The following is a 53,925-nucleotide window of genomic DNA, read 5'->3' on the forward strand; positions in this document are numbered from 1 at the left end:
ATCCTCTGATGAAGAAGCAATATGGCGTCGATTCCATGCCGGAGACCGGCGAGAACGTTGCCGAGGACTATAAGGTCAGCCGCGAGGATCAGGACGCCTTCGCCGTTCGCTCGCAGGCCAAGGCCGCCGCCGCCCAGGAGAATGGCCGCCTCGCCAAGGAGATTACACCGGTCACGATCCCACAGCGCCAGGGCGATGCCATCGTGGTTGGCAAGGACGAGCATCCGCGCGCCACAACAGTCGAAACATTGGCGAAGCTGGGCACGCCCTTCAAGAAGGAAGGGGGCACTGTGACTGCCGGTAACGCTTCGGGCGTCAATGATGGTGCCGCTGCGCTGATCATCGCTTCGGAAGCGGCGGTGAAGAAATATGGTCTGACGCCGATCGCCCGCATCCTCGGCGGCGCTGCCGCCGGCGTGCCGCCGCGTGTGATGGGCATCGGCCCGGTGCCGGCGTCGCGCAAGCTGATGGCCCGTCTCGGTATGCGCCAGGAACAGTTCGACGTCATCGAGCTCAACGAAGCCTTTGCCTCGCAGGGGCTGGCCGTTTTGCGCGAACTCGGCATTGCCGGCGACGATGCCCGCGTCAACCGCAACGGCGGCGCCATCGCGCTCGGCCATCCGCTCGGCATGTCAGGCGCCCGTATCACCGGCACGGCGGCGCTGGAGCTGAAGGAAACCGGCGGGCGCTACTCGCTGTCGACCATGTGCATCGGCGTCGGGCAGGGCATCGCCATCGCGCTCGAGCGGGTCTGACCCCTTCACGATGAATTGACGGCGGTCCTGTAGCGCGCAAAATCGCGTGGCACCGCGCGCAAGATCAGATGGCAACAGAAATCTATTATTTGAGAGGCCTTTAAACGTCCAAAAAAGTGGCGTAATCCAGTTGCCCGCCTGCTTCCCTATTTTGGCGAAAACACGACTCTCGTCATTTGCGGCGATGCATCCACAATGCCACCGGCCCCAGCCTTCATTTCAACGCGAATACGGCTTCCGATAGCAACAGGCAGAGCATCGGTTTCAGCGCTCACGCTGACCTCGTCTCCAAACGTGGAGCCGAACGCGACTTCCTTGAAGCCGCCACCGCCGTCGACCATGATCCTCAGGTCACAGCCGCCTTGCTGCGAGGCCTTGAGATGAACGCGGCTCTCGATATCGACCTCGGTCACGCCGGCCGGGACAGTGAATTCTCCTGGCTGATCGGACGGTTTGAAATCGATCCCTAAACCTGCGGCGTTCTGATCAGGCACGAACGGCACGACTTGCCACTTGCCGGCGCCGGCTTGTGTCTGTCCGTCAACAGAGCCGATCGTGGAAAGCTCGGTGTCGAAAGCCTCCCAGGTGATCCGCTTGTGCAAAGGGCTATTGGTGAAGCGATACATCTCCGACACGGTCGATTTGCCCTTTAAGTCCCTCTCGGGTCGATTCTTCGAGATCACGATATCTTCGGCACCACTGACCCCGTTATCGGCGATATCGAGAAAGATCGTCCTTTCGCTTGCGAGATTGTCTGAAATATTGCTGTTGCGGATCGAACCCACCGCCTTGATGGCGGTCTTTGTGACCTTCGATCTATCCATGCCGCTGTAGAACTTGTTGCGTGCGATGGTCGCAGCCGGGCACGTTCCTATGAAGATGTCGGTTTGATCAGACCCGGCCTTGACGTCCTTGCGCCCGTAGAGAAGGTTATCGACCACGTTGACTTGACTGTAACCCTCGACGTGAATTGCTTCGTAGCAGGCGTTGATATGCGTCAGCGCCACCTCGATATGAGGAAGCCCCACGGGCGCGGCCTGAAAATACACACCATGACCGACCCGAACGAACGAGCCGCCGTGAAGTCTGAAGCCTTCCAGACTGGTAGCGCCATCTGACCGGCATGCGTAAGCCAGATTGTACATGTAAGTGTCGGTCATCGTGACATCGTTTGCCGCAGCGAGCACCAATCCCTCGCCCTGCGGATCGGTATCGGCAAGCCCGTTGAACCAGCATCCGATGATCTGGCCGGTGCCTTTGTTCCGGATCTCAAGCCCGCGAGCAAAGAAATTCTTATCACCTAACGAATTGGAGCCAAACCCGACATCGTCGATGGCGAAGCCTTTCCCGACCGCAGCCTTTGCCCATTCTAGCTTGAGCGCCGTCCCCTGGTTCTCCCGCTGCGGCAGGAACGATATCCCCTTAAAGGAATACTGAGAGCCAGGCGCGCCGTTTAGGGAGATCCCAACGCCGTCACAGCGAATCGCGGTGGAGGCCATCCCTTCGCCAGATATGGCGACACGCACGACGTCCTGAGAGGAAACGTCGATTGGCGCATCGAGATCGTGCGGCGCTCCTCCCGGCAATTGGATGTTGATACCTGATCCAGCCGCTTCTCTAACGGCGTTTTCAAGCTTGGCCCTGAATGACCCCCCCTGAAAATCCAGCACCGACCAGCTTGTTTTCTGGTCGGTGCGAACGGAAGGGGCGACCAGTGAATTATCTTGGCCAAAGGCCCTCGATGCCACCACCGAAAGAGCCAAGCCCTGAATGAACATTCTCCGCTTCATCGCCACTATCCTTATGCAGCCGAACTAAGATCAGCTTACGAAGCTAGGGCGACTTATCGGAAATTGTATGTCCGTCACTGCCTGAAGTTGATTTGCGTGGTGGCAAGGCTCCGATTGAACGCCCGCTCTACTTCCAAGGCCTCTATAGCAAGCGCCGCCCGCTCCTGCGATGCTACCTGCTCATCGATCTTTCCTTTGCGCATCACGAAATAGAATTCGGATCCGTTGTTGGTATGGAACCGCTCTTCGACCAGATCAATCAGGCCGAGCGCCCCCAAATCGAACATGATGAGCCTGAAAGATTCCGGGGTGAAGCACCAAGCGTGGGTATCGACATATTTCGTTGAATTGAGAGCGTTCGAAACGAGCTTCTTAGCCTCGGCAAAGTTATGGATATGATCGATTGGAGCTTCTTCCCGAGGCCCCCAAAGGTTTCTCTTCCCGCGAGACGATGCATTGATCTTCGTATCAAAGAGCGCGCCGACGTGTCTCGTTCGGCCGAGAAGATGAGCGTCGATGACGTTGCCGGTGGACGTCAGTGGGCGAAGTGCGTCGAATACATGCCGCTTGTCTGGCACGATCAGATAGAGGCTCGACCCGTCATGCATCAGACGAGAGCAATCCTTGAGGAACCCGATCATATCCGGAGTGTGCTCAATCAGATGGGCACCAACGATGCAATCGAAGGTTCCGTGAACATCGGCCAGAGTGCTGCCGAGAATATCGACGTCCTCGATGAGGTTGATGTTCGCCGAGTGGCCTTTGTACTTCTCTCGAAGCTGCTCCTTGGTGAGGTGGTCAAAAACGACCGTCTTGTATCCGTCCGCCTTGGGCACGATGGGGTTATAGGATGGCCCAATCTCCAAGCAAACCTTGTCCTTCTGGATCGCGTTTCTGATTGTATCTCGATAGCCCACTTATGTTTCCACCCGTTAATAAAGATTGCCACAATATGCGTTGCGGCAATCTTTGAGGCAAGGCGACTTTTGGGCAATCGTATCTAAAGTTGCACGCCGGCTCCCCGAAGCCATGCAGCTATCGAGGACTAAGGCCGCGACTAAGATGAAGCTTCCAAGGCAGCGACAGCATTCCGGAGTTCAGCCAAAGCGCCAGTCATGATGCCATAGGCTGCTGTCGGATCATCGTTATTGATGAATTCAGTCATACCGGGATAGGCAAGAATTGCGTTTGCGGCTTCCAACAATTTCTCTTCCGGCGTCGTTTCGGTTGTCTGTTCAGTTGTCATAGATTGCTCTCCTACTACGGATGCCCAAGCTGGGGCGGGTTAGCCTGCGAAGTCTATCTCGGCCTTCCAGACGACAAGGGACGATGCCGCAAGCGCTGCTGGGAAGGTCACTATCAGGTTTGTTGCATCGGCGGTGATACGCGGCGCGGCTGCTTCTAAAGTATTGCCCCTCCCATCCCACCAAACCGGTATTTTATAAAGGCCGTGGGGGATAGTGACGGACGTCGCACCTGCTGTGACGCTGACTTGTCCTCTCGCCTTTTCGACAAGACCAGTGACATTACTTGCGCGGTTTGGTTGACCATTAATCTTCGCAGAAGATCCAGAAACAGCGACACTACCGCCGGTCAGGCGCGTCCCGCTAGAAGCAGCGAAATCGTATAGATAGTCTACATTTGCCGAGGATGCCTTGAAGCCAACGAAGTCGAGTACCCCTGTCGTGTTGACGTCGATCAGAGAAACACCAGCGGCACCGTCAGTGTTACCGTCTCGAGCTCCACCAAGAAACGTGGAGTCGGATGTCCCCGATCCGAGGATGATTGCCTGGGCCTTACTGGACCGGATATCGCAGGTTATAAACCCACCTGAAACAGTTGACGTCGTCTCCAACCCAACCTTGTCGGCGTAACTGTCATAGTTGATGTTAGCCTTCCTGGTGTTGTTCAGATACAAGCCGTGCTCGATAGCTGTGCGGCTGTGAAGCGCGAGGATAGTGACGCCCTGTCCACCGACAGTACCTATGTTTTCGAGAACCACATTTTTTGTGCCGCCGACCGCGAAGACTTCAGTAATGTGAATGTTCTGAGAAGCGCGCGCAACCGCAGTATCTGTCGTGACCGTACTGCTCTTGATTGTTAGAAGGTTTGGCGCACCGACGCCCATCTCACTTCCAAGCTTCAAGGTCATGCCGTGGTAACTAATGACGCCACGAAGTTCCAATCCCATGGACCCACGGTCGATTGTTTCGACGCTGACGTGAGTTACATCTGATGTGTTTTCGATGACCGCTCCGTATCTGCTCCAAGCACGATACTCATTAGAAATTGTCCCGAAAGCATTTGTTCCGGTATCGACATAATAGATCTGTCCTACCCCCTGAGCCGAACGGGTCGCCTCCGGATCTGTAATTGCCGCAGTAGAGTTGCAATATGCTCTGAATGAAATCCATTGGGTTTTAAATCCATCTGGACCGAGATTGCCAGAGTCGCTGGTAATGCGAACACATCTACCTAAATAGTTGGCGCCATATTTAAGATCGATAACGGACCCATAGGCGTTCACAAAAGCAAAAGATTCATCTGCTCCGATCGGATTTGCTACGGAATAATCCGCAGTCTGACCACCGCCGCTAACGCGACAAGTAAACTGGCCGCCGCGAGCGTTTCGGGTGGTGATTGCTCTGCCGATCCCGGCATCCGGCTTGATAGAGCCTTCGAAGACAACGGAACCGACAGACGGAATGCCGCTCAGATCACAGAGGATACCGGACGCCAAGCGATAGCTTCGGTTCCCCGGGAAGACGAGCGTCAGGTTCGAAGCGCTCTTGAACCAGTTGAAAGCGACCAGCGCGGTCGCGGCATCATCCGTCGTGCCGTCGCCCTTCACGCCGAATACTAGCGCCGACAAACGAGAGCCTACAAGGCCCCACCGCTTGCTGCCGCTATTGGATGGGTGCTCTCCAGGCTGCGCCGCCTCGATGGCTGCCATACGCCGGCATTGAACCGCACCGCCATCTCCAGCCTCATAATAGCCAAGCAGCTCGACGACATCAGCAGATTCGGGGACGTTGGCAGCGGCCAAATCCGCAACGGACTTGAACCGGACAGCGTCGGGCGCCGTGACCTGGCTCTCCAGCGTATCCAAGCGTGAATCGGCGTCGATGGCTTCCTGTGCCGCGATTCGGGCCTCAAGAGCGTCAACATCCGGAGCATAGGTCGTCGCGTGAGTGATATCCTCCCACCTGATAATCTCGATGTCAGTGACCGGCGTCACGCCATAAGTTTGGACGTAGGGCCGCACGTAACGCGCATCGGTCGGCGCGACGAGATCTATATCGTCCCCCGCCGATCGGGAGACTGTTGCGGAGACCAGCGTTCTACCCGAGCCAACCGAAAGTGAGGTCAGATCCTGGATTATCGTCAGTGGTACGGCGCTTCGATTTGCGCCCTGATCGTACCAGGCGAGCGCGCAACGTACCGCATCATTCGATGGATCGGGGGAATTGACCCGGCGCTGCACGACGAATTCGACGGCATAGACCTTTGCCGGTTCGAGGGAATAGAGCGTGCGTGTACCGATAATTGCGGGACCGGCGACCCGAAGAACGCGGCCGTTCTCGTCATACTTCTGCTCGCCTGTCGCAAGAAGCGGCAGCAATGCCGGCACACCGCCGTTGAGCGTATCGACGAAGTGCTGCGGCATATCGCCCGGACGTGCGTTGATGAGATCGTCCGCCGTGCCGATGAGGGCATAGGCGGCCTTCGAAACCGGCTTATCAGCGTCCCGGGTGTTGTCGATATTGGCGATGAGCGCCGCGAGATTGCTGACCGACACCCGCAGGGATGTCAGATCCGAATAGTCCCCCGTTCGCGTCCAGCCGGCCGGCGAGGCGACGTAGGTGAATGTGCCGCTGTTCTTGACGGTCGAGCTGGTCACGGGATCGGTATGCGATCCCGTGTCGCTCTCCGGCACTGTTCCGCGCTGCAACGCTGTGCCGACGATGACCGAAAGTTCAGTCCATGTTCTGGCATTCTTGCTGCCCAGCGTGGCCCCTTCGATCATGTCGGCAATCGCGCCGGTGCCGGCAAGCTGAGTGGCCAGATCAGCGATCGCCTGCACGGTCGTAACGCCGTCACGATTGACGAGGACCTCATCAGAGATCGGAACGCCGGTAAGATTGGTTGTTCTGACGCCTGCAATGGTCATTTATTGCCCCTATCGAATAGTGACGGTGAACGGGCCAGCCAATGGGCCGGCGACGCCGTCTGAGTTTTGAGGTTCAAGCCAGATGTAATGAATGCCGGCAGCCAGGCAGGTCGCCGTCTCCTCGAAGATCATGGCATTGTCGACCGAGCCGACGAACGCCGAAGCGGCGGCCAGAGCGAGCGTGTTGTTGCCGGCAACGGCCTGGATGCGATCGGAAAAGTTGCCGTTCGCCGACCGCGCTGTGCCGCCTTGCGTCGTGCCCCCAGTCAGCTGCGGCGTCAGTGTGCCCGCCGTGACACCGGAGAGCGTGAAGGCAATGCGGTAGTAGATGCCGACCGTCGTGGCGCGGGCCTGCGATAGGACGCTGGCTGTGCCCGACGCGTGGGTGGCGAGACCGGAAGCAATCGTCCAGCCGGTTCCCTTCGTCCAGCCGCTATCGGTGTCGAAGCCGCCATTCGTGGCAAGGTTCGAACGCGTCGTGTCGCCGATCGGCGTGCTGTAGCCCCGCGACGGCTGGACGGCGACAGGATCGCCGGCCGCGTCTGTGGCGCGGTTGATGGTCGATGACATCGACCGGTAGATCTGCACCTGGACGGTGGCAGCGTCGGCCGTGGTCGAGAACATGACAGAGCCACCGCCCAGCAGTGCGCCGACCGAGATCATGCTGCTGTCGAGAGCGAGTGGTAGAGCGGCGTCCTGGCCGCCAATCGTGACGTTGACGACGAGCGAGAAATCCCCGACGGCGCCGGCAGCGTTGAGCGCGGCTGCGCGGATCTGCACCACTTGCCCAGACGAGTAGCCTGCGATCGAGCAACCGCCATTGGCAGCCGGGAAATCGACGCTGTTCCAGGTCGTGGCGCCGTTGAGGCGGTGCTGGACACGGAACGTCACGCTAGTGACGGCCCCGCTACCGGGCGTGAGATTGACCTCCAGGCCGCCGACGACGTCGGTGCCGGATATGCCGGTTCTGATCGAGACGATCACCGGCGCTGGCGGCAGGCCGGTATCATTGCCGATTTCGTCGCCAACGCGGCCGGACCAGGGCGGCGGCACTTCGGCGTCGGTCAGCTCGTCGATGATCGGAGATGCATCGACCATCGTGTAAATGCTCGCCATGTCTTGGCCGGCTTCGACACGGGTGACGAACACCGGGAAGCTCTCCGTCAGAGCTTCCCCGAAATGAATAAGGTCACCAACCTGAGGAATGGCACCGTCGCCGGAGAGCTGCACCACCGTGGACGAGCCCGCAGCCGTCCGGAGCTGGCGAAGGACGCTGTTGCCGATCGTGTCTTCATCGTCGGCAAAGGTGCGAAAGCGGATAGCGTAGTCGTGGCCCGAGATCATTATGATCTCGTCCTCCAGTTCGATGAGCCGGCCGGTGATCGATTTCACACGGCTGGCGACCTGTGTGCGCTCCAGCACGTCAAAGCTGGCCATGACGAGATCGCCGCGCGTGGCGACCCGAGCTGGGCCATCCAGAGTGGCGGTGTGAACGTCCGGCCGATATTGCGCCTCGTACATCCGCCGCCGCGCTTCGCGCCAGATCTCGTCGGGATTGGTCTTTCCCGGTAGTTCGAGCTGCTCGGTCAGCAAGATCTCGCCCGAGTAACCCGGCCATGGAACAAGCCGCTCAGCTTGCTTGTAGTCGTTGGTCTCGTCGTAGAACTGGACGCGGAAACCGTGCGGCGCTTCGGTATAGGTCCGGACCGACTGAAAGCCCCAGCTATTGCGCGGGTTGATGTGGTCGATCACCAGCTCTTGCGGCCGGTCGATGACGACGCCCCAGCGAAGGCCGTCGTGACGTGGCGTCGCGCGGCCTGCGGCTGCGATCTCGGGGAGGATATCGCGCAGCTTGCTCTCGTCTTCCAGGACTTTGTTGTACTCAAGCCCCTTCGACGTGCAGAACACATGCCAGTCTTGGAGAACCGCCAGATCGATTTCCGAATCGGCGGCCGGTTTCGGATTGGCGGCCGACTGGAGAGCGCGACGGTAGAGCGAAGCGGGATTTCTGGTTTCTCGGACGATCCAGGACTGCGAGGCACTATCCCAATCCAGGCAGCGCCGGCTGCAGAGCGCATTGAAATTATCGAGCGCACCATTGAGCTGATAGGTCGCCTTTACGCGCACGGCCACCAATGCCAGGGGAGCCGGGAAGTTCAGGGGATATTCCGGCCGCAGAGTCTGCAGCGCCACCCATGTCGTGCGGCCTTGCGTCTGCTGGCTGGTGAATTCGTCGGTCAGGCGATTGACCTCGATGTCATACCGGGCACGCGTCGCAAAGTTCCAGGTATATTGCCGATAGAAGCCCTCGAACTTCTTGGCGGAAATGTCGAGTGTGACGACTTCGGTCCAGTCCTCTGTGCCGGTTGGCCGCTGGCGGATGCGGATCTGCACGGTGACCGACTTCTGCTTACCCTTGTCATCGACCTTGCCGAGACCGGCCGGAAGGCCGATGATTATGGAGGCTCCGGATGCATCCTCGCCGGTCGTGCGAATGATAGGGCTGTCGATCCCAGGACCGTCGATCTCGTCGCCCTGGTCGTCGCGATGCTCCGGACGTGCCAATTCCGCGCCGACGCTCTCCTCGAAGATCTGTGTCGGATAGAGCGTCACCGGTTCGTCGGTCGGCAATCCCTCGCGAACTTCCATCTCGATTTCGTCGTAGTCGCCAGTCGAGGTCTCGCCGATCCGGTATTCGGAAAAGGTCACGGGACCGTAGCCGAAGTTGAAGATCGCGCGGATGTATTGCAGGTCGCCAACGATCTCGGTGTAGGAGCCAGCAGCGAAAGGCGGCGCGTAGCGGACCTTGCCCATCAGATCAGGCACGACCCCGTCAGGGTCCATTTTGTTCTGCCATCCAGTGATCTGGTAGCTCGTATTCTTGTCGTTGCTGGTCGATGTCGGCGGGATCAGCGCATTGATGAGCAGGTTGCCGAGCACAGTGACGCCGAGCCCGACCAAGCCCGAGGCAAGGCCTTGGGAAATGCCGAGCGTGCTGGCGAGAGCCGGCGCCCATACCTGCCCGAGGGCAATGGCCGCGATCGACACAACGACAGAGAGGATCGACCGTAGAGCGCCGTTGCCGGGTATGATCCGAATGACAACATGGACGCCAGGATGTGGCCGGACACGAGCCCAATCCTCGCGCGAAATGATCACGCTGCCACGATCGGATACGAGCGCAACACGGGCATGCGCGAGGTCCTGACCCGTTGCTCGTGGCAACGCGACGCTGACGATCTCCGCTACCGTCAAGCCGGCAGGCAGCTCGATATTGACACGGGCCGAGCCGGGATCGAGGAGCGGCGCTGCGAGAACGGGTATGATGCCCATTTGAACGGTCATTGAGCCGCCCTCAAATGCATCTCGAAATGCCGATAAATACCCGTCAGGCGATGCGCCCAACGGCCGGAACTGTAATGCTCCAGGCGAGAATGATCGTCGGCCGAGGTGTGCAGCATCAGGCCGGGCGAAACGACGATTCCAACATGCGCCTCCATATGGCCACGCCTGAAAACAACAATGTCAAAGGTTGCCGCCTGGACTGTTCCCACCCAGATTTCGCTACCAGCAGCCGAGCCGATCAATGCATCCAACTCGCTCCGCTCTTCCTGCGAAGTGTACTGCTCGATATAGCTTGGCAGCTCGATACCAAGGATTTCGGCGAAAACGAGCTTTGCCAAGCCCCAGCAGTCGACGCCGGCTCGATCGCGGCCGAACGCGACATAGGGGATGCCAACGAACTCATTGCTCCAGCCCGCGTTCATCGGTGCAATCCTGGGAAGCGGTTCTTGGTCATGCGGCCGGCCGGCACATATTCCTCCTCGACGTTTTCGCGACTGAAGCTGAGGGTGACCTCGCCGGCATTGATCGTGGCCGAGGTGATCTTCAGGTTCTGATATTCAGCCTCGACCAGCGATGGAGAGGAGGCGAGAACGACGGCGATATGGATGGTCGCGAGATCCGAGAACGAACGCAGTAGCTTGGCGATATCGTTGTCGACATTCTCCAGGACGATATTGCCCTCGGCCGGCGCATCGTCGAGATCCGACGGCAGCACGGTCGAGGCAAGCACGAACAGGTATGGATCCGTGACCGTGTTCGCATCCAGCCAGGTCGAGCGGGTTCCATACATCAGCGGCTCATTCTGCAGGCGCTCGGTCGGGTCCGTCGACAGCCGCACCGGACTATCGAGCATCGAATGCTCGATGCAGAAGAGAGCGACGTAGATCTCCGACGTGTTTTGAGCGTCCTGGGCAAGACGGGCATTGAGGGAAACACGTCTCATGGCATCACCGAAACGGAGAAGGTTATCCGAAACTCGACACCCACGACGGCCTCGGCCGGCATGGTGTCGCCGAAGAGGCAGAGCCACTGCGCAGCCAGCAGGAGCGGTTGATCGTCGTTGGTCAAAAGCGGCTGTCCGTCGGCAGTAAATAGGCCCCAACCATCGGTCGTGGGATCAGGCATGTAGAATGGCAGAGAGCCCTCGGACGTCGTCGTTTCACGAAACTTATCGAATACGGCCTTGCCGTCCCGGTCGACCATGATTGACAGGGTGACGGCCTGAGCGACAGATGAATAGCGGCGACGGTAGCTCGGCGGTCCGGCGTCGTTCTGCCTCTTCAGGCGAGCGTCTTGCGGCGATTTCTGCCAGCTATCGCGGTCCGGCCGAGGAAGCGTCGTGGGCCAGGTGGGGATGGTCATCGGCGAACCCCCACGGTTTTTACGCCATATTGCTGCGCCAGGGCGCGCTGTGCTCCGCCACCCTTGGTCGTCATGGCGTCTCCGGCCTGATCGGCGATGATGAAGCGGATCTGGCGACCACCGCGCTGATCGGTTGACTGTTCAGTCCTGACCGAAGCTGACGAGTAGTTATGTGTCTCGATCTTGACGTCGCCGCCGCCAGCCGACGCGTTGCCGCCGTAGTTGCGCGGCACGGCCTGGTTGACACTGAGGGTCACCGGAACCGAGCGGCCGTCCGGAAGCGGGATCGCAGCCTCCGGACCAGCCTCGGCGAAGATCGAGGGCTGATTGGCAACGCCGCCGGCTGCGAACAGACCGCCGTTGCCGCTGGCGACAGCGGCGCGTGCCTGGGCTGAGCCCGCAAGGATCGAACTCGAGCTTGGTGTGAAGAGGTTTGATATCCACCCGAACAGTCCGCCGCTGCTGCTTCCGGACGCGGAAGGTGCTGCTGGAAATAGACCGGTCAGCGATTGGCCGATCTGACCAAGGCCGGTTCCGAATCCCACGAGGTTCTGCGTTGTGGCGGCGGTCGTGTCACCGAGCTTTCCAAGTGCGGTATTGAACTTGGCAACATAGCCGCTACCGGTCGTGCCAAGAATATCCGCGGCGCCTGCGCCCTGCGACTGCGGCCGGCCGGTAAACCAGACGCTGGCCGCGTCGTTCGCGTTACCGTACTTCGCGAGCGACTTGCCAAAGAAGCGATTGAAGACGCTGTCCTGCGCCTTCGGATCCGCCAGGAATTGCGACGGAGAGAGCGACTGGCCCAGGGTCTCCTTGGTCCAGCTCGGGATATTAGCGCCCATGACCTGATAGGCGCCGTAAGCCCTGTCCCCGCTCTTCGTCAGGGGACCAAGGGCATTGTAGCCGCCGCTGCCGGCGCTCTCGACCGAACGGATCGCAGCAGCATATTTGCCGATATCGCCGACAGCCATATTGCTGTTGGCAGCGGCAGCACCACCGCCAAGCAGGCTGCTGACGCCACCGCTGACGCCGCCGTTGACCATGACCGTGCCGGCTGTGACCGTCATCGCCGCGACGGACTTACCGCCCATTGCGGAAGCGACCATCGAGGCTGGATCATCCTTCTTACCGCCGAATAGACGGCTGGCTATCCCACCGATCCCACCGACGTCGGAAATCGTGCCGTAGTCAGTCCCGAGTAGAGAGTTCTTCAGCGGATTGGAGACGGCAAGGGTGAGCGCGGTTTTCTGGATATCCTTCGAGATGCTGTCGAGCGCATCGCCGAACTTGCCATTGGCCAGACCTTCGACTGCGCTGTCGATTGCACCTTCCGACGTCTTCTGCACCTCGCCCCAGGCATCGGATTGCTTCTTGATCTGGGTATTGAGGTCGGCGACGGCGGAAGCCTTGGCGCGGATCTTCTGCGCCTGGTCGCTATCGCTGTTGATGCCGAGCGTCCGGATTTTCTGCTCGGCGTCCAGGAGTGCGTTCGCCTTTGCCTGGACGGTCGAGTTTTCCCCGATCAACCGCTGCTGCAGCCGGAGCTTTTCGAGCTGCTCATCCTGCGATCGGAGATAGTCGTTGGCGGACGCTTCTTTCTCGGCGGCGGCAAGGCCGGCATAGCCCGACCGGAGATCCGCCAATACCTTGTTCAGACGAACCTTAGCATCGCCCTCGGCCGTGGCGGCGGCGATGATCAGCGGCCGGAGCTGCAGTTCCTCCTGGAGGGCGCGCTGCGCATCATCCGTCGTGATCGTGCCAGCGGCAACCTGTGCATTCAACCGATTGCGGATATCGATCTCAGCCCGCATATCGGACGCCTGGGCGGCGTTGCTGCCAATCGTCTCCTCGATCACCTGGTTGCGGGCGCGCTCTGCTTGCGCGGCGGCCTCGCCGGCATTCACCTCCTGGAGGGTGAGCTGCAGCCGCTCGCGGCGCTGGGTGAGATCGGCACGGGTGACCGGATTACGCTCATTCTGGATCTGGATGTCCAGCCGATCGATCTGGGTAAGCGTCGCCTGCTTGTTGATCAGCCCATCGAGAGCCGCGCGCTTTGCCACCAATGCGTCGTTGATCTGCCGTTGCTGATCGAGGCTCAGACCCGGTGCGCTCGCACCCTTTTCCAGCGCGGCAATCTGATCCTGCAACTGCTGTGTCTGAAGCCGGTTAGAATTGGCAGGCGACTGTGCGGCGATGCCGGTGGCAGTCGCGCCGGCTGCTCGCTTCTCGGCATCGAGCCGATCCTGTTCCGCTTTCCTATTACGCTCCTGGAGTTCGGCTGAACGCCTGTCAAAATCCTTTTGCGCCGCATCGACGTCCGCTTGCGCTGGGTTGTAGTCCGGCCGACCGGTAAAAGCCCGACCAATCCGTGTGGCCAGGCTATTCGCTGTCCGATCGCGCGTCCGCTTTTCTTCTTCTAGCCTCTTGCGAGACTCCTCAACTTGTTCATCCAGTGACGGCCCAGAGAATTGCCGGTCGGTTACCCGGCCGAGCCAGTCGTAGGCATTGCTGGCACCGGAAGCCACGGTATTCCATGCTCTGCCGAGCGCTGTCGTTGCCTCGGTGGCATGGGCAAGACGACCAGGGAGGGCATCGAGCAGGACCGATTGTGCTTCGGAAAGCTTGTTCTGGTTGGCGAGCCGCGTCGCATAGTCGGCCGTCGCACCATCGATCAGCCCGTATTGACGATAAAGCACCTGCGCGGCTTTGGCCGGATCGGAGAACATCTCGGCAAGCGCAGGGCCGGCCTGATCGGCCGTGATTCCGATCGTCGCCGCGAAATCCGATGAATTGGCGATCAGCCGCTCAAAATTCTCCGAACCGATCTTGCCGGTCGAAAGGAACTGCGCCTCCATGGAGCGGGCGGACTTGACGGTGATATTCGCCGTAGCAGCACCAGCCTGGGCAGCGGCTTCCATGGAACCGGCGCTGCCGGCGACGGCGCGGCCGAGGCCAGCCGCAGCGGTCTCAACGGGCTTGATCGAGTTGAGGTAGCTGTTCCAGGCAGCACCCGCTACCGCCACGGCGCCGATCGTCCCGCCGATCGCCACGTTGGTGACCGTGAACACACTGCCGAGCAGCTTGACGGCATTGCTGACGCCACCGACCGCCTGCACGGCCTGCGGACCTTGCTGCAGAAACACCTGGAGCGGCGGCATGCCCAGCGCCAGCGACTGAACGGTATCATTCGTCTGGAAGGCGAGCTGCTTCAGCTCATTCGACGATAGCTTGATCGCATTGTTATGGCCTAGAACGGCCGAGGCGGCGCGCGTGGCCGATTCCGCCTGCTGATCATAGCTCTTCTTCGCCTTCGCCAGCGCGACGGTGCTGTCATCGGCGCTGATGACGTTCGCCTTCTGCAGCTCCTGAATATCGGCAAGCGCCTTTTCATAATCGCGCTGTGCGGCATAGAGCGGCAGATAGGCGACCTTCAGCCTTTCGAGATCGGCGGGCGTCTGCTCTCCAGGTCCCGACTGCGGTGACCTTGGCTGACCACCTGGCTGCCGTGGCGGCGTGCTGCCACCGGACGGGCTGGATGGGGCTGCCGGGTTCGGCCTGGTGGTCGACGGCGCCGATGGCGTCGGCTTGCTGGCCTGATCGCGGACTTCCTTTTCGGCTTGTGCCTGGTCGCGCAGCGCATCGGCCGTCTTCTTGGCGGCTGCAGCTTCCCGATCCAGCGCGGCCGAGTGCTTGTCGAGCGCCTGGGAGGCCTGATCGGCTGCGGTCGCGGCCTGCTCCAGGCCCTCTTTCGTCTCGCGCGTCGCTTCCTTGGCGGACTTGTTGTCGCCGGTAATGAGGAGCGAAAATCTGAGCTGGTTGGGTGTCGTCATTCGCCCACCTCGACAAAGGTGGCGATTGCTTCCTTCTCCATCACCTGCAGATCGGCAAAGACGCTGTCAGGGTAGCCATGGCGGCGCAGGACGATATCGACAGCGACATAGTTGAGGCCGATCCACACGAGGCTGGCAAAGGTGCCCACGACATTCCATTGCGTTCCGCACGCCATGAACGCCGCCAAGCTTTGCCAGTTGCTCTGGAACACTTCGAAACTACCCTCTTCGCTGATGTCGTCTGTTGCTATTCGGTGACCAAGCTCCGCGAACTCTTTCGCGGTCTCCTGGTCGATCGCTACCGGCTGGCGCGGGTCGGACTTGCCGAGGCGGGCAAGAGCCCAGGCCCGCGCCGCCGCCTTCAGTTTCCCAGGCGGGCTTTTTCGCCGGAAAGGCTTTCCTGGTAAGCGGCGAACACACCGCGTCGGAACCAGACCTGCTTCAGGGAGCCGTCAAAGTTTTCCGGGGTGAATGGAACGGGTGTGACCTCGTCCTCCTCGACAATATCCGACCAGTTCTTGCAGATGGCGCGAAGGTGATCGAATTCGGCCGCCGAATACTCAGCCACGGTCTTGGCCGTGTCATAGGCCTTCTGGCGTTCCTCGGCGGCGTCGCTGCCTTCCGGCTCGAACTGCATCTTGAACGTCTGTTCAAGAAAATCGCCGGCTTTGTCCGGATCTGGATTCGGCAGCCGGACAGTGACCGGCCACCAGTATTTATGAGAAGTGGAACGCACGAAATTCATGATGGCTTCCTTGGTGCTTTAAAGAGGGTTTGAAGGGATGAGATCGCCGCCTAACGGACGACGATCTCCAGTTCATCGTTGCCCAGGACCGGAACGGAGCTGAGAGACAGCGAATAGTTGATGATGCCGTCCGTCTGCCCCTCGGTCGGTCGGCCTATTTCGACAGCGGGCTGGTTGATCTCGACGATGTTGCCGTCCGTCACGCCATGCTGAAGTGCGAGGGGACCGCGTGCGCGGCTGATGGCCTTGGCGAACCAATCCACCGTTGCGAGCGACCGGGCCTCGACGACGGCGGTGCCCGTGACGCTGCGATCGCTGATGATCACAACCTCGTCGCCGATCAGGAAGCGCGGCGTAACAGTATTGCCGAGATCGAAGGACAGGCTTTCAGCAACCGAAGACCAGCCATGAAGCGACATGGTGGTATTGGCTTTCGAGACAGCCACCGGCGTCATGAACTTGGTGACATCCACGGTCGGCATTGCCGCGTCCGTGATCGTGCCGAGCAGGCCCGTCATGGTGAACTGGAACTTGCCGATCTGCTTTGGCACGACATTGCCGGTGACGGTACCACGCGCACCAAGCAGCACATGCTTCACGCCGTCATTGACGAAGTACAGAGAGCCGCTTTCGAAGCCACTCGAAACCGGCAGGTAGGTGACAGACGTATCCGCCACGATCGTCTCGGACAGGCCGCAGGCACGAAGCAGCGAGCCGTAGCCCGGAACGTCGCCGGGAGTTCCGGCGCCAGCGATCTCGATCGATCCCTGCAGCGTCGCATAAAGCCCGGTGGTAATGATGCCCTGATTGCCAAGCCAGGGAAGCAGCAGGTCGCGGGAAACGTCCGTGCCGGCAAGCGGCGTGAAGGTGACGTCGGTCATCAGCAGCGCGTCGGTCGCGCCGGCCGGAACAGGGTCCGTGCCGTAGGTGGTCTCGATCTTGAAAAGGATCGCCTTCTTTCGATAGAAGCGCTGTCCGGCCATGTTACTTGCCTTTCTTCGGGTTGTCGGCGCCAGCAGGAGCGGCCGGAGTTTCAGTGAGTGTTTCGGTCACGATGTCGATCGGCGGATCGACCGGTTCGCCGCCGCCGATCGGCGTGAGGCCGGATACGGACTTCACGGAAACCGCGCCGCTATCCGGCAGCTCGGTCGCCACCTCGTCCTTCGTCAGGACGCCCGTCTTGGGATCGCGGTAGTAACGGCCGCCGGATGACGGATGCTCTGTCATGGGGTGCTGTCCTCTTCCTGGTAGTAAGCGGTGGCGAAGATGTCCTGGAACCAGACCGTGCCGCTGCGGGCGCGCAGGATCGAGCCGCTGACGTGCTCGACAGGATCGCAGCGCTCGTTCGGAACAAAGCCGATGAAATTGCGTCGAACGAACTTCTTCAGCTCGGTCAGATCGTCGGTGACGGCTTGGCCGAGCGGATCGGACATGTTTTCGCAAATGATGATCACGCCGACGTCGGCCTGTGTGCGCTGGAGCACCGGACCCGCCATTCGGCTGTTCGGTTCGGAAGCATCTTCCAACGGAATGACGAAGGCGGCCGGCATGGTGACGGGCCGGTCTTTCACCTGGGCGAGCGCGGTGGCGCCGGCGACCAGACGAAACGGAGTATCGGGCGCGGTGCGCAAGCGAGCCTGCATCTCGGGGATCATCGCGCGTCCTCCCCGAGATAATGATCTTCGATGATCGCCGCGATCTCAGTACGATCGGCGTCATCGATGCCGAGATAGGGACGGCCCGGTATCTTGATCTCATGCGCGCCGACGGTGACGTCACGCGCGAAATTGGATCGTCCCCTGGTCCGGAATGTCTGATCCAGAGTGTCGGTCTTGGCGTCATAGTTCTGGTAGATCGTCTGCTGGCGTTCGGGCATCGCGATCGTGCCGCCGAGATGCTGAATGGCCGCATAGATGACGTTGGTGCCGACGGCGATACCTTCGTCGTCGGCCTCATAGACGATGCTCTGCTCCAGGCGGCGGCTGACGCGCAGGATATTGGCGTAGCCGCGTGGGCGACCCTTTATGCGACGTGCGGCCGTGCGCGGCTTCAGGCGCTGCCAAGGCTTGCCATCCGGACCGGTCTCCCGCTCGAAGCGGCGCTGGGTCGAAGTGACGAGGTACGCGCCGATCGCATTGTTCGCGTCCGACAGGGAGCCGTTGGCCGCGTCGAGCTTTTCCAGGCCGGCAATGATCTGGTCTTCACGGACCTCGAGTCGAATTCCCTTGTCAGTCATCACGCGTTCCTCAGGCTGTCGCGGCTGAAGACACGCGACGGTGCTTTCATCTGCACCTGGCCTCCACCGGCCTGTGCCGGCGCAACACCTTCCGCGTCGATCGTGATCAATCCCTTCGAGACGTTCGTCAGCCAGGTGATGGCGTCCGCATAGGCTCGTTGGACCGCATCGTCCTTCTCGGCGGATTTGCCGTAGAGGAAGTATCGGGAGATATCGGCCGACATCTTCGTCAGGATCGGCGGCACGACCGAAAGCGGCAGTCGGTAGAGCTTGCCGAGGTAGCCATCGATGAGCGCTGCGGCATCCGACAGGGCGCGATCGACCGGCACGTCGTCGATCAACGACGGCGGCATGTTCGCCTTATCGGTCAACTGGATCAGCTCCAGCTCCGTAAAACGGTCGATCAGGTCCTGTTTGGTGCAGTAGGTCACGATGGCGTTTCCCCGATCAGACGATTTCGGCGAAGAGTTCGGGATCCCCGAGGATCGCCTCGACCTGGTCGGGGTTCATGCCATAGAGCAGGTGATCGGTCGGCTCGGCCGAGTGGGCGATGCCGCCGCGTCGAAAGCCATGCTGGCGTGCCGTCACGCGAAGGTGCGGATTGCCGCCCTCTGCATTTTTCTGCCACTTGGTCATGGCGGCAGTGATCAGCGGGTACCGTGCCGCGAATTCATCGAGCTGCTCCTCGCCGATCGGCAGATATGTGCCATGCTCGGCGGCGATTGCCTCGAACGCGGACTTGAGTGCGGGGATGGCCGAATTGCCATCCCCGCCCGCAGCCTCGCTCTCGGGAGTATTGATCCCGTCAGGCGCTTTGTTGCCTGCCGGTTCGGATGTCTTGCTGGAATTGTTGGATCTCGATGCCATGATGCTTCCTCTCGGTTCTCAAGACAGCGCCGCACAAAGGGCGGCGTTGGCTGGAAAACCGCCAGCCGGGTGGGAATACACCCGGCTGGCGCGCTCAACCTGGCTGAGCCATCAATTCAGCCAGGGAACAACCAGGACCTCGGCGGTACCGAACCATTCGTTGGTGCCGCCATCGGGGTTGAGCTGATTGCCGATCAGACGACGCGCAGCACCTTCGAGCGTCGAAGGAACGACCAGTAGCTTCGGCTGGATCGCCAACGGCTGGCCGTAATCCGCTTTCATGCTGCTGAGTGCGACACGCGCGGCCTCGTAATGCGTGGCGTCGAGCGGCTGCTTCGAACCCCAGGCCATCTGCCAGAAGCCGAACCCGGCCGAGCAGCGGCCATCGAGGCCGTACCGGTATTCCTTCTTGTCGAAGACGTTCTGATCGTCCTCCTTGTCCATCCGGACGAGGTTGGTGAACGGCTTGCGAGACTGGAAGATGATCGGCTTCAGGGGCTGGGATACGTCCATGAGGAACCATGCCGTACCGCTGCCGCCGTCTGTGTTGGCGACGGAGACGGTGTTGCCGGCCGCATCGAGAACCGGATGATCCACGTCGAAGAAAAACTGGCCGTCGTAGCATTTGCTAGTGAAGCCGTTTTTGAGCAACGCCCAGATGAGCGTATCGGGGAAGTTTGTCGCCGTCGCCCCGAGCTGCTGGAACATCGGCGCATAGATGCCGAGATTGTCGTCATCGAAGTCGTCGCGATTGACGCCGATCGTGTTCTCGTAGGACTTGTTCTTCAGCGTGTAGCCATGGCTTGCGAGGCCGTTGACGACGCGATCGCCGATCCACTCGCGGAAGCCCGGAAACTGACCGAGCCAGCCATATTCCTGTTCCTTCGTGGTCGATGGAACAGTTGTTGCGATCCGGCCATACATGCTGGTTGTCGTGGCAAGACCGGCCTGGAAGGCCGCATTGAAGCCAATGAAGGCCGATCGAAGGGAAGTCGTATTAATGATCATGAACCGGTCCTCAGAAGAACTGGACCCACACACCCTGAGTGTCGACGTCAAAGACCTTGCCGGCGACAGAGCGAGTGTTGGTTCCGTTGGTTTTTGCGACCGTCTGGTCATCGACGCCGTAGCAATCGGACCCGATATCGGCCTGGGTGATGGCGTCCGTGGAAGCCGAATTGTTGAAGCGAAAGACGCCACGGCGGATTTCGGCGACAAGATCACCGGCAGCACCGCTCGTATTGTCGACGGGCTTTTCGACCCGACCAACGCCCTTGAGATTGAGGGCGGTGGACATCGGCACTGCCGTGCCGGCCGCATTGATGGCACCCATGGCGCCGGCATGGAGAACAGCGCCAGCCGCAGCAGGGATGCCACGCGTATCGCCGGAGCGCTCGGGCGTCGGACGATCAACAGTCAGGGCAGTCATGCGTCACCGCCTTTCTTGGCCTTGAGGAATTGCTCGCGTGTCAGGCCCAGCTGGGTCATGACGGCGATGTCCGTGTCGTCGAGGTCCGCGACGACCGTGGCCGCCGTGGTGGTGGTCCGCTGGGTTGCGGTCAGCACGGGGGCCTTGGCAACGAAAGCCTCGAACTCGGTGGGATTGGCCGTGTGCAGAGCCAAGCCCCAATCCTTCAGGGCCGGCGCGAGCTTGCCGTCGGTAATGGCCTTGTCGACGGCTTCAGCGGCCTTGTCGGTCTGAACCGACTGCTTCAGCGCGGTCAGGTCCGCCTGCATGGCGGTGACCTGTTCGATCGGCACATACTTGGCCGGATCGATCGTGCCGGTGCGAGCCGACTGGACGGCGACGGTGATGTCGCCGACCTTTGCACCAGCGGAGAGGCCGGCTGCGGTTGCGATCTTGTTGAGATCGGTGCGCATGGCGGTTACGGTGGTGGCGACGTCGCCGGGCTTGGCCGCCTTGTCGAGACCGGCAGCAGTCGCGATCGCGGCCGAGCCGGTCAAGACTGCATTGATGGCGGTGAGGACGTCATCCTCACTCGCCCCCTGGGCAAGGCCCAGGGCAAGCGCAATCTTGTCCATGTTTTCTTCCTGGTTGGTGAGGTGTGCACTGGCCGCGACTGCGGGCAGGTCGAGATTCGGCGTGTTGGTCAGCGCAGCCGAAAGCAACGCGGTAACCTTGCCGGATTTGGTGTGCTGGTAGACCGGAGAAACGTAGCGATACTCTTTCCTTGCGATCGCTCGCGCGGCCGGTACGGTCCAATCGATCCGGCCCCAAAGGCCATCGGGTCGGACCTGGTATTCCTTGATCCAGCCTGACGCGGGAGCGCGGCCACCGACGCCGGGCACAGCCGAGAAGACGGTCTGATGATCGTAGTCGAAGACGACATCCGTCTTACCGGCGCGCTTCTGTGTCGCGGCAACTACCTTCTGTAGGTATGCCTCGTCGCCAGCATCATACGGTCCGCGACCGTCACGTCCGGAGAAGGCGCCTGTCGGAAGCAGCATGACCCATTCGGGAATCTTGCCGTCGACGATCGGCGGCAGCTCGACGGAATGTGCGGCAACCAGGGCCGGAAAATTTGATTTGATGGCGGTGTTCATGAGGGGCACATTGCCCGACACCGGAAGGCTCAACTATTCACAAGCATATTGCGACCAAAGTCGCTTAGCTCGACGCTAGCGCCGGTGAAGACATACCACGGGCCGGAAAGCAATCAAGCTTCGTTTTTGAAGTGGTTTTGAAGGCCGCTGGCGCGTTTTCGGGGCGCGCGCGGCCCATCGCCCCACAAACGCTCCCTGCGGCGCTCCTGTGGCCGTCTGTTGCGGCCGAGGGTTGGGAGTGGTAAATTGATTTCGTGATCGCCATGACAGCCGGGAAATCGCACGTCCGGTTGGGTGTTTGCCGAAAGGCACATCACTCTTACGGGGAAAGTGGCGTACCCCCTTGGCGATCACAGTTTCCCCATAGCAGATCGTAGAAGCTTGCCGCGAACTGATGCGTGTCGACGACGCCGGCCGTTCGGATCGAATTGGTGATGATCGTCGCCGGCTTGCCACCGGGCGGCCGCGCCTTCTCCGCAAAGTCCATTCGAACGACGATCTTGCCGCTGCGGCCATCGCCTGGATCAAAGACATAGATCAGTGCTCCATTGCGGTTGTCTCTGAGGACGGCTTGGGGATTGGCCAGGATCTCGGGTAGCCGTCGCAGCATGCCGGCCGAGGCACCGGCGTTGTTCCCGGCTTTGAAATCCCGAAGCATATGCCCGACCGTGCTCTGGGTGAGCGTGATCGCGCCGCTGTCCGGAGTTATGCTTCGTTCAGCGAGGCTGTCGAGCACATCTCGATTGAGCGCGCCGGCCACAACCATCGACGGATCGCTGCGGCCGCCCTCGGAAGCCTGATCGAACCAATCGGCGAATTCCTTCGCCGATGGTTTCAGCAGCCAGTCCGGGACGGTGTCGTACGCGGCTGCAAGTTCTGGCGGCGCGGTAATCAGCTTCTCGGCTGCCGGCAATGCCTGGTGTCCGGTCTTGCCGGGATTATGGCCCCAGCCAGGATCGATGCCGTCGGGCACCCTGATGATCTCGCCCGTGCGCTTGTTGACGAAGTTTCGAAAGGTGTCAGCCGGCGGCTCAAACTTAAGCACGTCGCGCATCTGGTCGACGTCACGTTGCGACAGGCTCTGCAGGGTGCAGCGGCAATTCCAGCCGCAAGGCGGTGCCCAGCTGTCCCAATAGGGATCGTCAACGGGAAGGCAGAGATTATGCCGGGCACGATGCGATGGCCGTGTGCGCTCGTCCAGGATGGCGACATAGCGCAGAAAGGGCCGTGCCCTCTTGTTGCGCTGGAAGTTCGCCCAATGACCGGCCGCGTAGGAGACGCGCATGTTCGTGTCGAAGATCGTCTGCAGGCGACGGGCCGAGCCGAGCTGCGCCACGACCTTGTCGCCGGTCAGCGGATCCGTGACGATCTGGCGGCCCCACCATCCCTTCGCCTGAAGAACCGGCGTCAGATCCTTGGCGAAGTCGCGAAACGTCGTGCCGTTTTGAAGGGCGTTTAAAAGCCCGTCATGAATGTCTTGAAGGATGTCGAAGCCGGCCGACTTGGCGACGGTGAACATCGAGGCGTGCTCATCACCAAAGGCGTCCTGCCATGAAAAAGAAGGATCGAGCCTCTGGCCTCGCGACCGCAGCGCCCTGATCGCTTCAGCCGGCGCCAGCGGTTTGATGATGGCCTCGGTCAATTACAGATCCTCGCCACTCTCGCCCGCCAGCCGCGCGTTGAACGCCAAGCGGGCAAGAAGATCGGCCAACGCAGCCGTATCCATATTCTCGAAATGATCGGCGAGGATCCGCCGCGCATCCTCGATCGACCCGGCCTCTGCCAGCTTGTCGCCAAGCCCGTCGATCATCGGCCCGACCAGCGGCTCATAGCCATTGTCATCCAGGGCGGAAGAAACCGCGCGGTCGACGGCATCGAGGCGGGCTTGCGTGGCGGCAGTCATGGCCGCCATCTGTGCCGCCAGGTCGTTGGGTATCTGCCCCACTTGACCGCCAACAGCAGCTGGCGCTGGGGCTTGCGATGCCTGGAGCAGTTCCTCATCCTTGCCGGGTTCCGGCAGGCCGATCTTGTCGCGCATCGTCGACATGCCGACCTTCAGACCGAGCGGCACGAGCGCGACGACATTTTTTATCAGCGCCGTAACGTCCTCTTCGTCCGGCAGGCCGATCTTGATTTTCGGATAGGCCTTCCGAGGCCCGCGATTGAGATCGACCAGCGGCCGGACCAGATCGCGGTTGAGCGTTGCGGCAAGCTGGCGAGCATCCGCCACCTTGATGTCGTCGCGCACGCCGTCATGCACCTTGCCGACCGCATAGGTTCCGCTCTGCGCGTCGGTGGTCGACGTCTGACCGAGCACAAGCTTGGATGTCTGCTTGTCCAGGAATTCGAGCCGGGATTCATAGAGATCATGCGACCCGGAGATATCGGCCTTCACGAAGTCGATGATCATTGAGGACGGAATGATTGCGGCGAAGTCGACGCCGATATTGGCGACCGCCTGCAGGAGGACATCCTTTTGCTCCGGCGTCGCATCCGGACCGAACTTGCCGACGCGCAGCGGCTGGCCATAGGCTTCGCAGAACACCGCCCAATCCTTCATGGTGAAGGACTTGAAGAGATAGGTCCATGCGACGGCGCGCGCGAGGCCACCGCGAATGGTCAGGCCGGATTTGACCTTGGCGCGATGAACGATCCAGCCGTAGGGCTTCAACGGTTCGTCGCCATTCTCTCCCCGCAGAAGCAGAGTTTTAAGGTCGTTGCGGTCGAAGTTGAAGAAGCGCGGATCGTTCCATTCCAGCCGGTCAGGCATCCATTGACCTTCGGACGTATCCCAAATGATCTCGGTCGCCGAGAAGCTCTTCCCGAGCGCATCGAGCATGTCGATCAGCTCATCCTGGAAGCAATCACGATCGATCACAGCCCGAACGAGATCGGCGGCGGCAACATCTTCCGGATCGTCCGAAGCGGCGACGACACTGATGTCCAGGCCGGCGACTTGGCGCTTTCTGGTGGAGAGCACCGCCGCATAATGATTGTCGCGCTCCTCCATGTCCTCGGCAAGCTCAAGATAGGCTTGCGGATCTCCGTCGATCGACTCGCGCAATATGCGGCCGAGCTTGGCAGGTGTGAGGTTGTTGGCCTGATGCTGACCGAATGGCTGGCGAACGCCGCGCGTGGTCGGGCCACCTTGCTCCTGGGTAAGTTGGGCGCGCTGGATCGGCCGGCCGTATTGATCGAGAATGGTCGGGGCGATGGCCATCAGTAATACCCTCGTTTGCGGCGCAAGCTGCCCATGCGGAAGGGCTTATCGTCGCTGCCAGCTGTTTCGGAAAAGCGATCGGGCTTCGGTGGCGCGGGGGTATAGGCATATTCGTGCCATTCCATCCGGCTGGCGTAGTGCGCCAGCGCCAGGGCGATCGCGTAGTCGCCGTGGCGCTTCTTGTTACCTTCTCCTGTCCGGGCATCCGGAATCATCGGAATTCCGCGGATGACTTTGACGAGGCGCAGATCGCCGAGATGATCGGCATTCTTCGACAGCGAGATCGCATCGTCTTCGAAGGCCACCTTCAGCGGCGGCATGTTCAGCCGATACCATTCCTGCGAAAACTTGATCGCATGGACGAGGCCGGCCGGATGATCGTTGTCGCGCAGGCCGAACAAGCGGCCCATATCTTCAGCGACGATCCAGCCCATACCGGTAGCATCGAAAGCAGCTCCAACCAGGCGCGGCGCTGCTTCCAGGATCATACGGACGATCATCTTCTGCTCGTCGCCAGGAACACCGCGCAGCTCGATTGTCAGAGCACTTTCGCGGCGCAGAGTCTTGTCGATCGACAGCAGCTTGCCGACCGACAAATCCGCGACGCGAGCAAAGTCGAAGCCGAAGGCATGTATGCGCAAAGGGTCGAGCGTCGCCAGGGCGGCTTTAAGCTCTTCCAGGAACGGAGCAAGCAGGCTCTGGCGCTTCAGCTCCGGCAGATGAAGGAAGTCCTGAGGCAGATCGAGAGACAACACCGGCGCATCGGACGTCATACGCGCTTCAATCAGAGGACCGGGCAACCAAGCGCCGGTGCCCATCGTCGGGACACAGAACAGCTCTTCATCGGCGCCATCACCGTAAAACTTGATGATGTCCTCTCGCCAATCGGCCTCGGCTTCTGGCGTCCATTCCTTGCCAGTAACAAGGCAGATGCGCTGATAGAGACCTTGCTCCAGCGCTTCGTCGAAATCGATATGCAGATAGTCGTAACCCGATCGCCCGGAGAGGATGTCCTGGATCTGCAGATTGAATTCGTTCTCGGCTCCATTGTGGGTCGAGCAGACAACGACCTGTCCGCCCCACATAAGGAAGGCTAGAGCTGCCTTCAAAAGCTCTTTGAGATTGTCGACGAATGCGGCCTCGTCGATCATCACGACGCCCTGCTTGCCGCGCAACGATCGCGGAGCCGAGGACAGGCCGATGATTTCGAAGCCGGAAGCAAAGCGAATGCGGAACGCCTGGATTGAACGGGTGCCTTCGTCGTCGCTGTCGTCGAAGAGGAATTCGTCCATCTGCATGGCAGCGCTGGAAAAGGCGCGGGCCCACATGGCGCAAGCGTCGATGAACTCGCGCGTCATCTCCTGCGAATAGGAGATATACATCACGTCCATGCCACCCGCCGATTTGGCACGCGCTGCGCGCAGCACCGCATAGGAGGCAAAACCCCATGTCAGACCGATACGTCGGCTCTTTTCGATGAACAGCACGCGACAGGCGGTGCTTTCGAGGAGCGCGATGGTTTTGGCCTGGTAGGTCAACAGCGCGCGCCGTTGACCTACCTTCTGGACCAAGTCGATAACAGCGTCAGTCGATTGGCGGCGGATCTCGGCCCATTGCTCTTTGGAAAGAGGCGCGGTCATCAGCCCTTGGCCTCAGTCGATGTAATTGTGACAGTGCCATGCATGGTCTTACGCGCGTGGATCGTATCAATGATCTCGCCTGAGCGCAGGACGACATCTGCGAGCAACGGTTTGCCAGCCTCATCGTTGAGGTAGTAGGTCACAAATCCTAAATCGCCAGAGCGGGCCTCGTAGACTTGTTCAATGATTTCGCCGTCCAGGCGGATGACGGGAGGTTTATCGAAGAAAAGTCGCCAGAAGTTCGTGTCATTCCGGTTTGCGCTGATCCTGACGTCACGGTCTATTTTCAGCTCGATTGGCTTCATTTTGTCACTCCCAAAATGCGATCGAGGATCTCTTCCGCGCCCTCGTCGGAAATGCCGCGCGTCTTGGCGACCGCCTTGACGGCCTCGGTGGCCTTGGCTTCGAACTCGGCCTGTGCCTTCTGACGCGTGGAGAGCGAGACGCTCTGGGCCTGGGTCGCGCTCCGGAGTGCGTTGGCGAGCGCCATTGCACCCTTAGGATCAATGCCGGCTTCACCGCCGACCGTCAGGATCTCGAAGATGAGAGTCTTGAGAGCTTCTGCCGCAATGAGTGTCAGATCATCCGAGGCCTGAGCATCGAACTTCTCAGCGAGCGTGGTGGCGATCTCGCGTGTTTGATTGAGGCGGGACGACAAGGTCGCGAGCCTTAGGGAATAGCGGTTAAAGGCCGAGAAGCTTGGGATGGCGAAGTCGATCTCGCCATGATGCTCTCTCAGTAGACCTTCAAGCTTCCCGTGAAACTCCTCGTAAATGCCCGTCTGGGTCCGATCACGGTTCTGTAGCTCGGAAGCCGCCCAGGCGACGATCGGCGCACATTCCTCGGGAAGTAGCTCAATGCCGGAGAGCCGGCTGCGGCCGATCCCCATCTCACACCTCTGGCGAAGGACGATTGACACCTTCGATCAAGCTGCGGCGCTCGACATGATCCACCCCGGCGCGGGTGATGGAAGCAATCAGCACCGTGCCGGCCTCGGCAAGAGCGACCGCGCCGAGTTCATGGAGCTTGCGGAGCTGGGTGCGAACCCAATCGCGCGAACGGTTGTGGCCGAACGTCTCCAGTAGCGCGGTCAACATGATTTCATTCAGTCGGCCGTCGAGCTGACCATTCAAACCGCGAAGGATGATAAGACGCGCGTCACGCGCTGCATGCTCTTCAAAGCTGATATGGAGCTGGCTCACTTCGCTTCTTCCCTCAGATAATCGTCAATGCGGTGGACGGTACGCGACACGCTCGCCAAGGTTTCGGTCAGCGTGCCGACAGTGCCTTTCATGTCGGCCATGGCGAGCCTGATATCGTTGACCATGTCCTTACTCGGCATGTGCTTCATTTCTCCCTCGACGGTCTGGATGCGGCGATCGTGGTCGATCAGCTTCTTCTCGATGGCGTCGAGCTTCTTGGCGTTTGCAGCCTCGCCGCTACCGAAGAAGGTTTTCAGGTGCCCGAGGATCGCGATCACTGACAGGATCGCGGCCGACCAAATGGCAAAATTATTGATATCCATCAGCGGCCCTTCATCTGACGCTCGTAGAGACCTTGGCATTTGATGCAGCGGCGCGCGGATGGGCAGGCGGCACGCCGATCGGCGGGTATTTCTGCGGGACAGTCCTGGCAATAGATCGTGCCCTGGCTGCGTAGCGCACGGGAGGCCGCAGCAATCTGCGCCTCCCGCTCTTCCTCAGCTCGCTGGTCGGCGAGGTCGAAATTGACAGATCCAGAGTTCACGGCGACGCCTGGGCTGCGGCCGGGGCCGTGGTGGTGGCCGACGCTTCCCCGATCAGCGGCGTCGCCAAGGCCGTCCAACTGGCGATGGTCGGCACCTTGGAAAGGATGATCTGCTTCAGCGCCTGCTCGGTGACGCCGAGAGCCTTGATCGTGTCGGGATTGTTCGACTGAACATAGGCGATCGCATCGGCGAGCACCTCCGGCGACGGCGTCAGCGAAGGCGGCAGGCCGAGTTTCGCGAAGGCATATTTCAAGGCGTTCTCGGCACAGAAGTGGAGAGCGTCCCGCAGCTGGCCCTCGACCTTGAGGCGGGTGGCCTGATCGGTAATGCCGAGCAAGGCGACGATCTTGCTGATCAGCCAACCAACGACGGCGGCGATCGCCGCGTAGACGACATCGACCACATGTGAAAGCACCAGGTCGAGAAGGCCGGAGCTGGTGGCCACCGGCGTTGCATCCTGGGCATAGACGCAAATCGCGCCAATCAGCAGGAAGGAGGCGGCAGCTACCAGTAGGCCGAGGAGATGCCAGGGAAAGATGTCGGCCAAATCGGCGCCGAGCAGGCGGTATCTGGAAGTTCTCATGTCACGGGTTCCTTCAAAGTTGCTTCAAAGAGGGATGAACAGGCCTATGAGCCGGTCTTGGCCTTGGCCCGATTGATTGCATCGAGCGCGTCGATGACCTTTTGCGGCGCCGTCTGGACGGTGACGGATGCGGGATCGGCACAGAAGGTTTCCGCCGTTTCATAGGCAACCTTCTCAGCGTCCTTCACCGACTGCGGGACATCGACGACCCAGGTGATCAGGACGAAAGTCGTGTGCGCCTGCTCGACCTTCGGGCAGTACGCTTCCAGCTTCTCCTGGACGGTGGCGTTGACATCGTCGACCTTGCTGGTGACGCAGCTGGAAAGCGTCAGGGCCAGCATCGAGGCGGCGGCGGTAACGAGGATCATGCGGCGCATAGCGGTTCCTTCAGGCTTCGTTCTTGGAGAGAGTGCCGTTCACGGCCATAAGCACGCGGCCACCGACCGGTTCTTCGCCAGTGAGCGGCCAACGGATGTCGTCGAGCCGCCCCTTATCGACGCGGGTGATGGAAACGCTGTTGGACTGATTGCCCCCGAGGACGTGATAGGCGGTGCTATCTTCGCCGACGTAGAGGCCGACATGACCGCCGCCATCACGATGGAAGGTCAGGATCGCGCCGCGTGCCGGGGTCTTGACGGACTTGCCGAAGTCGGACCAGTTGAGCGCGCCGAGCGGATTGGCGGGCAGTCGTTCCGACGGCAGGCTGGCGCTGATGCAATGACCGATGAAGAGGCCACACCAGGGCGTGTCGTCGTTGGTGTAGAAGGTGGCGATCCAGCCGCCGAGCGCCTTGGCCCAACCGATAATGGTGCTGTTGGACTTCGCGCCCGCGATCTCCTTCAGGCCCATGAAACGGCGGGCCTCACGCATCCAAGTCGGTTCAGCGGGGGCGGTCGGTGCGGCTGGGGAAACGGAAGAGGTTCCCGACTGGCGCAGAGCGGCGACGGTCTCAGGGGTGGCGGTGCCGGTCGCCTTGATGCCATTGGCTTGCTGGAAAGCGGAAACTGCGATGCTGATATCGCGTGCGGTCGCCTGTTTAGCGGTGCCGGAATAAAAACCGCGCGCCGTCAAGCGCGCCACCAGCCATTCGTCGAAAGTCATTTTCTGCCCCAAGTCCAAGTGCAACTATCTGCGAGGACCTTGGGGGATTGGCGGCAATAATACTTCTCACAAGCGTATTGTAAGTCCGCTCAAAGCTTGCTGAAAAATGAGAGCTGCCGCTGGTCTTTCGGCTTTAGCCACTTGCGCACCGTCACATCGGTGACGTGCAGTTCCCGCGCTATGGCGAGGGTCTTCCAGCCTTTGGCCGATAAACGGTTCGCGATCCATTCACGATTGATCGGCACGCGGAAGATATGACCGGGACCGAGCGCCTTGGCAAGAGCCGCGACATGTTCGGCGCTCATGAACTCGATAAGTTGCGATCGATCTTGCGGCCGTCCCGCCAGATATAGAGGCGCTCCACCGAACCGCAGAAAGAACCTGATGGCCAGATCTTCGCCGAGGGCATGAACATAGGGCTGAAGATGTGCGGGAACCTTGACGTCCGTCATCCAGCACCGCCCTTCGTCGGCCAACGTGCCTTCAGCGTCGTCACGACAACGCCGTCCTCGATGATGAACTTCACCTTCTCGATCACCACGCCGGCAGCGCCGAGCCTTACACCGGTCTCGCAACGAGCCGCGATGTGCCGGCGCACTGCCTCGATATCGAGACCATGGGCGCGCTCCAGGTAGCGCAGGATCGCGTGATCGGAAACAACGATAGGATCAGTCATGAAAGGTCCCGCCGAAGAGCTTGGCTTCCAGCTCGATTGCCTGAAGGGTGATAAGGCGAGCCCGCTCTTCCAGCGCGACCCGCTTATGAGCGTGTGGGCGCAACGTCCTGATGCGGCTCAGGAGCGCCTCGCGATCCTCCCGGAGCTTTTCCAGCTCCGACAGTTCGCGCCAATTTAAGAGCGGGAGCGCCGTCATGGATGAACCACCGCTGCGAGCGGAACATCGTTGCAATGAACCATGCCATCCAGTCGCAAACTACGACGCATGGCACGCACCCGACGTTTCGCATCACGGCGCGACCAGGCCCAAAGCTCGATGCTCCATTCCTTGTCGGCATAGCGATAGGAATAGACAAAGAGCTTCATCTCACGGCCATTGTGATCGATTAGCAGCGGCTGCGGGCGTTGGACGCCGAGGAGAGGATAAACGTTATCCACGGGCGGCTCCCTTCCCGGAAGCGCGAGGCTCGACTGGATAGTCATCCTCCCATCCTCGCCATTCGGCTTTCGCGGCCCGCTCCCGCATATGAACGAGTTCGCCGTGCCACTTGGCGAGAAGCGTTTCCTCGGACCGGCCGGCATAACGCTTCATGGCTTCGACCAGGACCGCTTCCATCAGCATGGCCTGTCGCGGGCTATCAACGCTAATCATGCCCATGACACGCCCCCATTGATCCTTCGGTTGGCCGTAGACGGGAACGCGCGTCATGCCGGGCCTGCCTTTCTGGCAGCGCGGACGCGGGCACCAAAGCCGTTCATGACCGCCTGCCAATCACGCGGCTTCAGATCGGCAAGCCAGACGAACTTGATCTTGAGAAGCTTGGCGACCTCCTCATCGAAACCCTTGCGGACGATCAGGCCGGCGTCCGGATGCAAGATCTTCCACTGTGCCCAGGCGACCTTGGCCGGATCGCTGCCAAGCCACTCCTGGCCGTTGGTGTTTCCGAATCCGACGCGGCCCTCGCGCGTGAGCCAGCCTTTCAGCCCCTCGATCGCGGCTTTGGCATCGGCGTGCGCCCGCAGGAACCGCGTGTCCGGAATGCCGGTCTGATCCTCGATCCAGGCGATCATGGCGCGATCGTCGCGGTTGCGGATAATCCCGAGGTTATAGCCGGCGATCCAGAGCGCCCGCAGCTTGCCGAGATACGGGCCGGTCAGCTCGCGGCGTCCGTCGTTGCGGCTCTTCTTCGGGCCGCGACGAAAGCCCTCTTTCTCGAATACGGTGATGACCTGGCGCATCTGCGCTTCCGTCATCTTCCGCAGCGAGGTTTCGCCGGTGATGTTCTTCAGCTTGGCTCGGTAGGTCTCTTCGTCGAGACCGAGCGTTGTCTTGGCGATATTGATGATGGCGGTCGAAGAGGTCATTTCTCGTCTCCCAAATACGGCAGCTGCAGCAGCGGTGCCGGCAGCGCCAGAGGCTTAGTCTTGGTGGTTGGAGTTTTCTGGGTGGCCGGCTTGACCGATGTCTGCTCGCGTGAGACTTCGTCGAGCTGGCGAAGGATCGAAGAGATCGCCCAAGGGTCTTTCACCGAAATCTCGATCTTGATGAGAGTTTCGACACCCTTTGTTGTGCTCTTCGAAGACGAGGAGAAGGCTTTGAGTTGGGCTTCGTCGGGCGTCCAGTAAATGCCTGTCATGCTGCACCTCGCGGCGTGCTTGCAGCGCGCTGGGCATTGTGGTGGTAATTGCGCGAACCACTTTGGGAAGAAGGGCTGAGCGCAGCATGTCTGAGCGCATTCGGAAAGCGATTTTGGGAGCGGCTGGCGTGATCGCTTTTGCTGCCGTCGCCTCGGTAGCGATAATCGGGAAGCCGCAACCGCCGACCAACTGGAGTGATCTCGGTGATCGTTGGGCGAACTTCGTTTACAATTATCAGACCCTGATCACCGGCATTATAGCCGTCGGAGCGGCTTATCTTACTATCAGGCAAATGCAGGAGAGCGACCGCCGGGAGGACGCTCGACAAAAGCGCCAGTTGCAGAGCGATCGTTGGCGAGAAAAAATCGCGGCGGAGCGGTTCGTGGAACGTCTCAGGCCGCGACTGTGGGCGTTGAAGGTTTCTTCTCGGGATATCCAATCCAGGATGGAATACGACGCCTTTGTCCACGCTAACGGCGGCCAACATCTGAAAACAGGCTGGACGGTAGCTCGGAGGAACAATTTCCTGCAGCTGCTCTTCGAGGTAAAAAAGCTGCGAGAGATTATATCCGACAAAACCAGCGCGGAAATGGACTTCTTGCCCCATCAGGCCGAGGAAAGTATCGAACAGCTTCGTGATATCCTGGATCATGCGAAGGCAATCACCGAGGTGAAAAAGTCGTGGGGCAATTACATCGAGGGCGAACATCCGCCGCTGACGTATGACGGAGAAGCCGCCGCCATCATGGTCTCGGTGATCGGTCAAGCGGAAACTGTCTTGGCCGTGCTGGACAAGTGGTACGTGCAATTCCTTGACGACTTGGGGGAAGTACCGCATTGACGCACCTCACGCCGTTACGCTTGGAGGGGTCATTTCCGTCGGCGCAATCTCGAAATCTTCGCCGGCCGATTTGATGGTGACGCCCGCCGCCAAGCGGGCCTTGTCAGGGTCCGCGAGCATGGCCTCCTTGTTCAGCTCTTCCTTGGTGCGGACGAAGTCTTTGAAACCAAGCTTTTTGAACGCCTCGATAATGGTCTCCATGCCGCGCACAGTGACGCTGGCAGGCCGCGACCGCCATTTGATCTGACCGGTACCGAAGTCATGGAACTTGACCTTGCCGTCATTGGTAAGCGAATTCCGGTTCGCCTCGCACCACGTCTGAACGCCGCGCTCATGCTCTGCCAACTCTGTTGCTAAATCGGCGGTGTCACGCTCAAGCTTCTCTCCAGCAACCCGAACGGCTTCTTCCGCCGTCGCCTGATTCTGCGCGATCATCCGGCGCAGCGTACCAATGCGGCCGACTGACCACACGGCGTCTTCGCGAGACTGCGGCACGCGGGAGATGGCTTTCGATTTCGTCTTTGCCTTAGCGGCCATGTTCAGATCCTTTCAAAGGTGGTTTGAAGAGTTTTCAGGGAGGCTTCGAGCGCCTTGCGGGCCGGGCGCTCGTTGATGGTCATTTGGGCTGAGTTCAACGCCTTGAGCTTGGTGACCACGGTGGCTGCGGCAGCAAGTGCTGCGTCAGTTCTCACGGTGCCGAGGGCGAGATTCGCCAGCCGGTCCTCAAGCGTCGAGCGCTCCCGATGCCAAAGATCCGTTTGGGTATTCAGGATATCCTGGTGGCGCTCCAGTTCGGTCTCTGCCTGGGCAAGCATCGCGTTGGCGTGATCCAGTTCGGTCACGTAATGCAGGACGCCCATACACAATGCTCGGATGGCCTCCAGCGATGGCATAAAGTCCCGGAACTTCGCTTCCAGGAAGGCTTCGGCGGTTTCGAGCGGATCGATGTCGTGGAAGCGAACGGCAGTGCGGTCGGCTTTGTCCGACGCCTCGCCCAGGACGGTGATGACCTCGACGAGCTGCATATAGTTCGCAGCTATCTGCGGATCGCTGCCGAGGGCCTCCTCGATCCTGCGCACACCATGAATTATCGTGGTGTGATCACGCCCGCCCATGAAGCGCCCGATCTCCGGAAACGAACGCTCAGTGAGCCTTCTCGCCAGGGTCCAGGACATATGGCGCGGCAGAACGACGCCATCTCCCTTGCGACGGGAATTCAGATCGCGCACCGTGACACCATAGGACTTGGCCACGGTCTCGCTGATGAGCCTGCAGGTGATCGTCATGCCGCGTTACCCCCGGTCGGACGATGATCCGGAGCGCGGCCTGGAAAGGCGACGACGTTGCTGCCGATCGGCAACTCGTCGATGTCGAGCACCTTGCCGTCGCGGGCCGCGCGGTCATTCCACTCGCGACGAGAGATCTCGGCTTCGAGCTTGCGGGCGATCTCGGTGAACCGGTCGAAGCGCTTGATGAAGCCCTCCAGTTCCTCGTCGTTCAGGAAGATGCCGCCGTGACGAAACTCGGCCAAGCGGTTGCGGGTGGCGATCAACTGATCGGACAAATATTCCAGGTCACGCATGATTGCGGCCCTCCAGATAAGGCTTGATGGAGATGATGTTGGTGTCGGTCGGGATATCGGCCGGATCGGCGCCCAGGGCGCGCAATGCGAGCAGCCTGTATTCGATCTCGTAGAGCTGAAGCATGGTGATCAGCGCCGAGACGCCGTCGGCATCGAGGACAGTGCCGCTATCCCGGTAAGGCTCAAGCCGGACGCACATCAGGCGCAGGGTCTCAAGAACCATGATGCACCTCCCGCCCCATATCGAAGCCGAAGATGGTGACCGGTGCTGAGACCAGGTGTCCGTCGAGCGCGACATGCGGCCGGCCGGTGAGAAGCTCGATCCGCTCCTCCATGTTCCGCGCCTCCAGCTCGAAGGCGCGGAAGGTCAGCAGGAGGCCGGCAACACTGTCCGGGACGGCTCCGACCTTCACGCGTTCACGCAATTCACGAATAGCATCAGAGAGCATCGTCAACCTCGCTTCTGTTGGTGGAAATTCGGCTATGCGGGCAGCCTGAACGGCATGCCGTGTACATCCGGACCCGGTGCGACGATGCCGTGCCGAACGGCTTCTTCTGCCAGGACTGGCATACGTCGCGGGCCATCTCGCCCATGATCGGGCAGATGATGGTTTCGGCCATGAGCGCGCCACGAACCATCTGTTCGACACGCGTCAGGTCGCCGTTCTGATACTTGTTGCTGAGCACCTGGCTGATCACCGGGCCGGAATAGCCGAGGTCCTTCGCAACTGCCGACTGACTGGATCGGTTGCAGGCTTCGGCCAGGGCGACGATCCATTCAGGAGTATCGTCGCCCCAGGCGATCTTCACTTTGGCAATGTGGTCGACGGCCGCGCGGCCGGGGATAGGTCCACGGTTCATACGCGTTCCTCCTCGGCAATGCTTTCGCCGACCACTTCATGCCGGTTCTGGTCGAACACGACCTTCGTGCGCAGGACCATCGGCGGCAGCGGGCCGGTGTTCATACCGGGAGACAGGCGCCATATGGCCAGCTTGTGCCGATTGCCCGGTGCCAACTGGATCAGATAGCCGGCGCTCGCCAGCGTGGTGATGTAGTTGAGCGCCGTTCCCTTGACGATCTTCAGTTCATCGGTTGATCCCCAGGCGACGATATCCTGGGCGGTGAAACCAGAGCGGCTGACAGGCGAGCGCATGGTATTCCACATGGCTTGCAGTCTGCTCGCCCCGGCAACGATCGTGCCGTCACGCCGCACTTTCGGCGTGGTGCGCTGCTTGATCTGGACCTTCCAGCGAATGGGCGACATAAGTGGCACACGCTCAATGAAGCCCGCCTTCTCCAGCCGCCGGACGAAATCTTTGACATCCTCTTTCCAGGTATTCGAGCCGCCAAAGATATCGGCGATGCTGAAGGAATCATCCGCGACGGCGTGATCCATCATGACCGACCAGAAATGATCCGAACCGCGAATGACGGGCTTGCCCTTCTTGGCAGTGAGCTTAAGGACGAGCGGCATCAGGCTGCCTCCCGCCTGGAGGGCAGCTTGCCACCTGAGAAATGGCCGCTGTACTGAGATGCTGAGATCTCATCCAGTCCGCGAAAGGTCGCGAAGCCGGCAATGTCGTGCAGGCTGTTGCCGATGCGGCGGACGCGGCCGTCGCCCTTGGCTCGCACCATCTCCAGCAGATCGTCGTTTATGCGCAGGCCGGGATAGAATGTGCGTGCAAGCGTGCGCGTGTCGTCTAGATCGCAGGGCTGGGCATAGTCCATCACCAGCACGAGGTCGCGAAAGCGGTCGACATTGTCCAGCTTCCGGGGGAACAGCTCTTCACCGATCAAGAGCACCGGAACGTTGGACTTCTTGGCGATCATGCGGACAAGCTCGATCATGTTCTTGTCGACCAGCTTGTCCGCCTCGTCGATGAGCAACGGCCGATGCGGATCTCGCGCCAGAATGGCGATGATCTCGTCTTCCAGGTCGGACAGCGTGCCGGTCGGCTTGTGCTGGCCAAGCTCGCTCAGGATCGACGACAGCAACTTCTTACGCGTCCAGGTGTCGGACACCTCGACATAGGCTGCATCCGTCTTGTTCTGCGCATAGAGCGCGGCGACCGACTTGCCGTAGCCGGAAAAGCCGGCGAACACACCAAGGTTCGGCTGCAGCGGATGGCGGTTCTGTAGGGACCGGACAAGGGTCAGGCAAGCGGCGACGTTCTTGATCGGCGCGGCTTCACCGTTGTTGACAGTTCTAGGATTTGCAGTCATTTTGCCCTCATAAGTTCATTGAAATGCAGGGCTCCGGTGCAACGGAGCCTTTCTTTTTCCGGCTCAGAGCATTCGCAACGCGTTCTCCAGGCCAAAATCCTTCATGCAATCCATGGCCGTCCGGTACTGAGGCGTGCTCTTGAACCGGGCGAGCTGGATGGCGGTTTCGTCGTCGATCACAGCACCGGCAGCGATCTGGTCGTCGATCGCGAGCGCCCATTTGACGCGGCGCGCGGTCTCGCTAAGACCGGCGTCGGGATCGAGGTGAACGACCTTGGCGCTGACGCGCTGCGCGCTCTCGCGAACGATCGCCTCGTGAAGCTTGGCGGCCTGATCGTTCAGCGGCTTGGGTGTGGATGAGTTCTGCGGGATCGTCATGGCATCGATGGCGGCGGCGATCGCGGGTGTCGTGTGCTGCTCTTCGCGCTTCGGCAGCTGGATGACGTTGTCCTTCGCGGCTTCGCGCTCTGCGGCCTTCTTCTTGGCAAGCCGTATGGTACGCTCGATGCCGGAAGGGCCTCTCTTCAGCTCGCGGATATCCGCCTTGATCTCGCGCTCCTTCTCGCGGATGAGTTCGGCGGCAAGTTCCTTCTGAGCCTTGACGAATGTCTGCGGATTGATGCCCGCCCGTTCCGGGCAGATCGCCACATCGAGATACCGGCCATCATCGGCGGAAAAGGCATACAGGCGCCCCATGTCGATCGGATCGAGGCGGCAAAAAACGTCCGTACCGACCATGACCGAGCCGATAAGATACTGCGCGTTGTCGTGTTTGATGCCTTGCTTGCCAACCGTGCGAATGCCGTTCTTTCCGGCGACCGGCATCAACAGAGCGTCGAGTGCGCGTTCATCGACGCGGCGGATCGGTGTCATGGAGGCCGCCACGACTTGCTCCGGTGACCGGCCGTTCAGCGCGCTATGCACGCGCGTGGCATAGACGTACTCCACCCAATCGTCGATGTGACGCTGCAGCTGCTCGGCGGTGAGCGAGACTTCGAACAGGTCATTTTCGTCCGCGCCCAGGCGTTGCGCAAAGCTCTTGCGTCCTTCGATCGCCTTGCGGTCGGCGACATTGTGGCCGATGTAGCCGGGCAACTGCGGGCATACCTCATGCTGAAAGGTTTTGATGACGCGCTCGACATGGCCCTTCTGTTCTGGGCTGTAGGCGTCGGAAACGTCTGCCTCGGTATCGAGATTGCTGAACAGCCGCTTCGTGGCGATGGCAACGAAATCCGAGCCGTTGTCCGTCTTGATGACGCGGGCCACGCCCCATTTGAGGATGGACTTGCGGATCAGCAGGCCAACGGACGAGGCGCGCGGTGTCTTCGATAGGGTGATGATCAGCCGGCGCGTGGCAATGTCGATGCAGGCATACATCGAATAGCGACCATCAACGCAGAGCGCATCGACCGGCGAAGCATCGATCATCCAGAGCGCATTCGGCTCGTCGATATAACGATAGGTGCCTGTGCCCGACAGCTTCATCGTCGAGCGGAACTTGTCGGGGTCCGTAATCTTGGTCAGAACGACGTTTTCAGAGGCCTTTAAAGCCTTGATGAAATGCTGGAAGGTGCGCGGTGGTGGCAGCGGTTTCAGCTCGCCATTGCGGTCCGTCAGTTCCGCGCCGAAATGATCTTCGCAGTAGCCGCGTATGATATCGGCGGAAAGATGCGGACTTCTGGCAATCCATGCGAGGACGAAGGCCCGCACCGCGCCGTTATTGGCGGTTTCCAACAATCCGGTACCGGCGCGTGCTTTACTGCGATCGACGCCAAGAGCATCGGCGGTACCGCTTCGCTTTGCCGACAGCCACCGCAACAGCGTCCGCCTGGAGGTCGCCGGAATGACCGACTTCACCCACTCGTCGACACGAATGGAACCCATCTGGTAGCGGTCGCAAAATACCTGAATGCAGGCCTGCTGATTGAGCTTCAAGCCGCGAGAGAACAGCTCATAGGCGGAAAGGACAGCCAAGCGGGCATCCCGTTCCTTCGTTTCGCGGTCGGTGAGTTCAGCCTTGCCCTTGAGGCGGACATCCAGTTCGGGGACGTCATCCCCGACGACCTTATACTTCTGAAAATAGGCGATCTGCGCCAGCGAAGGCAGCAGGCGAAAATGGTATTCCAATCCGCCACCGAGACCGCTCCGTCGACGGGCGAAGGTCGGGTGCTGGTCCCAGTTTTCCCTCTTGGCGAGACGGATAACGGAACTCTCGGCGGTTGGCAGATGTGGCAGCCGTTCCTCGGCAATTTCGCGTGCGGTCAGCCAATCCTTCATTTGCGGCCGTCCTTCCGCTGGTCGCTGCGGGAGGACGGTCCCCAAATGATGACGCCGATCGCCAAGCCCGCGAAGAAGGCAAAGCCCGTCGCCATGATCATCAGGAGAAGAAGCTGCAATAAGGTCGACACTATCTCTGTGGAAATCATCTTTTTGTCCTCCATTCGAGGTCGGCCGCCTGTTCTTCGCGATCGAGCAAGGCGCGGAGTTCGCGTGCCCGTTCGCGGCGCAGCAGCGCCTCATATTTTTTGGGGATCACGATCATGCCGGCCTCTTCGAGCAGGACATTCAAAGCCCTCACATCGCCGGTGATTGCCACGAGGGCGGCAAGGCGGATGGCGGGGATCGAATGCTGCTCGCGCGCCTGGCTCGCATATGCGTCCAGCATCGCCTTGGAGACCGAGGCCTTCGTGATATCGGACATGGCAGACGCGATCGCATCGCGCGTCATGCCGCTTTCTTCCATCGTAAGAGCGACGGCCTTCGACAGCCGGCCCGCGAGAGACCACGCCTTGACCTCGTCGGCGTCGAAACGCTCGACGACAGGCTGCGGCTCGTAGTCCCGGAACAGGTCGGCGGTGAAGGTGTCGCGCTTGCGGGTCATTTCTGTTTCCGCTTCGCCTGCCAGCGCACGATCGCCGGCTCATTGAGATCGAAGAAGCGATCCTGCTCGGCCTCGACAAGGCGGGAAAACTTGCCCGCGAACTTCTCCCAGGCGGCAACGATATCGCGGGGCCGCTGGTCGAGGATCGCCATGGCGTCTTCGACACTGGCTGCCTTGTTGCCGAGGATCAGATCGATGATCGCGGCCTGCCGCTCTGAGCCCTGCGCCGCGAGCGCCATCAACTCCGCCTGGTTTTCGGCCAAGGGATGAAAGGTGATGCGCTCACGCTGCAGAGAGGTGATGGAGGCGATCTTCAGGGCACGAAAGACGCCGGCACGGGACACGCCGAGGAATGTCTGCGCCGCTTCCGAGAAGCTGGCGGCAAACTGACCGCTGGCCTCCTGTAAATCGGTATCAGATGAATTGAGTATCAAGTTGAGACTCAATTCGACCCGCTCGGCTCCGGCTGGTTTCCGACCCGGTTTGATGCCTGGATGAGCGGCACGGTAGATGCCGCACCAGTCGGCGATCGCGGCGCTCTTTTCCAGCACGGTGAGGTCGCGGCGCGCCATGTTCTCGACGATGGAGCTGAGACGGATGGTCGCCTCGGATGAGAACTCTTCGGCACGCTTCACGATCGCCGGGATCTTGGCCCGGTTCAGATATTGGTAGGCGTCGACGCGCAAGGCACCGAAGGCCAGCCGATAGAGGCCGTCAGGCTCGACGACAACTTCGATCGCCTGCTTCAGGCCGAAGATATCGACGTTCTCGGCGAAGGCCTGGACGGTCGCACGTTCATGCTTGCGATGGTCGGCCGAGCGGCGGATCTTGCTGATCTCGACGAGCTGACGCCCATCGGAGTCAAACTCGTTGTCAGCGATGACGGAGCGATTTGACTTGACTGTCATGCGACGCTCCGCACGCGGTCAGCGGCAGACGACGTTTTTGCACTTCCGTTGCAACTCTTGTTGCTGCTACTCTTCCCTTCGTCATGACGGCCACGCGTGTAGCTGTCGGGGAACATTTCGCGAAAGGGGACTTGGCAGGCGCGAGCAATCGCCTCTGCTCCTGCTCTGCTTGCGCCGATGATCCCCTGCCTGCACGCACTGTCGTAAAGGCCGGCGTCGCGTGCGATGCCGGTAAGGGTGAGGCCGCGCTTGGCAAGCTCCGCCCTGATTTCTATCCGATCCCACTTTTTGGTGGCGGTCATGATTGCTCCCTGCTGATCGACCTCTTCCGAAGGTCGGTTGGTGTGGGGGTAGGTGTTCAAACAGTTGTTGCAACTAATGTCGCATAAATTCGCGAACTAGACAATGAGTATTCGCGAATATCCACGGTCAGAGTTACATGATGCGCAAAATGCTGCGAGCAGCTCGCAATATTTAACGATATCAATGAGATGAGATTTGGCCGATGTGACAAACCAAACTCTGACCATGGGTCAGAGTTAAAGGGCTTGTGAATGGAAAGTGACGCTTCGAGCTTCGCTAAACGCCTTCGCGACGCGATTGGCGAATCGGTTAATGCATTCGCGAAAAGATGCGAGATCCCTGAAGCCACGATGCGTGGCTATGTAAACGGAAAGTTTCCGCCATCTGACGTGGCATTGAAAATAGCTGATACGGCTAATGTTAACCTGGAATGGCTAATCTCAGGTCGTGGCCCGCAAGGCAAAGCTCCAACAGAGCCAAGCATTAGTGGGCGTTCGATTGATATTCGTGGCCGTATTATGGATGATTTTGCTTTTATTCAGCGCCTGGACGTGCAGGCTTCCGCCGGAAGTGGCGCTATAACGATCAACGAGGACGCCGTTGAGCTTCTTGCCTTTCAATCCGACTGGCTGAAATCCCGCCATATTAACCCGACTTCTGCCAGAGTTTTGACGGCCAAGGGCGATTCGATGGAGCCGACAATCCGCGATGGCGATATCCTGCTCGTCGATACGTCGATCACCAGCGTGCGTGACAACGCCATCTATATCGTCGTCTACGGTGGCCATGTCCTTGTAAAACGGGTCAATTTGCGCCGGAACGGCTCGCTTGTGCTGATCTCTGACAACGATCGGCATGCGCCGGAAGAAGTGCCGGAGAGCGAGGTGCTCGACCTCCATATTGCCGGGCGCGTAATGTGGTTTGGTCGGTCAATATAATTGCTTCGCCGGTCTTAAACGGGGCGCGCTTTTGCCATTTGATCTTGCGCGCCCTCTGCGGGCAACTAATCCCGCCCGGTCCTCGGAACGCCCTGTAAATAAAGGCTTATCCCGTTCCTTCTCGGTAAATCCCACTTAATCCCGGTCTGTGCCATCTGTTATTGCGGGTTACAGGTCCGCGTGGAGTGTTCCGGGCGGACCGTTTTTGTTTGCCTCTCGCGCATTGCTTCGCCGCGCTTCCGCCTGATATTACAGTCGCGATTTCATCGTATGATTTATTGTCGACTTTCAGGAGGAGCCGTCATGACAGAACTCGCGCAATCCCTCGCGTCTATTCGTATTCCCGATCTCGCCGGCAAGCGGGTGTTGATCACAGGCGCCTCGACCGGCATCGGCGCGGCTCTCGCCCGCGCTTTTGCGCAGCAGGGCATGAAGGTCGGCATCCACTTCAACGCCAGCCGCGAGCCGGCCGAAAAGCTTGCCTTGGAGATCACCGCAGCGGGCGGGCAGGTGCATCTCGTTCAGGGCGATGTGTCACAGGATGGCGAGACCGAGCGTGTCGTCAACGAGACGGCGGAGGCTTTCGGCGGGCTCGATGGCCTGATCAACAATGCCGGCGGGATGCTCGGCCGCGTTCCGACCTCCGAGATGACCGACGCACATTACGAGCGGGTGATGAACCTCAACGCTCGCTCGGTGCTGGCTGCAACTCGCGCAGCACACCCGCATCTCAGGAAACAGGGCGGCTTCATCATCAACACCACCTCGATCGCCGCTCGCAACGGCGGCGGCAATGGTGCGATCCTCTATGCAGCCTCCAAGGGCTTCGTCTCGACCATTACCCATGGCCACGCCAAGGAATTCGTCGCCGACAAAATCCGCGTCAATGCCGTGGCGCCGGGTGTCATCGCGACACCGTTCCATGAGCGCTATACCAATGACGAGCAGATGGAATTGCAGCGTAAGTCTATCCCGATGGGCTTCGTCGGCACCTCGGAAGATTGCGTCGGCGCCTACCTCTTCCTCGCTTCGCCGACCCTTTCCGGCTATATCACTGGCCAGATCATCGAGGTGAACGGTGGCCAGCTAATGCCCTGAAACGCTGGTCGACAATCGACCTTTCTCGCCGGGCAATGCAACTCTATGCCCGGCGCGATCGTTTCAAGGTCAGGTCAACTTGACGATGGAGCGCATGCGGCATGGCAAATCCTTCTCAGGTTATTGCAAAGACCTCCGTGCAACTGACGCATCCGGAGCGGATCTACTGGCCCGACGACGGCGTCAGCAAACAGGATCTTGTCAACTACTATGCGCTTGCCTGGGCGCGCATGGCTCCCTTCATCGTCGACCGGCCTCTGGCGCTGCTGCGCTGCCCTGATGGTATCAAGGGTCCGCGTTTCTTCCAGAAGCATGCCTGGAAAGGCATCAATCCGCATATCGAGGAAATCGCCGATCCCGAGGACAAGGACGGTGAAAAACTGTTGCGGATCAGGGGTTTCGACGGACTTGCCGCGCTCGTTCAATCCGCCACACTGGAAGTCCATCCCTGGGGCACGACGACGGCTTATTGGGAAAAGCCCGATATGATCATCATGGACCTTGACCCCGGCGATGACGTCGCCTGGAGTGCGGTCATTGCAGGTGCGCAGGAGATAAAGGCGCGGTTTGCGGAGATGGGGCTTGCTTCCTTCGCCAAGACGTCGGGCGGCAAGGGATTGCATGTCGTGGCACCCCTCAAACCGAAGGCAACGTGGCCGGAGGTCAAGGCCGCAGCCGAAGCGATGGCGCACGGCATGAGCGCCGACAGCCAGGAAAAATATCTCTCGGTCGCCGCGAAAGCGAAACGAACCGGCCACATTTTCATCGACTATCTGCGCAACGGCCGTGGGAATACCGCCGTCGCGCCTTATTCGACACGCGCGAGACCGGGTGCAGCAGTTTCGATGCCGCTTGCCTGGGAGGAGTTGACCGGGAAGATTGGCCCGGCGTCCTTCACCGTCAAGAATGCGGTTTCGCGACTGGACGAGCGCTCGGCCGATCCGTGGGCTGATTTCTTCGAAGCCGCGAACCCTCTAAACGGCTAGCCTTTATCGAACGAATGGCACCAGCGCTGGCGTCGTGGCCTTGTAGTCCACATAGGCTTGACCGAACGTCTCACTCATCCAGCGTTCCTCGGTGCCGACGCGGCGCAGGACGGCGTAGAGCATGAAGGCGATCGCCAGCAAGGCAGCGATATCGCCACGCGCAAGCGCTGAGCCGATGATGGCAAGCAGCAGGCCGGTATAAATCGGATGACGGACGATGGCGTAGGGGCCGGTGCGGATCAGCGCGTGATCCTCCTTGACCGTAATCACGCCGCTCCAGTTGCGGCCGAGATGATAGCGCGCCCAGACGGCAAAGCCGAGGCCCGCGACGGTCAGCACCGCGCCGATGCCGTAGTAGATCAGATTTTGCGGAACCAGCTGGAACGACAAGGGACCGAGCCTGGATGGGGGCGCCAGCAGCAGAATGGCGCATATCCAGATCGGGGCGGTATTCGAAAACCGCGATACTGGATCCTCCCTCCGCGTCGTTTTCTTGACGCCAAACGATGCGACGATCCAGATCAGTCCCCAGATGCCCCAGCAGGTCGGAAAGAATACTGCCAGCAACCTTGCTTCGCTCATGCCACGCTCCTGTCCAGCTCGGGATAATGCCGGAAGATCCCACTTTCGTTGAAGGGAATGCGGCGCTCGGATGTGAGGTAGCGGGCGATGTTCGGGAGTTTCGCTACGGTCTCACGCAAAGCCGCCAGATGCGGATACTCGTCGGTCAGATGAGCCGTCGCGCGTGGGAAGGCATAGCGTAGACCTTCGAACACCTGGAACAATGACAGATCGACATAGGTCAGCCGGTTGCCGAATATGTGCATCGGGCCTTTCGGATTCTGCTCTAGGACGCGCTCGAAATAACCGAGGAATTTCGGCATGCGATTGTCGAGAAACTCGTCGGCGCGGGCCTTGGCCTCTTCTTTTTGCTCCTCGTAATATCGCGAGGTTGCGATCGGATGGTGCGTGTCGTGCACCTCGGCGACCAGATCGGTGATCGTCAGTTGCAGGCCGTTGACCAAATGGCGTTCGCCCTCATTCTCCGGCGCGAGGCGGAGTTTCGGACCGAGATACATCAGGATGTTGGCGACATGCGAGATGAGGAGATCGCCATCCTTCAGAAAGGGTGGGGCAAGGGGTATATGTGCCTGCGACTTGCTCTCCATCACGGCAAACATCGCCCGTACACCTTGGCCCTCGCTCGTCGGACCACGGGTGACGTCGATATAGTCTGCGCCAGCTTCCTCAAGCGCCAGCCGTACGAATTCGCCACGGCCCTGGATGCCGTCCCAGTAATAAAGCGCGTAGGGCATTTAAAGCTCCTCCCGTTCCTGGCATCAGCTTAGCATCGACATGGCCGAACGGAAGGGGCTGGACCTGCGACCATTTCTTCTCTGCTCCGACCGCATGGCTGCTTTCCGCAAATGCCAGGCTTATTGGTGAGCCTGTTGCTCATTGCGCTTGCGGGTCGCGGCCGCCTTCTTCGCGGATGCCGAACGCTCGGCAGCGGAGCGGTTCGCGGAGGCTTTTCCGCCGATCAGGCCGCCTTTCTCGGACGATGCATGGTTTTCAGGATGGCCCCGGCCCGAACCGGATTTCTTGCCGCCGCCGCTTTCCTTGTTGACGGTCGCCCAGGCGCGGCGTTCGGCCTCATCCTCGGAAACGCCACGGCTTTCGTAGCTTTCCTCGATGTGTTCGGCCTTGCGCTTCTGCTTGTCGGTGTAAGCGGATTTGTCTCCTCTTGGCATGGTCTTTCTCCTCTTTGCAGATGAGGAGACGAACCCGTCGCCATGGAAAAAGTTCCGATCTTAGTGGGGCGCTGGTGATTGCTTCGGCACATCCGGAAGCGGCCGGTGATCGGCTACGCGCCTTACCTTGCCCGATGCGGGAAACATGATGCCGACGGATCGGTCGATGATGAGGATCACCACAAGCGTTGCCAGAAGATAGAGGGTTGCGAGAATGAGGAGTGATGTCATGGCATCACATCAGTGCAGCCATGACATGGCGCCCGGCCGCAACAGTGATCGGAACAGACATGCTCCATGTAATCCAAACACCTATCATTCATGGTGAAGCTCCCTCTTCACCTGATAGCATCGATGTATGACATCTGTTTGTGCCCGGCAGGCAACTGGACGAAATTGCTACGAATTTCAATGGTCGGGAGCGTCAAGAAAACGGCCCGGTGCTTAATGCCGGGCCGCTCACTTCATTGACTGATCATCAAAAGCAAAACCCGCTTCAAACCTTCGCTTCAACGATTTTTTTCGATGCCCGTTTTGGTGCGGTCTTGGCGACGACGTCACTGGTCGTTGCTGCCACGGTAGCCTTCACCTTAGGTGTTGTCTTGGGTTTGACGTCGATCTTCGCCTTGGGCTTGGCGGTGCTCTTTTTGTCCTTGCCTGTGCTTTTCTCTAGAGCGATGCGCTCCTGGCTTGCCTGCTCCCAGTGAACCTCATCACGGCCGGAAGGGTAACCCTCGGCCTCCCATATGGCGTAGGCACGTTTCTCGATCCATTCATCCCGCGATTCCAACATTGCCGATCTCCATTCGCATCATTGAACATTGGTTGATGAAAAATACCCGTTCTTGAAACGCGGGCTTGCATGCCTCCCCCGAGCATCCGAGACACTGGCTCTGATGAGCCATGGAGAAATTCCATAAGTCTCGACTCTCGAACCACGGCGGGCGCTCCGCACCAGCAATAAGATGTCCCGCAATGGACGGTAGCGAAGCGGCCGAACCATCAATATGACGACAGCGCGACCATCGTTCAATGAAAAATATCTAATGCACAACCTATCCTCATCCGCACTGCTACCGGTCGAGCGGTGCGGATGAGGCATACGGCTGATTGCAGCTTTCGTGCGCAAAGTTATACTCCGCGCATGTTCGATTTGCTGATTGCCCATTGGGGCCAATTCCTTGCCGTCCTGTCCATCGCCATGGGAGCGGCCGCCGCCATTCATGCGGCCATGACCAAGGAGGATGTTCGCGCCGCGATCGGCTGGGTCGGTGTCATCATCCTGTCGCCCGTCGTCGGGGCACTGCTCTATGCCGTTGCCGGCATCAACCGCATCCGCCGGGCATCGCTGATCTCGCAACGCAGCGTTCTTTTCCAGAAAGATGCCGCGGGCGAACTCGCCAGTTTCGACGCGCAGGGCGACATCGTGCGCCGGACCTTTGGCGAACGCTTTGGATCCATGAAGACGCTTGGCGACCGCGTGTCGCGCTATCCGATGAGCACCGGCAACACCATCGAGTTGCTGGAAAGCGGCGATGCCGCCTATGCGGCGATGAAAGCGGCCATCGACGGCGCCGAGCGCAGCATCCTGCTGGAGACCTATATTTTCGATCGTGATCCCATCGGCCTGCGCATCGCTGACGCTCTGATCGCGGCCGTCAAGCGTGGTGTCAGCGTGCGCGTACTGATCGATGCCGTCGGCGCCCGCTATTCGGTCCCGAGCATCATGGGCTATCTCACTAAGGGCGGCGTTGAGGTGTACGTCTTCAACGGCAACGTCATCATCGGCCTCCGATTGCCCTATGCAAACCTGCGCACCCACCGCAAGATCCTGGTCGTCGACGGCCGCATCGCGCTTACCGGCGGCATGAATATCCGCCAGGGTTTCACCCGGGAATTTGCCGCCGATCATTGCGCTCATGACACGCATTTCAGCATCACAGGCCCAGCTGTGGCCGATCTTTTCAACACCGCCGCCGAAGACTGGCGTTTTGTGACCGGCGAAGCGCTGAGCGGCGACCATTGGCGGATTGCGACGCCCGCGAGCGAGCCCGGTGCGCCGGTCTTCATGCGCGTCATCGTCTCCGGACCTGACCGTAGCCTCGAGACGAACCACAAGATGCTCATCGGCGCGCTGTCGATCGCCCGCACCTCCATCCGTATTATGTCGCCCTATTTTCTTCCGGATCGCGAGCTGATCAGCGCCCTGGTGACGGCGGCAAGACGCGGCGTCGAGGTGGATATCGTCGTACCGGCCGCCAATAATCTCGTGCTGGTCGATCGCGCCATGACGGCGCAGTTTGACCAGATGCTGAAGGACTATTGCCGCATCTGGCGCGCCACCGGCCCCTTCGACCATTCGAAGCTGATGGCGGTCGACGGCACTTGGGCCTATGTTGGCTCATCCAATCTCGATCCGCGCTCCCTGCGGCTGAACTTCGAGGTCGATCTGGAAGTCATGGATCAAGGCTTTGGCGGCGCGATCCACACGCATATCGGCACGATCCTGAAAACGGCGACGCCGGTTGAACTAGCCAAGCTGAGGGCACGCCCCTTCGTCGTCCGGCTGATCGAAAAGATTCTGTGGCTCGGTTCGCCTTATCTTTGAACAAAATGACGCAGTCCGTCTTTCCTTGTAGTGAGCCTTTTCACATGACAAGGCCGGCAATCGGTTCATATACTCCCAAAGAGGCGGCTCGGGAGGCTTTGAGAACGGAAACGGCCAACGGACAGATGCGAAAAAACAACGAAAATCTCCGTACAAGCATTTTCGAATCCCTGAAGAACCGAAAGAAGTCGCGGGTAAAGCAGGCTGGCGATCGCACGCGTCCGGAGGGCACGTTGATTGCCTCCTACAATGTCCACAAATGCGTCGGCGCCGACCGCCGCTTCGATCCAGAACGGATCAGCCGGGTCATTCATGAAATCGACGCCGATGTCATCGGCCTGCAGGAGGCCGACACCCGCTTCGGCGAGCGCACCGGCCTGCTCGATTTGCGCCGACTGGAGCGCGAGACCGGGCTTATTCCCGTGCCGGTGGCGGGCGCCAGCAAGGCGCATGGCTGGCACGGCAATGTCGTGCTGTTCAAGCAGGGCACGGTGCGTGACGTGCACCAGATCAATCTGCCGGGGCTGGAGCCGCGCGGGGCGCTGCTGGCCGAAATCGAGTTGGCCCGAGGCGGGACGCTTAGGATCATCGCCGCCCATCTCGGGCTGCTGCTTCGATCGCGCGCCCAACAGGCGCGCCTGATCGTCGAGCTGATGAGTAGGGATAACGACACGCCAACCATTCTGCTTGGCGATCTCAACGAATGGCGGCTCGGCGATCGCTCGTCGCTCAATACCTTTCAGGCCGCCTTCGGCCCGTTGCCGCCGGCCGTGCCGAGCTTCCCCTCCACTCTGCCGTTGCTGGCGCTGGACCGCATCATGGCCAACCGAAGTGGCCTGATCTCGACCGTCGAGGTGCATGATTCACCTCTGGCGCGCGTCGCCTCCGATCACCTGCCGATCAAGGCCGTGGTCAGCCTGGAGACATTGCGTGCGGAAACCGAGGGGCATGCCGCAACGGCTTGAAACGGGAAGTCCCGCGCAATCATCTGGGTGCGGGCAGGCTAACACGTTGCGCGCTATGCACTTCCCATTCATGATGGTCTCGAATCCTCATCCGACAATGCGGACTGCTGATGCGTATCTTTCTCGTTCGACACGGCGAATCCCTTGGCAACATCAGTGATCAGGCCTATCGGCAGTTCGGTGATCATAATGTTCCGCTGACGCAATGGGGCTATCGCCAGGCGCTGGAGGCAGGGCGGGTGATCGCGTCCTATCTGCAGGGATTGCCGGCTACTGAATTGCGGAAACAGAGCATCTGGTATTCGCCCTACTTAAGGACGCAACAGAGCAAGGATGCCCTGCTTCAAGCCTTGCCGAACGCATTGGTCGAGGATGTTCGAGAGGATTACCTGTTGCGGGAACAGGATTTCGGCCTCTTTACCGAAATCTACGATCATGCCGAACAGAAACGGAAGTTTCCCGAGGAGTTCGAAAAGTGGGCGAGACTGCGGAATAATAGCGGGAAGTTCTACGCACGGCCGCCGGATGGCGAGAGCAGGGCCGATGTGGCGCAGCGGGTCCGTCTGTTCCTTCAGACGGTCATGCACGACGCGAAGAATGGCAAGAGTAACGTCATCATCGTCGGCCACGGCGTTACCAACAGGGCGTTCGAAATGAATTTCCTGCACCACTCCGTCGATTGGTTCGAGCGCTCGGACAATCCGGGAAATGCTGATGTCACCCTGATCGAGGGAAGTCTTGAGGAAGGTTACACGTCAATCCTGCTTCATAAGGCGGTTGATCGAATAGTCGGACAGACCGAATTGCGCGAAGCCTATGGTTCCGAGCTGACAGTGGCCCCGAAGGCGGGGCAATAGATCTATCCACCTCAATCCCTCAGTCGGTATTGCTTGAGCGCCTCGCGGCATTCCGCATCCCCATATTTCAGGCGCGGACGATACGGATAGTTGATGACGAGCGAAAGCCCATCTTATAGGTTCCGCTTCGACGAGACCGATAAGGGAGGAACCCCATGCTGAAGACCCTGTTGATAACCGGAGCCGCCGGAGGCGTCGGTCAAGCGCTGAGACCGCTTCTTTCTCAGATCGCCGAGACCATCGTGCTCTCCGACATTGTCGCGGTCGATGATTTGCGCTCGAACGAGCGTTTCGTCGCCTGCGATCTTGCCGACCGTGCCGGCGTCGATGCGCTGCTCCAAGGCGTCGACGGCATCATCCATCTCGGCGGTGTCTCCACCGAGAAAGGCTTCGATCTCATCCTGCAGGGTAATATTATCGGGCTTTACAATCTCTATGAGGCTGCGCGGCATGCCGGCAAGCCACGCATCATCTTTGCCAGTTCCAACCATACGATCGGCTACTACCGCCGCGACGAGCGCATCGATAGCACCGTGCCGACGCGTCCGGATTCGCTCTACGGCGTCTCCAAAGTCTATGGCGAAGCGGTGGCGAGCCTCTATTTCGATAAGTTTGGGCAGGAGACGCTGTCGGTGCGTATCGGCTCGTGCTTTCCCGAGCCGCGCAATTCGCGCATGCTGGCGACGTGGTTCAGCGTTCGCGATTTTCTGTCGCTCTGCGGCCGCGCCTTCGAGACACCCCGCCTCGGGCACACGATCGTCTACGGCGCCTCCAACAATGACGAGCAGTGGTGGGACAACCGTAACGCCGCATTCCTCGGCTGGAAGCCGCAGGACAGTGCCGCGGCCTGGCGCGAGCAGATATCGGCAAACACCGCTCCGGAAGACCCGACCGATCCAGCCGTCATCTATCAGGGCGGCGGCTTTGCGGCAGCGGGACACCCGGAGGATTGAGGGGCTAGAAAACCTCAATCAACGTTGCGGAACAATTTCCAGCGTGTCGGTTTGAAGGCGATGCGATTTCGGTCGAGCGCATCGGCCTTGTCCGGTGAGAGCTCGATTTCGATGGTCTCGTGCTGGGCGCCGATATTCATCTCGATGTGCCGAGTGCCGGCAACGCGGCGGCTGGAGGTCAATAGACCGGCGATACAGCCGCCGTCGCCCTCATGAAGCTCGATATCGTGAGGGCGGAAATAGAGATAGGCCTCGCCATCGGGCTCGTGCGGCGTGCTCAAGCCCAGCGGACGTTCCTCAAACCAGATCTCGCCATTGGTGACGCGTACTTTCACGCGGTTGGACTGGCCGATGAAGCCGTAGACGAAGGGTGAATTCGGCGTGTCGTAGATCTCGTCCGGCGTGCCCACCTGCTCGATCGCGCCCTTGTTGAGCACGACGACGCGGTCGGCCAGTTCCAGCGCCTCTTCCTGGTCATGGGTCACGAAAACGGTGGTGTGGCCGGTGCGGTCGTGGATCTCTCGCAGCCATTTGCGCAGATCCTTGCGCACCTGCGCGTCCAGCGCGCCGAAAGGTTCGTCCAGAAGCAGCACGTTCGGTTCGACCGCCATGGCGCGGGCAAGCGCGACACGCTGCCGCTGGCCACCGGATAACTGCGCAGGATAGCGCTTCTCAAGGCCGTTGAGCTGCACCAGTTCCAGCAGTTCGACGGCGCGGCGATTGATTTCGGCGCGGGGAGGGCGGCGCGATGCCGAACGGACCTTCAGGCCGAAGGCGATATTGTCCAGCACCGTCATATGGCGAAACAGCGCATAGTGCTGAAATACGAAGCCGATATTGCGCTGCTGCACGGTCTTTCTCGAAGCATCTTCATCGCCGAAGAAGATCTGGCCTTCGGTCGGCGATTCCAGTCCGGCAATCAAGCGCAAAAGCGTCGTCTTGCCGGAACCGGAAGGACCGAGCAGCGCGATCAGTTCGCTGGATCGGATATCCAGTGAGACATCATGCAGCGCCGGGAAACGACCGAATTCCTTGCGGAGGTTTTGAACGCGAACTTCCATTAACAATTCCCTCAGTGACGCCGGCTGCCTGCGATCTCATCGCTATAGCGCAATTCGAGCAGCGTCTTCAGTATAAGTGTGACAAGGGCGAGCAGGGCGAGAAGCGTGGCTACCGCGAAGGCCCCCGAGAAATTATATTCATTATAGAGAATTTCGACCTGCAACGGCATGGTGTTGGTCTCGCCGCGGATATGGCCGGAAACGACCGACACGGCGCCGAACTCACCCATGGCGCGAGCGTTGCAGAGCAGAACGCCGTAAAGCAGCCCCCATTTGATGTTGGGCAGCGTCACATGCCAGAAGGTCTGCCAGCCATTGGCTCCAAGCGACAGGGCCGCCTCTTCGTCGGCATTTCCCTGCTCCTGCATCAGCGGGATCAATTCGCGGGCAACAAAGGGGAAGGTGACGAACATCGTCGCCAGGACCAGGGCTGGAACTGCGAACAGGATCTGGATGCCGTGGCTCTGCAGCCAGGGGCCGAGCGTGCTGTTCGCGCTGAACAGCAGCACGAAGACCAGGCCCGAGATAACCGGCGACACCGAGAACGGCAGGTCGATCAACGTTGTCAGGAACGCCTTGCCCTTGAATTCGAACTTGGCGATTGCCCAGGCGGCGGCGACACCGCAGACGAGATTGAGCGGCACGCTGATGCCGGCAACGATCAAGGACAGCCGGATGGCGGCGAAAGTCTCTTCATCCACCAGGGAGCTGAAGAACTGTTCGACACCCTTGCGAAAGGCTTCGACGAAGACGGCGGCCAGCGGCATCATCACCATCAGCGTCAGGAAGGCGAGGGTGATCGCTATGAAAATCCAGCGGGCAAACCGGCTCTCGGTGATGACCGAATGAACCGCATCGGCTGAGGAGGCGGAGGCATCATGCACCATAGCCGTATCTCCTTCTGCTCCAGGATTGAATGAGGTTGATGATCAGCAACATGATGAAAGAGATGATCAGCATCATCGTCGCGATCGCCGTGGCTGCGGCGTAATTATACTCCTCGAGCTTGATGACGATGAGCAATGGCGCGATCTCGGAAACATAGGGTCGGTTGCCGGCAATGAAGATCACCGAGCCGTATTCGCCGGCCGCACGCGCGAACGCGAGCGCAAAGCCGGTGAGGGCCGCCGGCGCCAGGCCGGGCAGCAGAACGCGGGTGATCGTCTGGAAACGGCTTGCGCCAAGTGTTGCCGCGGCCTCTTCGACCTCGCGGTCGATCTCCTCCATGACCGGCTGTGCCGTACGCACCACGAAGGGCAGGCCAACGAAGATCAGCGCGATGACGATGCCGATGGGTGTGAAGGCGATCTTGATGCCGAGCGGAGCCAAGAACTGTCCGATCCAGCCGTTCGGCGCATAAAGCGTCGTCAGCGCGATACCGGCAACCGCGGTCGGCAGTGCGAAGGGCAGATCGACCATGGCGTCGATGATACGCTTGCCGGGAAAGCGGTAGCGCACCAGCACCCAAGCCATGATCAGCCCGAAGACGGCATTGACGATCGCCGCGATGAAGGCGCCGCCAAAGCTCATGCGCAAGGCATTCAGCGTGCGCTGATCAAGCGCGATCGACCAGAATTGAGACCAGCCGAGAGAACTGCTCTTCCACAGCAATCCCGAGAGCGGGATGAGAACGATCAGGATGAGCCAGGTCAAGGTAACGCCGAGCGCCAATCCGAATCCCGGAATGACACTCGGCTG

68 protein-coding genes (2 of these 68 running past the window's edge) are annotated in these 53,925 nt (G+C 60.2%); 9 read left to right on the plus strand and 59 right to left on the minus strand.

The features are described from left to right. A protein-coding gene (gene pcaF, locus HB780_RS05335; protein WP_183689004.1) for a 3-oxoadipyl-CoA thiolase crosses the window boundary here: on the plus strand, positions 1 to 755 show its 3' portion. 451 nt of this gene lie to the left of the window's left edge; only the last 755 of its 1,206 coding nucleotides appear in the window; the start codon falls outside the window, past its left edge; its stop codon occupies positions 753 to 755. Positions 756 to 901: 146 nt separating this feature from the next. Here pcaF and HB780_RS05340 read toward each other — a convergent pair whose 3' ends face one another. The 38 genes from HB780_RS05340 to HB780_RS05525 form a co-directional block, all read right to left on the minus strand. Next, complete coding sequence (locus HB780_RS05340; protein ID WP_183689005.1) at positions 902 to 2,533, minus strand: hypothetical protein; 1,632 nt, start codon at positions 2,531 to 2,533, stop codon at positions 902 to 904. Between the two features lie 86 nt (positions 2,534 to 2,619). Then, a complete protein-coding gene (locus tag HB780_RS05345) occupies positions 2,620 to 3,381 on the minus strand; it encodes a class I SAM-dependent methyltransferase (protein ID WP_286202972.1) in 762 nt (253 codons plus the stop codon). A 221-nt stretch (positions 3,382 to 3,602) separates the two neighbouring features. Next, on the minus strand, positions 3,603 to 3,791 hold the full coding sequence (locus HB780_RS05350; RefSeq protein WP_183689007.1) for a hypothetical protein: 189 nt from the start codon (positions 3,789 to 3,791) through the stop codon (positions 3,603 to 3,605). Positions 3,792 to 3,830: 39 nt separating this feature from the next. Further along, the gene (locus HB780_RS05355) at positions 3,831 to 6,716 is read right to left on the minus strand and encodes a hypothetical protein (protein WP_183689008.1); all 2,886 of its coding nucleotides are present in this window, start codon (positions 6,714 to 6,716) and stop codon (positions 3,831 to 3,833) included. A 9-nt stretch (positions 6,717 to 6,725) separates the two neighbouring features. Continuing rightward, a complete protein-coding gene (gpJ, locus tag HB780_RS05360) occupies positions 6,726 to 10,061 on the minus strand; it encodes a TipJ family phage tail tip protein (RefSeq protein ID WP_286202973.1) in 3,336 nt (1,111 codons plus the stop codon). Further along, positions 10,058 to 10,483 (minus strand): C40 family peptidase, encoded by a 426-nt coding sequence (locus HB780_RS05365; RefSeq protein ID WP_183689009.1) that lies wholly within the window; start codon positions 10,481 to 10,483, stop codon positions 10,058 to 10,060. The genes gpJ and HB780_RS05365 overlap by 4 nt, the downstream gene beginning before the upstream one ends. After that, the gene (locus HB780_RS05370; protein ID WP_183689010.1) at positions 10,480 to 11,004 is read right to left on the minus strand and encodes a hypothetical protein; all 525 of its coding nucleotides are present in this window, start codon (positions 11,002 to 11,004) and stop codon (positions 10,480 to 10,482) included. The genes HB780_RS05365 and HB780_RS05370 overlap by 4 nt, the downstream gene beginning before the upstream one ends. Further along, positions 11,001 to 11,423 carry a hypothetical protein gene (locus HB780_RS05375; protein WP_183689011.1) on the minus strand — a complete coding sequence of 141 codons (423 nt, stop codon included), beginning with the start codon at positions 11,421 to 11,423 and terminating at the stop codon, positions 11,001 to 11,003. The genes HB780_RS05370 and HB780_RS05375 overlap by 4 nt, the downstream gene beginning before the upstream one ends. Next, positions 11,420 to 15,253, minus strand: coding sequence for a phage tail length tape measure family protein (locus HB780_RS05380; RefSeq protein WP_183689012.1), 3,834 nt, complete (start codon positions 15,251 to 15,253; stop codon positions 11,420 to 11,422). The genes HB780_RS05375 and HB780_RS05380 overlap by 4 nt, the downstream gene beginning before the upstream one ends. Further along, complete coding sequence (locus HB780_RS32910) at positions 15,250 to 15,465, minus strand: DUF1799 domain-containing protein (protein ID WP_286202974.1); 216 nt, start codon at positions 15,463 to 15,465, stop codon at positions 15,250 to 15,252. Before HB780_RS32910 ends, HB780_RS05380 begins: the two co-directional genes overlap by 4 nt. A 149-nt stretch (positions 15,466 to 15,614) precedes the next feature. Then, entirely contained in the window at positions 15,615 to 15,998 is a 384-nt protein-coding gene (locus tag HB780_RS05390; RefSeq protein ID WP_183689013.1) for a hypothetical protein, read from the minus strand. 50 nt (positions 15,999 to 16,048) lie between these two features. Beyond that, on the minus strand, positions 16,049 to 16,981 hold the full coding sequence (locus HB780_RS05395) for a phage tail tube protein (RefSeq protein WP_183689014.1): 933 nt from the start codon (positions 16,979 to 16,981) through the stop codon (positions 16,049 to 16,051). Between the two features lies 1 nt (position 16,982). Continuing rightward, the gene (locus tag HB780_RS05400; protein WP_183689015.1) at positions 16,983 to 17,225 is read right to left on the minus strand and encodes a hypothetical protein; all 243 of its coding nucleotides are present in this window, start codon (positions 17,223 to 17,225) and stop codon (positions 16,983 to 16,985) included. Beyond that, positions 17,222 to 17,653, minus strand: coding sequence for a phage tail terminator protein (locus HB780_RS05405; protein WP_183689016.1), 432 nt, complete (start codon positions 17,651 to 17,653; stop codon positions 17,222 to 17,224). The genes HB780_RS05400 and HB780_RS05405 overlap by 4 nt, the downstream gene beginning before the upstream one ends. Then, positions 17,650 to 18,234, minus strand: coding sequence for a phage virion morphogenesis protein (locus tag HB780_RS05410; protein ID WP_183689017.1), 585 nt, complete (start codon positions 18,232 to 18,234; stop codon positions 17,650 to 17,652). Before HB780_RS05410 ends, HB780_RS05405 begins: the two co-directional genes overlap by 4 nt. After that, on the minus strand, positions 18,234 to 18,665 hold the full coding sequence (locus HB780_RS05415; protein ID WP_183689018.1) for a gp436 family protein: 432 nt from the start codon (positions 18,663 to 18,665) through the stop codon (positions 18,234 to 18,236). Before HB780_RS05415 ends, HB780_RS05410 begins: the two co-directional genes overlap by 1 nt. A 16-nt stretch (positions 18,666 to 18,681) precedes the next feature. Continuing rightward, a complete protein-coding gene (locus HB780_RS05420) occupies positions 18,682 to 19,101 on the minus strand; it encodes a hypothetical protein (protein WP_183689019.1) in 420 nt (139 codons plus the stop codon). Between the two features lie 111 nt (positions 19,102 to 19,212). Then, positions 19,213 to 20,109: a Mu-like prophage major head subunit gpT family protein gene (locus HB780_RS05425; protein ID WP_183689020.1), complete on the minus strand. Its 897-nt coding sequence runs from the start codon at positions 20,107 to 20,109 to the stop codon at positions 19,213 to 19,215. Between the two features lie 10 nt (positions 20,110 to 20,119). Beyond that, positions 20,120 to 20,530: a hypothetical protein gene (locus HB780_RS05430; protein WP_183689021.1), complete on the minus strand. Its 411-nt coding sequence runs from the start codon at positions 20,528 to 20,530 to the stop codon at positions 20,120 to 20,122. After that, a complete protein-coding gene (locus tag HB780_RS05435; RefSeq protein ID WP_183689022.1) occupies positions 20,527 to 21,666 on the minus strand; it encodes a phage protease in 1,140 nt (379 codons plus the stop codon). The genes HB780_RS05430 and HB780_RS05435 overlap by 4 nt, the downstream gene beginning before the upstream one ends. Before the next feature lie 319 nt (positions 21,667 to 21,985). Then, the gene (locus tag HB780_RS05440; RefSeq protein WP_183689023.1) at positions 21,986 to 23,308 is read right to left on the minus strand and encodes a phage minor head protein; all 1,323 of its coding nucleotides are present in this window, start codon (positions 23,306 to 23,308) and stop codon (positions 21,986 to 21,988) included. Then, positions 23,309 to 24,886 carry a DUF935 domain-containing protein gene (locus tag HB780_RS05445; protein ID WP_183689024.1) on the minus strand — a complete coding sequence of 526 codons (1,578 nt, stop codon included), beginning with the start codon at positions 24,884 to 24,886 and terminating at the stop codon, positions 23,309 to 23,311. Further along, the gene (locus HB780_RS05450; protein WP_183689025.1) at positions 24,886 to 26,526 is read right to left on the minus strand and encodes a terminase large subunit domain-containing protein; all 1,641 of its coding nucleotides are present in this window, start codon (positions 26,524 to 26,526) and stop codon (positions 24,886 to 24,888) included. The genes HB780_RS05445 and HB780_RS05450 overlap by 1 nt, the downstream gene beginning before the upstream one ends. Then, positions 26,526 to 26,831 (minus strand): hypothetical protein, encoded by a 306-nt coding sequence (locus tag HB780_RS05455; RefSeq protein ID WP_183689026.1) that lies wholly within the window; start codon positions 26,829 to 26,831, stop codon positions 26,526 to 26,528. The genes HB780_RS05450 and HB780_RS05455 overlap by 1 nt, the downstream gene beginning before the upstream one ends. Then, positions 26,828 to 27,415, minus strand: a complete 588-nt coding sequence (locus HB780_RS05460) for a DUF3486 family protein (protein ID WP_183689027.1) — start codon at positions 27,413 to 27,415, stop codon at positions 26,828 to 26,830. Before HB780_RS05460 ends, HB780_RS05455 begins: the two co-directional genes overlap by 4 nt. 1 nt (position 27,416) lies before the next feature. After that, the gene (locus HB780_RS05465; RefSeq protein ID WP_286202975.1) at positions 27,417 to 27,728 is read right to left on the minus strand and encodes a VpaChn25_0724 family phage protein; all 312 of its coding nucleotides are present in this window, start codon (positions 27,726 to 27,728) and stop codon (positions 27,417 to 27,419) included. Then, positions 27,725 to 28,051: a DUF2730 family protein gene (locus tag HB780_RS05470; RefSeq protein WP_183689028.1), complete on the minus strand. Its 327-nt coding sequence runs from the start codon at positions 28,049 to 28,051 to the stop codon at positions 27,725 to 27,727. The genes HB780_RS05465 and HB780_RS05470 overlap by 4 nt, the downstream gene beginning before the upstream one ends. After that, positions 28,051 to 28,272, minus strand: a complete 222-nt coding sequence (locus HB780_RS05475) for a TraR/DksA C4-type zinc finger protein (RefSeq protein WP_183689029.1) — start codon at positions 28,270 to 28,272, stop codon at positions 28,051 to 28,053. Before HB780_RS05475 ends, HB780_RS05470 begins: the two co-directional genes overlap by 1 nt. Next, entirely contained in the window at positions 28,269 to 28,856 is a 588-nt protein-coding gene (locus tag HB780_RS05480) for a hypothetical protein (protein WP_183689030.1), read from the minus strand. The genes HB780_RS05475 and HB780_RS05480 overlap by 4 nt, the downstream gene beginning before the upstream one ends. A gap of 44 nt (positions 28,857 to 28,900) precedes the next feature. Next, complete coding sequence (locus HB780_RS05485; protein WP_183689031.1) at positions 28,901 to 29,233, minus strand: hypothetical protein; 333 nt, start codon at positions 29,231 to 29,233, stop codon at positions 28,901 to 28,903. A 10-nt stretch (positions 29,234 to 29,243) separates the two neighbouring features. Further along, complete coding sequence (locus HB780_RS05490) at positions 29,244 to 29,957, minus strand: NlpC/P60 family protein (RefSeq protein WP_183689032.1); 714 nt, start codon at positions 29,955 to 29,957, stop codon at positions 29,244 to 29,246. An 89-nt stretch (positions 29,958 to 30,046) separates the two neighbouring features. Continuing rightward, entirely contained in the window at positions 30,047 to 30,409 is a 363-nt protein-coding gene (locus HB780_RS05495; RefSeq protein ID WP_183689033.1) for a helix-turn-helix domain-containing protein, read from the minus strand. Further along, positions 30,406 to 30,633, minus strand: a complete 228-nt coding sequence (locus HB780_RS05500; RefSeq protein WP_183689034.1) for a hypothetical protein — start codon at positions 30,631 to 30,633, stop codon at positions 30,406 to 30,408. The genes HB780_RS05495 and HB780_RS05500 overlap by 4 nt, the downstream gene beginning before the upstream one ends. After that, positions 30,626 to 30,829, minus strand: a complete 204-nt coding sequence (locus tag HB780_RS05505) for a hypothetical protein (protein WP_183689035.1) — start codon at positions 30,827 to 30,829, stop codon at positions 30,626 to 30,628. The genes HB780_RS05500 and HB780_RS05505 overlap by 8 nt, the downstream gene beginning before the upstream one ends. Next, positions 30,826 to 31,071, minus strand: a complete 246-nt coding sequence (locus HB780_RS05510; protein ID WP_183689036.1) for a hypothetical protein — start codon at positions 31,069 to 31,071, stop codon at positions 30,826 to 30,828. The genes HB780_RS05505 and HB780_RS05510 overlap by 4 nt, the downstream gene beginning before the upstream one ends. Next, a complete protein-coding gene (locus HB780_RS05515; protein ID WP_183689037.1) occupies positions 31,064 to 31,342 on the minus strand; it encodes a hypothetical protein in 279 nt (92 codons plus the stop codon). Before HB780_RS05515 ends, HB780_RS05510 begins: the two co-directional genes overlap by 8 nt. After that, complete coding sequence (locus tag HB780_RS05520; protein WP_183689038.1) at positions 31,339 to 31,998, minus strand: regulatory protein GemA; 660 nt, start codon at positions 31,996 to 31,998, stop codon at positions 31,339 to 31,341. Before HB780_RS05520 ends, HB780_RS05515 begins: the two co-directional genes overlap by 4 nt. Then, on the minus strand, positions 31,995 to 32,270 hold the full coding sequence (locus HB780_RS05525) for a hypothetical protein (protein WP_183689039.1): 276 nt from the start codon (positions 32,268 to 32,270) through the stop codon (positions 31,995 to 31,997). The genes HB780_RS05520 and HB780_RS05525 overlap by 4 nt, the downstream gene beginning before the upstream one ends. Before the next feature lie 86 nt (positions 32,271 to 32,356). Here HB780_RS05525 and HB780_RS05530 point away from each other — a divergent pair, with 86 nt between their 5' ends. Next, entirely contained in the window at positions 32,357 to 33,112 is a 756-nt protein-coding gene (locus HB780_RS05530) for a hypothetical protein (RefSeq protein ID WP_183689040.1), read from the plus strand. A 6-nt stretch (positions 33,113 to 33,118) separates the two neighbouring features. On the opposite strand, the gene HB780_RS05535 is transcribed toward HB780_RS05530, so the two are convergent. The 13 genes from HB780_RS05535 to HB780_RS05595 all read right to left on the minus strand — a co-directional run bounded on the left by HB780_RS05535 (position 33,119) and on the right by HB780_RS05595 (position 41,009). After that, positions 33,119 to 33,649: a host-nuclease inhibitor Gam family protein gene (locus tag HB780_RS05535; RefSeq protein ID WP_183689041.1), complete on the minus strand. Its 531-nt coding sequence runs from the start codon at positions 33,647 to 33,649 to the stop codon at positions 33,119 to 33,121. 2 nt (positions 33,650 to 33,651) lie between these two features. Next, on the minus strand, positions 33,652 to 34,398 hold the full coding sequence (locus tag HB780_RS05540; RefSeq protein WP_183689042.1) for a helix-turn-helix domain-containing protein: 747 nt from the start codon (positions 34,396 to 34,398) through the stop codon (positions 33,652 to 33,654). Further along, positions 34,395 to 34,694: a hypothetical protein gene (locus tag HB780_RS05545; protein ID WP_183689043.1), complete on the minus strand. Its 300-nt coding sequence runs from the start codon at positions 34,692 to 34,694 to the stop codon at positions 34,395 to 34,397. Before HB780_RS05545 ends, HB780_RS05540 begins: the two co-directional genes overlap by 4 nt. After that, the gene (locus HB780_RS05550) at positions 34,687 to 34,917 is read right to left on the minus strand and encodes a hypothetical protein (RefSeq protein ID WP_183689044.1); all 231 of its coding nucleotides are present in this window, start codon (positions 34,915 to 34,917) and stop codon (positions 34,687 to 34,689) included. The genes HB780_RS05545 and HB780_RS05550 overlap by 8 nt, the downstream gene beginning before the upstream one ends. Continuing rightward, entirely contained in the window at positions 34,907 to 35,143 is a 237-nt protein-coding gene (locus tag HB780_RS05555; protein ID WP_183689045.1) for a hypothetical protein, read from the minus strand. The genes HB780_RS05550 and HB780_RS05555 overlap by 11 nt, the downstream gene beginning before the upstream one ends. Then, positions 35,133 to 35,555 (minus strand): transcriptional regulator, encoded by a 423-nt coding sequence (locus HB780_RS05560; protein ID WP_183689046.1) that lies wholly within the window; start codon positions 35,553 to 35,555, stop codon positions 35,133 to 35,135. The genes HB780_RS05555 and HB780_RS05560 overlap by 11 nt, the downstream gene beginning before the upstream one ends. Beyond that, entirely contained in the window at positions 35,552 to 36,169 is a 618-nt protein-coding gene (locus tag HB780_RS05565) for a hypothetical protein (protein WP_183689047.1), read from the minus strand. The genes HB780_RS05560 and HB780_RS05565 overlap by 4 nt, the downstream gene beginning before the upstream one ends. After that, positions 36,169 to 36,918, minus strand: coding sequence for an AAA family ATPase (locus tag HB780_RS05570; RefSeq protein ID WP_183689048.1), 750 nt, complete (start codon positions 36,916 to 36,918; stop codon positions 36,169 to 36,171). Before HB780_RS05570 ends, HB780_RS05565 begins: the two co-directional genes overlap by 1 nt. Positions 36,919 to 36,981: 63 nt before the next feature. Continuing rightward, positions 36,982 to 39,195 carry a Mu transposase C-terminal domain-containing protein gene (locus HB780_RS05575; RefSeq protein WP_183689049.1) on the minus strand — a complete coding sequence of 738 codons (2,214 nt, stop codon included), beginning with the start codon at positions 39,193 to 39,195 and terminating at the stop codon, positions 36,982 to 36,984. Continuing rightward, the gene (locus tag HB780_RS05580) at positions 39,192 to 39,344 is read right to left on the minus strand and encodes a hypothetical protein (protein ID WP_183689050.1); all 153 of its coding nucleotides are present in this window, start codon (positions 39,342 to 39,344) and stop codon (positions 39,192 to 39,194) included. The genes HB780_RS05575 and HB780_RS05580 overlap by 4 nt, the downstream gene beginning before the upstream one ends. Then, the gene (locus tag HB780_RS05585) at positions 39,341 to 39,799 is read right to left on the minus strand and encodes a hypothetical protein (RefSeq protein WP_183689051.1); all 459 of its coding nucleotides are present in this window, start codon (positions 39,797 to 39,799) and stop codon (positions 39,341 to 39,343) included. The genes HB780_RS05580 and HB780_RS05585 overlap by 4 nt, the downstream gene beginning before the upstream one ends. Further along, positions 39,796 to 40,707: a ParB/RepB/Spo0J family partition protein gene (locus HB780_RS05590; protein ID WP_183689052.1), complete on the minus strand. Its 912-nt coding sequence runs from the start codon at positions 40,705 to 40,707 to the stop codon at positions 39,796 to 39,798. Before HB780_RS05590 ends, HB780_RS05585 begins: the two co-directional genes overlap by 4 nt. Beyond that, positions 40,704 to 41,009 carry a helix-turn-helix domain-containing protein gene (locus HB780_RS05595; protein ID WP_183689053.1) on the minus strand — a complete coding sequence of 102 codons (306 nt, stop codon included), beginning with the start codon at positions 41,007 to 41,009 and terminating at the stop codon, positions 40,704 to 40,706. Before HB780_RS05595 ends, HB780_RS05590 begins: the two co-directional genes overlap by 4 nt. Positions 41,010 to 41,261: 252 nt before the next feature. On the opposite strand from HB780_RS05595, the gene HB780_RS05600 reads away from it, so the two are divergent. The 3 genes from HB780_RS05600 to ligD all read left to right on the plus strand — a co-directional run bounded on the left by HB780_RS05600 (position 41,262) and on the right by ligD (position 44,032). Then, positions 41,262 to 41,948, plus strand: a complete 687-nt coding sequence (locus HB780_RS05600; protein WP_183689054.1) for a LexA family transcriptional regulator — start codon at positions 41,262 to 41,264, stop codon at positions 41,946 to 41,948. Positions 41,949 to 42,251: 303 nt separating this feature from the next. After that, the gene (locus tag HB780_RS05605; protein WP_183689055.1) at positions 42,252 to 43,046 is read left to right on the plus strand and encodes an SDR family NAD(P)-dependent oxidoreductase; all 795 of its coding nucleotides are present in this window, start codon (positions 42,252 to 42,254) and stop codon (positions 43,044 to 43,046) included. Positions 43,047 to 43,147: 101 nt separating this feature from the next. Next, a complete protein-coding gene (gene ligD, locus HB780_RS05610) occupies positions 43,148 to 44,032 on the plus strand; it encodes a non-homologous end-joining DNA ligase (protein ID WP_183689056.1) in 885 nt (294 codons plus the stop codon). A gap of 3 nt (positions 44,033 to 44,035) precedes the next feature. Here ligD and HB780_RS05615 read toward each other — a convergent pair whose 3' ends face one another. From HB780_RS05615 to HB780_RS05640, 5 genes are all read right to left on the minus strand, one after another. Then, positions 44,036 to 44,614 carry a methyltransferase family protein gene (locus tag HB780_RS05615; RefSeq protein ID WP_183689057.1) on the minus strand — a complete coding sequence of 193 codons (579 nt, stop codon included), beginning with the start codon at positions 44,612 to 44,614 and terminating at the stop codon, positions 44,036 to 44,038. Then, the gene (locus HB780_RS05620; protein WP_183689058.1) at positions 44,611 to 45,348 is read right to left on the minus strand and encodes a glutathione S-transferase; all 738 of its coding nucleotides are present in this window, start codon (positions 45,346 to 45,348) and stop codon (positions 44,611 to 44,613) included. The genes HB780_RS05615 and HB780_RS05620 overlap by 4 nt, the downstream gene beginning before the upstream one ends. A gap of 120 nt (positions 45,349 to 45,468) precedes the next feature. Next, positions 45,469 to 45,783 carry a plasmid stabilization protein gene (locus HB780_RS05630; RefSeq protein ID WP_183689059.1) on the minus strand — a complete coding sequence of 105 codons (315 nt, stop codon included), beginning with the start codon at positions 45,781 to 45,783 and terminating at the stop codon, positions 45,469 to 45,471. A 60-nt stretch (positions 45,784 to 45,843) separates the two neighbouring features. Beyond that, positions 45,844 to 46,014, minus strand: a complete 171-nt coding sequence (locus HB780_RS05635; RefSeq protein ID WP_183689060.1) for a hypothetical protein — start codon at positions 46,012 to 46,014, stop codon at positions 45,844 to 45,846. A 265-nt stretch (positions 46,015 to 46,279) separates the two neighbouring features. After that, positions 46,280 to 46,576: a DUF2934 domain-containing protein gene (locus HB780_RS05640; protein ID WP_183689061.1), complete on the minus strand. Its 297-nt coding sequence runs from the start codon at positions 46,574 to 46,576 to the stop codon at positions 46,280 to 46,282. A gap of 351 nt (positions 46,577 to 46,927) precedes the next feature. Here HB780_RS05640 and HB780_RS05645 point away from each other — a divergent pair, with 351 nt between their 5' ends. The 4 genes from HB780_RS05645 (at position 46,928) to HB780_RS05660 (ending at position 51,166) form a co-directional block, all read left to right on the plus strand. Continuing rightward, entirely contained in the window at positions 46,928 to 48,391 is a 1,464-nt protein-coding gene (locus tag HB780_RS05645) for a phospholipase D-like domain-containing protein (protein ID WP_183689062.1), read from the plus strand. Positions 48,392 to 48,516: 125 nt separating this feature from the next. Next, entirely contained in the window at positions 48,517 to 49,356 is an 840-nt protein-coding gene (locus HB780_RS05650) for an endonuclease/exonuclease/phosphatase family protein (protein WP_183689063.1), read from the plus strand. Positions 49,357 to 49,466: 110 nt separating this feature from the next. Next, positions 49,467 to 50,213, plus strand: coding sequence for a histidine phosphatase family protein (locus tag HB780_RS05655; protein WP_183689064.1), 747 nt, complete (start codon positions 49,467 to 49,469; stop codon positions 50,211 to 50,213). 155 nt (positions 50,214 to 50,368) lie between these two features. Next, positions 50,369 to 51,166, plus strand: a complete 798-nt coding sequence (locus tag HB780_RS05660; RefSeq protein ID WP_183689065.1) for an NAD-dependent epimerase/dehydratase family protein — start codon at positions 50,369 to 50,371, stop codon at positions 51,164 to 51,166. Positions 51,167 to 51,180: 14 nt separating this feature from the next. Here the strand turns inward: HB780_RS05660 and HB780_RS05665 are convergent, their stop codons facing one another. The 3 genes in view from HB780_RS05665 to cysT are tightly spaced (at most 11 nt apart) and all read right to left on the minus strand, a layout consistent with a single transcriptional unit that may run on beyond the window. Further along, positions 51,181 to 52,227, minus strand: coding sequence for a sulfate/molybdate ABC transporter ATP-binding protein (locus HB780_RS05665; protein ID WP_183689066.1), 1,047 nt, complete (start codon positions 52,225 to 52,227; stop codon positions 51,181 to 51,183). 11 nt (positions 52,228 to 52,238) lie between these two features. Next, positions 52,239 to 53,114 (minus strand): sulfate ABC transporter permease subunit CysW, encoded by an 876-nt coding sequence (gene cysW / locus HB780_RS05670; RefSeq protein WP_183689067.1) that lies wholly within the window; start codon positions 53,112 to 53,114, stop codon positions 52,239 to 52,241. Continuing rightward, positions 53,104 to 53,925: the 3' portion of a sulfate ABC transporter permease subunit CysT gene (gene cysT / locus HB780_RS05675; protein WP_183689068.1), read on the minus strand. Its footprint extends 36 nt past the window's final position; 822 of the gene's 858 nt are visible here — the last part of the coding sequence; its start codon lies off the right edge, out of view; its stop codon occupies positions 53,104 to 53,106. Before cysT ends, cysW begins: the two co-directional genes overlap by 11 nt.

It is taken from the genome of Rhizobium lusitanum (assembly GCF_014189535.1).
Classification (GTDB): domain Bacteria; phylum Pseudomonadota; class Alphaproteobacteria; order Rhizobiales; family Rhizobiaceae; genus Rhizobium; species Rhizobium lusitanum_C.

Coding starts and splice junctions, on each gene's coding strand:
- HB780_RS05340 (WP_183689005.1), bottom strand. CDS start 2,533: ATGTTCATTCAGGGCTTGGCTCTTTCGGTGGTGGCATCGAGGGCCTTT.
- HB780_RS05350 (WP_183689007.1), bottom strand. CDS start 3,791: ATGACAACTGAACAGACAACCGAAACGACGCCGGAAGAGAAATTGTTG.
- HB780_RS05355 (WP_183689008.1), bottom strand. CDS start 6,716: ATGACCATTGCAGGCGTCAGAACAACCAATCTTACCGGCGTTCCGATC.
- gpJ (WP_286202973.1), bottom strand. CDS start 10,061: ATGACCGTTCAAATGGGCATCATACCCGTTCTCGCAGCGCCGCTCCTC.
- HB780_RS05365 (WP_183689009.1), bottom strand. CDS start 10,483: ATGAACGCGGGCTGGAGCAATGAGTTCGTTGGCATCCCCTATGTCGCG.
- HB780_RS05370 (WP_183689010.1), bottom strand. CDS start 11,004: ATGAGACGTGTTTCCCTCAATGCCCGTCTTGCCCAGGACGCTCAAAAC.
- HB780_RS05375 (WP_183689011.1), bottom strand. CDS start 11,423: ATGACCATCCCCACCTGGCCCACGACGCTTCCTCGGCCGGACCGCGAT.
- HB780_RS05380 (WP_183689012.1), bottom strand. CDS start 15,253: ATGACGACACCCAACCAGCTCAGATTTTCGCTCCTCATTACCGGCGAC.
- HB780_RS05390 (WP_183689013.1), bottom strand. CDS start 15,998: ATGAATTTCGTGCGTTCCACTTCTCATAAATACTGGTGGCCGGTCACT.
- HB780_RS05395 (WP_183689014.1), bottom strand. CDS start 16,981: ATGGCCGGACAGCGCTTCTATCGAAAGAAGGCGATCCTTTTCAAGATC.
- HB780_RS05400 (WP_183689015.1), bottom strand. CDS start 17,225: ATGACAGAGCATCCGTCATCCGGCGGCCGTTACTACCGCGATCCCAAG.
- HB780_RS05405 (WP_183689016.1), bottom strand. CDS start 17,653: ATGATCCCCGAGATGCAGGCTCGCTTGCGCACCGCGCCCGATACTCCG.
- HB780_RS05410 (WP_183689017.1), bottom strand. CDS start 18,234: ATGACTGACAAGGGAATTCGACTCGAGGTCCGTGAAGACCAGATCATT.
- HB780_RS05420 (WP_183689019.1), bottom strand. CDS start 19,101: ATGGCATCGAGATCCAACAATTCCAGCAAGACATCCGAACCGGCAGGC.
- HB780_RS05425 (WP_183689020.1), bottom strand. CDS start 20,109: ATGATCATTAATACGACTTCCCTTCGATCGGCCTTCATTGGCTTCAAT.
- HB780_RS05430 (WP_183689021.1), bottom strand. CDS start 20,530: ATGACTGCCCTGACTGTTGATCGTCCGACGCCCGAGCGCTCCGGCGAT.
- HB780_RS05435 (WP_183689022.1), bottom strand. CDS start 21,666: ATGAACACCGCCATCAAATCAAATTTTCCGGCCCTGGTTGCCGCACAT.
- HB780_RS05445 (WP_183689024.1), bottom strand. CDS start 24,886: ATGGCCATCGCCCCGACCATTCTCGATCAATACGGCCGGCCGATCCAG.
- HB780_RS05450 (WP_183689025.1), bottom strand. CDS start 26,526: ATGACCGCGCCTCTTTCCAAAGAGCAATGGGCCGAGATCCGCCGCCAA.
- HB780_RS05455 (WP_183689026.1), bottom strand. CDS start 26,831: ATGAAGCCAATCGAGCTGAAAATAGACCGTGACGTCAGGATCAGCGCA.
- HB780_RS05460 (WP_183689027.1), bottom strand. CDS start 27,415: ATGGGGATCGGCCGCAGCCGGCTCTCCGGCATTGAGCTACTTCCCGAG.
- HB780_RS05470 (WP_183689028.1), bottom strand. CDS start 28,051: ATGGATATCAATAATTTTGCCATTTGGTCGGCCGCGATCCTGTCAGTG.
- HB780_RS05480 (WP_183689030.1), bottom strand. CDS start 28,856: ATGAGAACTTCCAGATACCGCCTGCTCGGCGCCGATTTGGCCGACATC.
- HB780_RS05485 (WP_183689031.1), bottom strand. CDS start 29,233: ATGCGCCGCATGATCCTCGTTACCGCCGCCGCCTCGATGCTGGCCCTG.
- HB780_RS05490 (WP_183689032.1), bottom strand. CDS start 29,957: ATGACTTTCGACGAATGGCTGGTGGCGCGCTTGACGGCGCGCGGTTTT.
- HB780_RS05495 (WP_183689033.1), bottom strand. CDS start 30,409: ATGACGGACGTCAAGGTTCCCGCACATCTTCAGCCCTATGTTCATGCC.
- HB780_RS05500 (WP_183689034.1), bottom strand. CDS start 30,633: ATGACTGATCCTATCGTTGTTTCCGATCACGCGATCCTGCGCTACCTG.
- HB780_RS05505 (WP_183689035.1), bottom strand. CDS start 30,829: ATGACGGCGCTCCCGCTCTTAAATTGGCGCGAACTGTCGGAGCTGGAA.
- HB780_RS05515 (WP_183689037.1), bottom strand. CDS start 31,342: ATGACGCGCGTTCCCGTCTACGGCCAACCGAAGGATCAATGGGGGCGT.
- HB780_RS05520 (WP_183689038.1), bottom strand. CDS start 31,998: ATGACCTCTTCGACCGCCATCATCAATATCGCCAAGACAACGCTCGGT.
- HB780_RS05525 (WP_183689039.1), bottom strand. CDS start 32,270: ATGACAGGCATTTACTGGACGCCCGACGAAGCCCAACTCAAAGCCTTC.
- HB780_RS05530 (WP_183689040.1), top strand. CDS start 32,357: ATGTCTGAGCGCATTCGGAAAGCGATTTTGGGAGCGGCTGGCGTGATC.
- HB780_RS05535 (WP_183689041.1), bottom strand. CDS start 33,649: ATGGCCGCTAAGGCAAAGACGAAATCGAAAGCCATCTCCCGCGTGCCG.
- HB780_RS05540 (WP_183689042.1), bottom strand. CDS start 34,398: ATGACGATCACCTGCAGGCTCATCAGCGAGACCGTGGCCAAGTCCTAT.
- HB780_RS05545 (WP_183689043.1), bottom strand. CDS start 34,694: ATGCGTGACCTGGAATATTTGTCCGATCAGTTGATCGCCACCCGCAAC.
- HB780_RS05550 (WP_183689044.1), bottom strand. CDS start 34,917: ATGGTTCTTGAGACCCTGCGCCTGATGTGCGTCCGGCTTGAGCCTTAC.
- HB780_RS05555 (WP_183689045.1), bottom strand. CDS start 35,143: ATGCTCTCTGATGCTATTCGTGAATTGCGTGAACGCGTGAAGGTCGGA.
- HB780_RS05560 (WP_183689046.1), bottom strand. CDS start 35,555: ATGAACCGTGGACCTATCCCCGGCCGCGCGGCCGTCGACCACATTGCC.
- HB780_RS05565 (WP_183689047.1), bottom strand. CDS start 36,169: ATGCCGCTCGTCCTTAAGCTCACTGCCAAGAAGGGCAAGCCCGTCATT.
- HB780_RS05570 (WP_183689048.1), bottom strand. CDS start 36,918: ATGACTGCAAATCCTAGAACTGTCAACAACGGTGAAGCCGCGCCGATC.
- HB780_RS05575 (WP_183689049.1), bottom strand. CDS start 39,195: ATGAAGGATTGGCTGACCGCACGCGAAATTGCCGAGGAACGGCTGCCA.
- HB780_RS05580 (WP_183689050.1), bottom strand. CDS start 39,344: ATGATTTCCACAGAGATAGTGTCGACCTTATTGCAGCTTCTTCTCCTG.
- HB780_RS05585 (WP_183689051.1), bottom strand. CDS start 39,799: ATGACCCGCAAGCGCGACACCTTCACCGCCGACCTGTTCCGGGACTAC.
- HB780_RS05590 (WP_183689052.1), bottom strand. CDS start 40,707: ATGACAGTCAAGTCAAATCGCTCCGTCATCGCTGACAACGAGTTTGAC.
- HB780_RS05595 (WP_183689053.1), bottom strand. CDS start 41,009: ATGACCGCCACCAAAAAGTGGGATCGGATAGAAATCAGGGCGGAGCTT.
- HB780_RS05600 (WP_183689054.1), top strand. CDS start 41,262: ATGGAAAGTGACGCTTCGAGCTTCGCTAAACGCCTTCGCGACGCGATT.
- HB780_RS05605 (WP_183689055.1), top strand. CDS start 42,252: ATGACAGAACTCGCGCAATCCCTCGCGTCTATTCGTATTCCCGATCTC.
- ligD (WP_183689056.1), top strand. CDS start 43,148: ATGGCAAATCCTTCTCAGGTTATTGCAAAGACCTCCGTGCAACTGACG.
- HB780_RS05615 (WP_183689057.1), bottom strand. CDS start 44,614: ATGAGCGAAGCAAGGTTGCTGGCAGTATTCTTTCCGACCTGCTGGGGC.
- HB780_RS05620 (WP_183689058.1), bottom strand. CDS start 45,348: ATGCCCTACGCGCTTTATTACTGGGACGGCATCCAGGGCCGTGGCGAA.
- HB780_RS05630 (WP_183689059.1), bottom strand. CDS start 45,783: ATGCCAAGAGGAGACAAATCCGCTTACACCGACAAGCAGAAGCGCAAG.
- HB780_RS05635 (WP_183689060.1), bottom strand. CDS start 46,014: ATGACATCACTCCTCATTCTCGCAACCCTCTATCTTCTGGCAACGCTT.
- HB780_RS05640 (WP_183689061.1), bottom strand. CDS start 46,576: ATGTTGGAATCGCGGGATGAATGGATCGAGAAACGTGCCTACGCCATA.
- HB780_RS05645 (WP_183689062.1), top strand. CDS start 46,928: ATGTTCGATTTGCTGATTGCCCATTGGGGCCAATTCCTTGCCGTCCTG.
- HB780_RS05650 (WP_183689063.1), top strand. CDS start 48,517: ATGCGAAAAAACAACGAAAATCTCCGTACAAGCATTTTCGAATCCCTG.
- HB780_RS05655 (WP_183689064.1), top strand. CDS start 49,467: ATGCGTATCTTTCTCGTTCGACACGGCGAATCCCTTGGCAACATCAGT.
- HB780_RS05660 (WP_183689065.1), top strand. CDS start 50,369: ATGCTGAAGACCCTGTTGATAACCGGAGCCGCCGGAGGCGTCGGTCAA.
- HB780_RS05665 (WP_183689066.1), bottom strand. CDS start 52,227: ATGGAAGTTCGCGTTCAAAACCTCCGCAAGGAATTCGGTCGTTTCCCG.
- cysW (WP_183689067.1), bottom strand. CDS start 53,114: ATGGTGCATGATGCCTCCGCCTCCTCAGCCGATGCGGTTCATTCGGTC.